This is a genomic window from Corynebacterium amycolatum SK46 (assembly GCF_000173655.1).
In the GTDB taxonomy this organism is placed as follows: domain Bacteria; phylum Actinomycetota; class Actinomycetes; order Mycobacteriales; family Mycobacteriaceae; genus Corynebacterium; species Corynebacterium amycolatum_A.
The window spans coordinates 1-46,423 of record NZ_ABZU01000016.1 but is presented as its reverse complement, the minus strand read 5'-3'; the positions used below and the strand labels follow the sequence as shown (position 1 = coordinate 46,423).

Genomic DNA, 46,423 nt, shown 5'->3' with positions numbered 1-46,423 from the left:
AAATGCCTATCGGGGCTGGGGGTGGGGAATCTTCTGTCACTTATGGCCACGCTGTCGGAAGTCCCGGTCAACATATGGATGAGCTATTCACTTATGGCCACGCTGCTGCGTATCGATAGGTGAATATTGCATCGATAAGACAACGCAACACCGACAGCGCGACAACGCAACACCGACAGCGGGACAACGCAACACCGACAGCAGGATAATCACAGGTCGCAGAGTATTCACATCTGTAACTCTAGCCCCATGCTTCACAGGGGTTACGTGCGTATGTAAAGTGGGCTTTGTTGTTAAGTCATAAGCGTCGATAGGGCTGGTCTCGGGGAAGGGCCTGCGCTATGGGCGCTTTTGGCATTTTTCTGTAAAACCTTCCAGAAAACCCCACAAGCTGGGGTGATTTCTCTGAGAAAAATAATCTACGATGGAGCCATGTCAGAGGTGCTCTTTGTCAGTAGTTCAAACATGGGACTCTCACGCGTACTAGAAGGGCTGCTGCGGCAAGCTGCCCCGGACCTGACAGTTTTGTCAGCAGGTATCAGCATCGATGATGATGACCGCGGTCTGGATGAAGACGCGCGGCGTGCACTCTGTGAGGTGGGGGCACGGTGTGATGGGGATCCTCATCAACTCACGCCGTCGCTCGCAGACGGTGCGGATGTGGTCATTGTCGTGGGGAGAATCGACGTTTCGGACTACATTGCGCCAGATGTAGAGACTGAGCGCTGGGAATATGATGACCCAGCTGACCGCGGCATTTATGGTTATCCTCGCTACGCGCAATTGCGGGATTTCTTTACTCGACGCGTCAATACGCTGGCGGAACGGTTTGCTGCCTAAATAGTCGCTGACTTAATAGAAGGTGGGGCGCGGGAACCGTCGTAAAGCATGTGCTGAAGCCGACACACTTTTTTTCTGACGATAATGCCCGCGTCCGTCCGGTCAGCACCTAATGTAAGTAGTTATGTCTATTGGTCCCTCGCTGCGACGCACCCTGTACAAGCTTGCTGAGAAAGAGATGTCCCCGGCTAAGGCAAAGTTCTTGCTGAACATTTGGCCGCCGCTGTTTGGCACCGGCATCCGTATCACCGAGATTGCGGATGACTGGTCGGCAGGTCGGCTGGAGCTGCGCCTGAACGCTCTGACTGCGAATATGCATGGCGCGGCATTCGGTGGTGCGCTGTTTTCGATGACGGATGTGCTGTTTGGCACGCTGGTTATGCAGCGCTTGGACGTCAAGAAGTACGAGGCGTGGACGCGAACTGGGTCGTTTGAGTTCATTCGCCCAGGTAAGAATGGTGCGTACCTCGAGGTAGAGGTGCCGGATGAGATGGTCGAAAAGCTTAAGGCTGAAACTGAAGGCGGCTATTCGACGGTCGTTCCATACACCTCTGTAATCCGAAACCGCGATGGTTCCCTGGTTGGTATTGGCCAGCAGGAGCTCTACGTGCGCCGTCGTGGTCGCAAGAAGCCGCCGGCTAACCCGAATCAGCAGGATCGTGTTGCCGGTGAGAACCTCATCTCTGCTGCTCGCACGCTGGCGCGGCTGGGGATGCGCGGGGTGGAGAACCGCGATGTGCTCGTCCAGCAGGAACGCACCGCACGACGCTGCATTTCGCCAGAGTCGCGTGCAGTCGCATGGCTCCACGGCGTCCTTGAGTACGGCGATGTCACTGTCGACGACTACCGCGCCGCAGGGCTTCCCGACGTCGTCATCGAGGCCCTCACCTCCGATAACCCTTCGCCAGCTGCGCAGCAGCTGCTTGCGGATGTCGTCACCGCGCGCGAGTCGCTGACCAAGTTCTAGGTCAAAGCTCTATGCCAATAGGTGAGTGATCAGACCGATCACTTCGGGATCTGTTTGCTGCTTCCAATGCGCAACAGACCTGCCCTCCAGCTCGGATTCGAGCAAAACAGTTCGACTGTCCGGCAGGAAGCTCTGCGCGGTATCGGACCACGGAATGACCAGACTGTCATGGTGGCTGATGACATTAATCCAGTCAGGTGCGGATGCCTTGCGCCCGCGGAGGTGCGGGGCAGTGTTGGCTGCAGGAAGTCTGTATTTTCCTGCCGCAACCGCAATTTGATCGGCTAAAGCCTGCCCCACTAGCCAGCGGGCAGGAGCCCCATTCCACCAGCCCAGAATGCGGGAGATTCCAGTCAGGTTTACGCCGCCGACAGAGCCCGAGACGCTGATGACACGTCGAAACGAAATGCGTTCGCCGTCATGACCCGCTAGGCGTGTAAACAAGAGGAAAGCCAGTAGCCCGCCCTGAGAGTGAGCCACAATATCGACCGTGTCTGAGTTCGTTTCAGTACAGACTCCGTTGATGTAGGCCTCGACTTCGGCGACAGAATCCGCAAGGGCAGCAGTGCCACGGTTTCCGTAGGCCGGTACATGGACTCGGCGGCCGAGGGAACGGAGACCGTCGGCAAGCGGTGCCCACGCACCGGGACTATCGAGCGTGCCATGTAATGCGATAACCGGAACGGGGTCGCTGAGGTTCCCCGCTGCCGGACTCGGATTTGGCAGGGGCGGACGAGCGGCTGTCGGCGGGAAAATCCGCGTTAGGAGCGGTCTATTCCGCATGCTCGGTTGGGTCAAAGTCCTCGCCTACCAGCCTGAATAGTGCCTTGCGAGTAAGTGTGCGGGGACGCCAATCGTGTGCCATCTGCTCATGCAAAACGATGGCTTGAGGGAACGTGTCCTGCACATAGAGATTGGTGACCATGCCTGTGTCACCGTCGTCCAAGAAACAGGACTGTGGCGGGGAAATGAGCTGGTCATACTTAGTGGCAATGCAGGTGTAAGTAACGCCGGGGCCGAGAATGTCGTGGGAATTGGAGTTCAAAACCATCTTTGAACCCGTGAGCTGTTCCAAACCGGAAACGCCCCAGTAGCTCTGAACAAAGTTGCTCATCAGCGACCTCGTGCCGGGAATCTTAGTGATGCCGGAAGCGATACCGCCCAGGTTGGTGCCGTGATTGGGGGCGGCAAGACAGACAACATGCTTGATGTACTTGGAAATGCGTAGAGAAAGCAGGGTGGCAATTAAGCCGCCTTGCGAGTGCCCCACGATAACGGCGTGCTTGGCGCCAGTCGCGTGCAGGACAGCCCTGATGTAGGGCACGAGCATGTCGATGGACTGATTGATGGGGTCTGTTGCACGGTGCCCAAAGTCTGGCGCGAAGACAGCCCAGCCATCTTCCCGCAACTGACCGCCAAGGGTCTCCCAAATGCCCTTGACCTGGCCTGTTCCATGCAGGAGGATGACAGGCCACGGCCGGGATTTGGACACTTTGGCTCCCCAGTTATCTTCGAAAACACCGCGCAGCGGCCGGAAGATGGCATAGGGGAGCGATGCTGATTCTTCAGCTGCAGCCGGTTTTTGTGCCTCCGGTTCCTGCGCTTCAAGGGCAGGGACTACCGGAAGTTGTTCTTCCCGAAAATCCTCGTTTGAAGCGGCGATTAGCGCACCAACTTTCCGTCTTCATCAGTCCCGAGGGCCTCCCGCAGCTTAGCGGCGGCCTCATCCATGGACTCTGCGGAAGGATTGCGATCCACCGACTGAAGGTTGTAACCGGACATATCGTGGGCAGGGAAGATATGGATGTGGGTGTGCGGAACCTCGAAGCCGGCGATGAGGTAGCCAGCACGCGGAGCGTCAAAAGCGGAGACAACAGCCTGACCAACCTTCTGAGCAACCTCATTGAGGTGAGCCCACAGCTCAGGCGAGGCATCCGTCCACTTGTCCACCTCTTCAACAGGGACGACCAGAGTGTGGCCAGGCGCAATTGGCTCGATGGTCAAAAATGCGACGACCTTGTCATCGCGGTAGACAAAACGACCGGGGAGTTCACCGTTGATGATTTTGGTAAATACTGTGCTCATGTGCCAAGGGTAACCCGAATAGCGGATTGAGGGGTTGGGGGCGATGAGAGTTATCCGGGCTGATTAGTAAGATGATTGCTATGCGCATCCTCGTAATTGGCTCCGGTGCCCGTGAGCACGCCCTGTTGTACGCAATGAGTAAGGACCCGCAGGCTACTGATCTTCACGTAGCCCCTGGTAATGCGGGTATGAGTGAAATTGCAACCATGCATCCACTGGTCGTGGATGACCCCGCTGGCGCTGTTGCGCTGGCCAAGGAAATTGGGGCCGATTTGGTTGTTATTGGCCCGGAGGTTCCGCTGGTCGCAGGTGTGGCAGACGCACTGCGCGACGCTGGCTTTGCGGTCTTTGGCCCGAACGCTGATGCAGCTCGGATTGAGGGGTCCAAGGCTTTCGCTAAGGACGTCATGGAGGCGGCTGGGGTAAAGACCGCCTCGGCAGAGGCCATTCAGCCAGAGGCTTCCGATGAAGACATCGAAGCCGCCATTGACCGCTTTGGCCCGAACTGGGTCGTGAAGGATGACGGTCTGGCTGCTGGCAAGGGCGTTGTGGTCACTAAGGACCGCGCCGAGGCTCTCGAACACGCAAAGGCGGTGCTGGCAGCCGGTAACCCGGTGCTGCTGGAGTCCTTCCTGGATGGCCCGGAAGTGTCGCTGTTCTGCCTGGTCGACGGCGAAACCGTCGTCCCGCTGTTGCCAGCTCAGGATCACAAGCGCGTCGGTAATAACGACGAGGGGCCGAACACCGGTGGCATGGGAGCTTACAGCCCGCTGTCTTGGCTGCCGGAAGGCGCAACTGAGCGCATTGTCACCGAGGTCTGCGAGCCGGTCGCTCGCGAGATGGCCGCTCGTGGCTGCCCGTTCCAGGGTCTGCTGTACGCAGGTCTGGCCTGGGGTGAGGACGGCCCGGCTGTCATTGAGTTCAACTGCCGTTTCGGTGACCCGGAGACCCAGGCCGTGTTGGCGCTGCTGGAGTCCCCGGTGGCTCAGCTGCTCAACGCCGCTGCTACCGGAGCATTGGCGGACTTCGGTCCGCTGTCTTGGCGTGATGGTTACGCTCTGACTGTTGTGCTGGCCGCTGAGGGCTACCCGGTGTCGACGCGCACGGGCGATGTCATTGAAGGTGCAGAGCCTGGCCGCGAGGCAGATGGCATTCTCCACGCTGGTACTGCCCGCAATGCCGCGGGTGAGCTGGTCTCCGCTGGTGGCCGTGTGCTCAACGTCATCGGCGTTGGTGACACGCTGGAAGAGGCCCGCGACAAGGCGTACGAGACCATCAAGACCATTAAGCTCGAGGGCTCGCACTACCGCACCGACATTGCACTACCTGCAGTTGAGGGCCGCATTTCCATCTAGATAATGCTTGAGTGGTCCGGCTGCACTCGGATACCTCACTGGTGCACCCACCCGGGTTGAACTGGATTTCCCGGGTGTCCTCGGTGGCTGCAAAGATGAAGGTATGCACGCCGAACCTCCGCAGTCACCAAAGTCGTCGCAGTCACCAAAGTCGTCGCAGGCGCTAACGCCATCGCAGTCATCGCAGACGTCCCAGCCCCAGCGCGATCTGGCATCCCGCCGCAGCGAGGTCGCCCCCTTTCATGTGATGGACGTTCTCGCGCTCGCGCAAGAGCGTCAGCGTACTCACGGTGACGCTCTATTCCTCTGCGTGGGACAGCCCGCGACTGCGGCCCCAGCTGCTGCAATTGCCCGTGCTCGTGCTGATTTAGAAAACCAGGTTCTGGGCTACACAGCGGCCGTCGGCACGCCTGAACTGCGCGAAACCATCGCCGCCTGGCATCGTGAAAACTACGGTACCGCCACGGAGGCCGCTGATGTTGTCATCACTACCGGTTCTTCCGGCGGTTTCGTGGCGCTCTTCCTCGCAGTGCTCGACGTCGGCGACGACATCGTGCTCGCGCGCCCGGGCTATCCCGCATACCGCAATACTCTGCAGGCGCTCGGCGCCAACATTGTCGAGATTGACTGTGGTCCCGAGACTCGTTTCCAACTCACCGCCCAGCACCTGCAGGCACTTCCGCGCGTGCCCAAGGCTGTGATTGTCACCAGTCCGGATAATCCCACTGGCACCATTATCGATGCCGACGAGCTGCGTGCCATTGCGAAGTGGTGTGAGCAGCACGATTGCCTGCTCATTTCCGACGAGATTTATCACGGCATTACCTATGGCCGAAAGTGTGCGTCTGCACGCGAGTTCTCCGACGCGGCGGTCGTGGTCGGCAGTGTCAGTAAGTACTTCTCGATGACCGGTTGGCGCGTCGGCTGGCTCATCGTTCCAAAGTGGCTGCGTGCACCCCTGGATCGTCTCGAAGCCAACCTCACTGTCTGTCCACCGGCAATTTCGCAGGCAGCGGCCGTGGAGGCGTTCAGCGCTGAGTCTATTGCCGAGCTCAATTCGCACGTGACGCGTTACGCACGCAACCGCGACGTTTTGCTCGAGGGACTGCCCCGCGTCGGTCTCGGTAATATCGCCCCACCCGACGGCGGTTTCTATATCTACGCCAATATTGCAGGGCTTTACGACGACCCGAACTCCGTCGACTCCATGACATGGGCTCGGGAACTGTTGGCCGCAACGGGCGTGGCCGTTGCCCCTGGAATCGACTTTGACACAGAGAACGGCCATGAGTGGGTTCGCTTCTGCTTCGCCGGTGAGACGTCCGAGATGGAAGAGGCTGTTCGGCGTATTGGGGTGTTCATTGGTCGTGGTTAAAGCGGTTTTAGCGGTGCTCGCAGTGTGATTTACCTCACTCTTTCAGGGGTATTATCCCGTCGGTCGAGATAGGGGCTCGACGGGTGAAGCGCTGCTTTAAATCCCTTGTCGGCGGCTGCTCGTTGGGCTGATATTGGGGCATTCGTGAGGAGGGGTCGATGGGGTCCTGTTTTCTTGAACGTCCATTCGTCATAAGGGAGGGAAACTGTCTCAGATTGAGGGGCGGTGGCTGCGGTAGCATCAAGTGGGGCTGGGTCGAGCCGATATCGGGGCGGGGAGACTTTCACGGCAGAATTTTTGACGGTCGGCAGCCTTGCTGGTGGGCTATTTGTGCTGATAGGTGCGCTTTTTCTTTAATTGACGCTGGGCTTGTCCCCTGGGAAGCTGGCGACTATCCCCGCGTGGGGTGACGATTGGGTGCGGTGTGTAAACCGCGTTTAGTAATGGCCGCAAGCGCTTTCAGTGGGGATAGTTTATGTTCGACCAAAAGAGACTTTCGCGCCCTGTTTTTGGCTGTGTAAAAGTGTGATTTTTGAAGCCGTTATCAAGGGCGGTAAAGCGAAGCATGGCGTGGCGTTGAGGGGCGCTGTTTGCGGTGCCGTATCCGAGCCAAAAAGCGCCCAAAAGTTAACAAAAGGTTAACTGGAAATAAAGTTTAGTGCTTGCCAGGTCTTGTGTTGTGGTCTACGGTTGCAAGTCATAAGTTCCAAACGGTTCGATGAAACATTGTTTTAACTGCGGAATCGCAAAGAATCGGTTGGATAAGTCCAACAATAAAGATCAAAGAGATCTTAAGAGAGGTGACCTCTGATGAACGCATTCAACGAGATTATGGATACTGTGTCCCCGATTTTCCGGGACGGCAAGGAATCTAAGCAGGATGCGCTGGCATCGCTGCTTACCGAAGCCATCGTGGAGGCGAACCCGAACCAGGGCATCGCCGCCGACGACCGCCGCGCTGCCTAACAAGAATTAGCTTTGGTCCGATTCCTGCTAGGCAGCTAGTGGGGAAGCAATCCCTACGGCTGTTCCTACTGGTTAAGGAATTCCCGGACCTGCTCCATATCCTTATCGCCGCGACCTGACAGGTTCACGAGCAACAGCAAAGGCTCATCGCCCTCGTGAACTGGCAGCCCGAGCTCGCTACCAGCGGCAGGGTCGGTTTCCCGGAGTCGCGCAATCTTAATGGCCTGCGCCAGCGCATGCGAGGATTCCATCGCCGGAATAATGCCCTCCATGCGGCTGAGCAGCTGGAACGCTTCCAGCGCCTCCTCGTCGGTAATTCCGACATAGCTGGCGCGGCCATTCTCCTTCAGCATGCCGTGCTCCGGGCCAACGGACGGGTAATCCAAGCCCGCCGAGATGGAGTGCGATGGCAACACCTCGCCGTCGTCGGAAAGCATGACAAATGAGCGCATGCCGTGAAGGACGCCAGTCTTGCCCGCATTGATGGGCGCGCCGTGACGATCGGTGTCGAGTCCCTCACCTGCGGGCTCGACGCCAATGAGAGCGACATCGGAGTCGTCGATGTAGTTAGCAAATGCGCCGATGGCGTTGGAGCCGCCACCGACGGCTGCGATGACAGCGTCGGGAAGCTTGCCGTAGCGCTCGACCATCTGACTGCGTGACTCCTCCGAGATGACCTGCTGGAATTCACGCACGATAGTGGGGAATGGGTGAGGTCCGGCGGCGGTGCCCAGCAGGTAGAAAGTGGAGTCGAGAGTCTTGCTCCACTCGACCAGTGCCTCGTCAATAGCATCCTTCAAACCGGCCTCGCCGGTAGTGACGGGAACGACCTTCGCTCCCATCAGCTCCATACGCTCAACATTGGGGTGCTGGCGGGCGACATCGTGTGCGCCCATGTAGATCTCGCACTCAAGTCCCAGAAGCGCTGCGGCCATTGCGGTGGCCGTGCCGTGCTGGCCTGCACCCGTCTCAGCAATGAGACGGGTTTTCCCCATGCGCTTTGCCAGCAGCGCCTGGCCAACCACGTTGTTGCCCTTGTGCGCGCCGCCGTGGTTCAAGTCCTCGCGCTTGAGCACAATCGTCGTGTTCGGCGTGGATAGACGACGGCATTCGAACAGCGGGGTTGCGCGGCCGAGGAAGTCGCGACGCAGTTCTTCCAGCTCACGCTGGAACTCCGGATCGCTCATCGCCTCGATATAAGCCGCTTCCAACTCATCGAGCGCTGGCAGCAGGAACTCCGGCACTTCCTGTCCGCCGAAGCGACCGAAAAATGCAGGCAAGAGGGTTTCGCGCACCTCGCCCGCGCCGTTAACGCTTGCCGACGGCACCCTGGTTGCAGTCGGTGCTGAAGCCTTGGCGATGGCATCCGCGCTGGGGTTGTAATCAGTCATTGAGGGGGCCTTTCGTTGCTGTTGTTTATTTCAGCGGGCCCTGGTTCTCTTCGTCGAACCGATAAAAGTCTCGAACCGATAAAAGAAAAGAGCCCGCCAGATTTATCTTCTTGCGAGCTCGTACTTGACGGGTTTGCCGTCGACATTAATGAGATGACGTGACGTTGCTCGCGGACTTAAGCGAGCCACCACCACTGTGCGCCGCACGGCGCGGGTGTGTTCATCAGGGGTGTCATCATGAATCTGACCATAACTCAAGGTTTCCGCAGTAGCCAAAGCGGGGTGGGGTGTGGGGGGCGGGGATTGGGCGCGAATTGTGTACGGGATATCGCAACTGTGCCTGGGGTGTAAGGCAGTTCCCCTATTAGTCGGGTACGCGTAAGGGGCAGAATTCTCGGATCCCCTCGACACCGCTGGCCACGAGGACTAACGTTCCGATGGTGATTACGCTGTCGCGGCAGACCACTAAATCACGTCGGGGAGTTCGTCCCACAACGTTGGTGGTGTGGTGTTATGTCGCCCTGATAACCGCTGGCACGGTTTTGTTAATGCTGCCGATTTCGGCGGCCAATAGCCATCCCACGGGGCAGTGTGCCCCGAGCCCTGGGGATATGTGTTTGCCCACGGCGCTGTCTGATGCGCTGTTCACAGCCACCTCAGCAACAAGCCTGACCGGCCTGATCACCGTAGATACGGCCACCCATTGGTCGACTTTCGGCAAGGTCGTCATCATGTTGTTGATTCAGCTGGGTGGTCTCGGGTTCATGACCTTGGCTTCACTCTTTGGCCTTTTCGTTGCGGGAAGGCTCGGTCTTAACCGACGTGCCGGTGCCCGCGTTGAAGGCCGCGGCATGGACATGGGCGAGATTTCGTGGGTTGTCCGTGCTGCCGTTAGCTTCACTCTGTTGGTGGAGTTTGTAGTCGCAGTGGCACTTACGCTGCGGTTCCACTCCGGATACGGGTATGGCTGGGGAAAGGCTGCGTGGGAGGGGTTGTTCCATGCCATCTCAAGCTTCAACAATGCCGGTTTTGCTCTGTATACGGACAACGTCATTGGGTTCCACAGCGATGCCTGGATACTTTTGCCGCTGGCCTTTTCTCTTATCGTTGGTGGTCTGGGTTTTTCTGTTCTGCTCGAGGCCTGGCGACACCTGAAAGCGTGGCTTAGTGTCCGCACGCGAGGGCAGTTGCCTAAACGTTGGTCTCTGACTACTCGCTTCACTATCAAAGGCACCATCCTGCTGATTGCTTTGGGTACGCTCATGGTGGCTTTTGGGGAGTGGTCCAATGCCATGTCTGGGCTCACCACGGGGGAGAAGATACTCAACTCATTCTTCGCTGGTGTGAGCCCGCGTACCGCGGGGTTCAACGCGCTCGATTACGCGGATTTCCACCCGTCCACACTGCTGGGTACTGACTTCCTCATGTTCATTGGTGGTGGCACCGGTGGTACTGCAGGTGGCGTGAAAATCACGACGTCGGCAGTCATTCTCGCCGCTGTTCTCGCGGAGATTCGCGGTGATGCCTCCGTGTCCGTGGCTCGGCGGCGCCTCAACCCAAAGGTGCTGCGCCAGGCCCTTGTCATTCTTGCGTTCGGTATCGGCCAGGTTTTTCTGGCAGTAATCGCCGTCAGTTTCCTAGCGCCACAATTTTCTACTGACCAAATCCTGTTTGAAGTAGTCAGTGCCTTCGCCACGGTAGGTCTTTCCACAGGTATCACCGCTGACCTGCCGGTGGCAGCACAGGCAATCTTCATCGTGCTGATGTTTTCTGGTCGTGTGGGTCCTATCGCCTTGGCGACGGCCCTGGCGGCTCGGCCACGACAGCGCATCTATGGTTTTCCGGAAGAAAGGCCCTTCATTGGCTAACTCGAAATTTAACCCGTTTGCTGGTTTTGTGGAGCATTTTTCCAACCAAGCCAGCTCTTCGCCTGTGGTCATCCTCGGTATGGGGCGTTTCGGACAGGCGCTCGGCGAGGAGCTGGTTGCTGGTGGTATCGAGGTTCTCTGTGTAGATCACCGCGAAAAGGTGGTTCAGGAGCTGTCCTCGACCTTCGACCACGTGGTCACCGCCGACACCACCATGCCGGAAGTACTGAAGCAGCTCGGTGTCGATGAAGCCGAACGCGTGGTCATTGCCATCGGCAGTGACATTGAGGCGTCGCTGCTGACCGCGTCCGCGCTGGTGGACATGGGCGTACCGCTAATCTGGGCAAAGGCCGATAACCAGGCCCACGCCAAGATTCTGGGCCAAATCGGTGTTCACCATGTCATTCGCCCGGAGGCCGACACCGGCCGTCGTATTGCGCACCTAATCGGCGGCAAGGTTCAGGACTTCTTGGAGTTCGATCGCGATTACGCGGTGGGCAAGGTCGCGCCGCCAATCCACTGCCTGGATAAGACGGTGGCGGAGATTAACCAGAGCGCACCGATTACGGTTGTCGCCGTTCAAAAGCGCGGTCAGCGCTTCCGCCCTGCGCTTGCCGACGACCGTATTACCGCAGGGGACCTCCTGATTGTCTCGGGTGCCATTCGGCAGTTGGAGACATTCGCCGGAGAGTAAGGCGCTGATTGCTACTTGTCGCCGTGGCTGTCGATTCCGTCGACGCCTGTAACCGCAGCGCGCAGAGCACGCGCTGCCTCTTCCGGATTCGCTGCCTCGGTCAGTGCGCGAACCACCACAATGCGCTCCGCGCCAGCGCCGATAACTTCGCCGGCGGTCTCGGCATTGATACCGCCGATTGCCCACCATGGCTTGACCGGGTCACTTGCGCTGCGGTCGTGTGGGCGCACAATATCGGCCACGGAATCCTGGTGGGACTCCGCTGAACCCTGAGCGCGCACCCTCCGTACCAGTGCCGCAGCTTCACGGACCATGTCGACTCCGACGGGCTGACGGTCGGGCTTCGTCGGGGTGGCATACACCGGGCCGATTACCGCGTAATCGATGCCATCGTCGGCAAGCGAGGCGGCGAACATGTCCAGATTTCGGTTGGATCGGCCGATGAGAACCTCGGGACCAACGATCTGGCGGGCCTGCTCGGTTGTGAGGTCTTCCTGACCCACATGCAGAATGTCTGCGCCGGTCAGTGCGGCAATGTCGGCGCGGTCATTGACGGCGAAGAGCTTGCCGTGTTCAGCGGCGACCTCGGCGAGGGTCTCCACGGCGGCAATCTCGTCGCGGGTGTCGACTCTCTTGTCGCGCAGCTGGATGATGTCGGTGCCGCCTTCGTAACAGGCGTGCAGGAACTCGCGCAGATCGCCGCGGGATGCGCGCGAGTCGGTGCAGAGGTACAGGCGGGCGTCGGCAAGCAGGGCGCGACGTGTTGTGCGAGTGGCGGCTGATGAGGCGTTCATGTCCCCATGTTAGGCGAGGTTGGGGATGCAGTGTCGTGGCGGAGAGTCCGAAGTCATATGATGGGGGAGTACCACGTTCCGCGGGAGCCGTACTCGGCATCGATGAGATGCCGCTGGCTGAGAGGGCGAGTAACGCCGACCGCTTTTACCTGATGCGGGTTATGCCGCCGGAGGGAGGAATGGCAGTGAATGCTGCCGCTATGGGTGCTACCTCGATAAGTGAGGGTGGCGCAGGGGATACGTCGTCAAGCGTTGTTATCGCAGGTGCGGGCATTATTGGCTTGGCGACGGCATGGAGACTACTCCGCCAGGGATTCGATGTGACCGTCCTCGACGCTGAGCCCGTTTCCGGCGCAACTTTCGCCGCAGCTGGCATGCTGGCGCCGGTAGCCGAAGTCGTGTGGGATCAGCCGACGCTGTATCCGCTGATGGTGGAGTCGGGCAAGCTCTACCGCGACTTTGCCCTGGCCATCGCCGAGGAATCGGGCCACGATGTTGGCTATATCGAGAATTCCACGTTTGTTTGTGCGGGTGATGCCGCAGACCGGCAGACACTCAGCGAGCTCGTTGAGCTGCAGCATGACATGGGCATGGAGATCAACCGCATCACCGCCACCGAGGCGCGCCGGGCAGAACCAGCGTTAGGGCCGGGCTGTGTTGGTGCGGTGGATATTCCGGGAGACCACCAGGTCAATCCGCGTCTGCTCGCCGAGGCGTTGCTGACCATTCTGGGAGACCGCGTCATCCGCACTCGCGTGGAAGAGGTTATCTACGCTTCCGATGCCGACCCCCGCCGCGCCATCGGTCTGCGCGGGACGGACGGAAATGACTACCTCGTCGATGAGGTCGTTTTGGCTGCGGGGCTGAACACCGCCGACATCACTGGCCTGCCGGAGAAACTGAATCTGCCACTGCGCCCGGTCTATGGGGATGTGCTGCGTCTGAGTGTGCCGGAGCGCCTGCAGCCGCTGGTCACTCGCACTATTCGCGGTGTGGTTCAGGGGCGTCCGGTCTATATTGTTCCGCGCGCTGACGGCACCGTCGTCCTCGGCGCAACCTCGCGTGAAGATGACCTGACCGGTGTCTCCGCCGAAGGAGTCCACCAGCTACTCCGCGACGCTTACCGCCTGGTGCCCGGCATTCTCGACTGCGAAATCTACGAGATGACCGCCCGCGCCCGGCCCGGCTCCCCAGACGATGTCCCCATGATTGGCCGCGTGGCTCCAGGACTGACCGTGTCCACCGGCTACTTCCGTCACGGCATTCTGCTTACGGCCATCGGCTCCAAGCTCACGGCCGACGTCGTCGCAGGTCGGGAAATTGACAACGACCCGGCGCTTCTTTCCGCCGTCAATCCATTCCGCTTCAGCGATTAGAGGAGGCTCGCTTATGTCCACCACAACACTCAATGGCGAAGGCTACACACCGGCTGAGGGGGAGATGGTCGCAGATCTCGTCGCAAAGCACACGGGGCACGCGCTTAACGACGACGGCACCGCCGCGGATGGCACCCGCCTGGGGATTGCAGTAGCCGTGGATGGCGCGGTGATTCCGCGTGCCAAGTGGGCGACCACACCCGTGGCAGGTGCCATCGACATTGTGACAGCAGTTCAGGGAGGCTAGAGATGACCGAGAATTCCGCACAAGCAAATATGTCCGCACAGGAAAATGAAACCGGGGCGGCGAGCGGACTTACACGCGAACCGCTGCACATTGGCGGGCTGGAGTTGAACTCCCGTCTGATTATGGGAACTGGTGGTGCGACCAGCATGGATACGCTGGAGCGCGCGCTGGTGGCCTCGGGCACCGAGCTGACTACGGTGGCGATGCGCCGCTTTACGCCTGGCACGAAGCAGAACGTTTTTGAGATTCTGCAGCGCAACAATATTGCGGCGCTGCCGAATACTGCGGGGTGCTATACCGCTCGTGACGCGGTGCTGACTGCGCAGTTGGCCCGCGAGGCGCTGGAAACCAACCTGCTGAAGCTCGAGGTCATCGCTGACGAGGACACGCTACTGCCGGACCCAGTCGAACTGGTCGCGGCAGCGGAGCAGTTAGTAGCTGACGACTTCGTCGTTTTCGCCTACACCAATGACGATCCCGCGCTGGCCAAGCGACTGGAGGATTTAGGTTGTGCGGCGGTCATGCCGGCGGGCTCGCCTATCGGCACTGGCCTGGGCATTCTTAACCCACACAACATCGAGCTGATTGTGGACCGCGCGAATGTGCCCATCATCCTGGATGCGGGCATCGGTACCGCATCCGAGGCGGCGCAGGCGATGGAGCTTGGCTGCGATGCAGTGCTGTTGGCATCCGCAGTGACCCGTGCACATGATCCGGTGGGCATGGCCACGGCGATGCGCTTCGGCGTTGAGGCAGGACTGACTGCTCGCGAGTCCGGCCGCATTCCGCGGCGTCGACTGGCCCAGGCTAGTTCGTCGTTTGAGGGAATCATCACCGAGCGCATCAGCGGCGCACGCGAGCAGGATTCTCTGTAATGGCTGAGCAGGGTGTCAACCTATCGGACCGCGACCTGCGCCGGTATGCCCGGCACCTAACACTTCCGGGCTTTGGTGCCGAGGGGCAGCGAACTTTGCGAGCCGCCCGCGTCCTTGTCATCGGAGCTGGTGGCTTGGGATCGCCTGCGCTGTTGTACCTGGCCGGTGCAGGGGTCGGACACATCACCATCATTGACGATGACGTGGTCGACGAATCCAATCTTCAGCGCCAGGTCATTCACCGTGAGTCCGATATTGGTCGCCCGGCCGAATCCGCCGCGGATGCCGTACGGCGCCTCGACTCCGAGGCATCGGTGACTGCAATCGTCGGCAGGTTAAGCGTCGACAATGCCGAGGAGCTCTTCGCCACTCACGATGTAGTGCTCGACGGTGCGGACAACTTCGCCACGCGCTACCTTTCCTCCGATGCCGCGGAGCTGACCGGAACGCCGCTGGTCTGGGCCACAATCCTGCAGTTCGCAGGCCAGCTGTCCGTTTTCTGGCCTGGCCACGGCCCCATGCTTCGCGATCTCTACCCCGACATCCCGGACCCCGGCTCCGTGCCGTCGTGCGCCGCAGGCGGTGTCCTCGGCGCAATGGTCGGGCAGATCGGCTCCATGATGGTCGTCGAAGCAATCAAGGTGCTCACCGGTGTCGGCAAGGTCGCGGTGGGCAAGCTCGTGCTTATCGACGCCCTGGAGGCGACCACCCGCACACTGTCCTTTGCAGCCGACCCGGAGCGCGAACCCGTTTCCGACTTGACCGAAATTGCGCAGGTGTGCGCAGCTTCGTGGTCCGAGGATGAGGAGGAACCGGAGCAGAGTGTGCGCAGCATTGGTCCCAACACGGCGCACGAGCTTCTTGCCGAGGGAATGCCTCTCATCGATGTACGCGAGCCCGAAGAGCACGCGGAGGTTGCCATTGCCGGATCTGTGCTTGTGCCACTCGGCGACATTCGCAGCCGTGGGTGGGCTGCGGTGAATGAGGCACTTGCACAGGCTGACGGCGACGCTACTGAGACAGAGGGAGTCATCATTCACTGCCACTCGGGAGCCCGCTCGCAACAGGCGATTGAGCTGTTGGCCAGCGAGACTGAGGCTGATGGCCCCACGCCGGAGCTCATCAACCTGGACGGAGGCATTGTGGCCTGGCAGGCTGCGGGGCAGGGGACCGTCGTAAAGCGTGGCGGAACGCACTAATTAGTGGCTACCGCCACGCGCTGTTGAACAGTGCGCCTACGCTTTTGGCTTTAGCGTTGTCGACCACAACTCGGTGCCGCGGGTGGTGAGCAGGCGGACGGTCATCTCGCGTGAGTCGCCGTCGATGTCGACTTCGCCGAAGTGCTGGAAATCCTGTGTGGGGTCGGCGTTGGCATTGTCTTTACCCGGTGCGTGGACGTATTCCACCTTCGGCCCGAAGGTCGAATCCATTTCGTTGGGGCCGAAAGCGCCTGCATGAAGCGGACCGGAGACGAATTCCCAGAAGGGTGCGAAGTCGGTGAACTGTGCGCGCTCTGGGCTGTAGTGGTGAGCCGCGGTGTAATGCACATCGGCGGTGAGCCAGACGACATTTGAAACATCTTTAATGGCACTGAGCAGGCGGGCGATTTCACGTTCACGTCCTGCAGGCGCATCGGCGGCACCATTGGATACGCTTTCTTGGTCACCATCGTCGCCGTCGGGGACGATGATTCCAAGCGGTAGGTCATTAGCAACAATCTTCCACGTCGCGCGGGAGTCCTTGAGGGAGTCGATTAACCAGGTGGTCTGTTTCTCGCCGAGGATTGGTTCTTCGGTTGTCGAGCGCGGATTATTGGAAGTGTTTTCTCCCTTGTAGCTGCGCATATCCAGAATGAAGATGTCTAGCAATGGGCCATAGGAAACCTTTCGGTAGACGCGCCCATCTACAGCCATTTGCTGATCAATTGGCTGCCACTCATGGAATGCCTGGTAGGCGCGCTTGGCCAGAGTGTTGACGTCGCGCTCGGTATAGCGATCATCGTCAAGGATTTCGTTGGGGTACCAGTTGTTGACCGTTTCGTGGTCATCCCACTGAACCAGCTGCGGAACCTGCGCATTGAAGGCCAAGTAGTTCTTGTCCATGAGGTTGTAGGAGTACTGGCCACGGTACTCTTCGAGAGTTTCAGCAACCTTGGATTTGGCCGGAGTGACATGGTTGCGCCACACAGTGCCGTCGGAAAGCGTGACGGATTCATCCAGCGGACCGTCGGCGTAGCAGGTGTCGCCTGAGTGAATGAATAGGTCGGGCTTGCGCTCCAGCATGGTGGAAAAGCCGGTGTAGCCACCGATTTCGTCGTTAATTCCCCAACCCTGACCTGCGACGTCACCGGACCAGTGCAATCGGATGTTGGATGCGCGGTTGGGGGCAGTACGGAAGGTGCCAATAACGGGATCAGAGCAAATTCCAGTATCTGCCTCTTCGAGCGTGACGCGGTAAAAGACTTCCTGTCCCGGCTCGAGACCGACGACACGTAGACGTCCGGTGCCGTCGGTGTCTGGAGTTAACAGAGAGTTGCTGCGAAATACCTTGGCATTCTGGAAGCTCTCAGTTGCAGCAGTTTCAACCACCATGTGGGCGGGGCGGTCTGAGCGAGCCCAAATTAATGCGCCGTCGCCGCGGATATCGCCACTTGCAACGCCGTGGGTGAGCTGTGGCCGAGAACGCAGTAGCCCTGGGGAGACCAGTGACGGCGAACCCGGTGTAACTGAAGCGGCAGCTCCAGAGGCATGAGCGAGCGTGACTGAAGTAGCAAGTGCGGTGGATGCGCCTAAACGTAGAGCGCTGCGACGGGAAAGCTGCATGGAGTCGAACGATAGGTTTTCCACTTTGACGTTCAGTTAAACCAGCGTGAACTCGAAGGAAAAAGTCGTATGTGCAGTGCAATGATTCAGCTACTGAGAATCGCTGGGGTTCTTTTTGTAACGTAGATAATTGACTTGGGAGGAAAAGACTCTCGAGCTGTCTTTGCAAAGGACAGTCGATCTAGAAGCGAAAGGCGCTGACCCCACCAATGGGTTCGACAGAAACGCCACAAGTAAACAAGCAAGAAAAGAAGTCGGGCGGTTTTCTCAAGAACCTGCCGACCGACCCGTTGATCTTCACGACAGCGATGGGTTTCATTGTCCTCTTTGTGGCAGTGACCGTAGCGTTGGGCGATACGGCTCGGGATGCCTACTCGGCCGCTTCCGACTGGGTTACGTCTAACCTGGGCTGGCTGTTCATCGGCGGTGTCTCGGCAAGCTTTATCTTCCTCATCGGCTTGTTTGTGTCCCGCTATGGACGCATTCAGCTTGGCGATGACGACGAAGAGCCCGAATACACCATCGCCGAGTGGTTCGGCATGCTCTTCGCCGGCGGTACTGGCTCCATGCTGATGTTCTGGGGTGTGGCTGAACCGCTCAACCACGCCTTTAACCCGCCGTTTGGTGATGAACCAATGTCCCGTGAAGCTCAGAACACTGCGATGGCATTTACCATCTACCACCTGGGTATTCACATGTGGGTCATCATGGCGCTGCCGGGGCTCGCGCTGGGGTACTTCATTTACAAGCGTCACCTGCCGCCGCGCGTCTCCTCCATCTTCGCGCCGCTGCTCGGTGCCCGCATCTACTCATGGCCGGGCAAGCTTATCGACGCCGTCGCCATCATCGGTACCGTCGTCGGTATCGCGGTATCGGTGGGCATGGGTGCGCTGCAGATTAACTCCGGTGCTGCTCGTGTAATCGGTACCCCGGAAAACTCGATGGTGCAGCTCATTCTGATTGCCATCATCATCGTGATTGCCTCAATCTCCGTGGCACGTGGTCTGGACAAGGGCATTAAGGTGCTGTCCAACGCCAATATTTGGGCCGCCATGGCATTGATGGTCTTCGTACTGCTAATGGGCCCGACATTGACGCTGCTGCGCCAGACCGTCGATACGACAGGTGTCTACTTGGATGCGCTGCCGCGCATCATGTTCTGGACTGACTCCTACGACGTCAACCCGAATTGGAAGCAGGGCGCATGGACGGTCTTCTACTGGGCCTGGACAATCTGCTGGTCGCCATTTGTGGGCATGTTCGTCGCCCGTATTTCCCGTGGCCGTACAGTCCGTCAGTTCATTGCCGGTGTGATTGCGCTGCCGACAATCGTGTCGATTATGTGGTTCTCCATCTTCGGCCGTGCAGGTTTCGAGCTAGAGAACGAGCAGCCGGGCATTTTGACCAAACCAGTCGTCGAAGGCGGAGACCCCTCGCCGGCGCTCTTTATCCTCCTGGAGCAGTTCCCGCTGACGACGCTTGTCAGTGTGTTTGCGCTCTTAGTGATCATGATTTTCTTCGTCACATCCATCGACTCCGCGTCAATGGTCATGGACATGATGTCCACCGGTGAGGAGAACAAGGCTCCAACCTTCTACCGAGTTCTATGGGGAGTCATGATTGGTGCCGTGGCAGCTTCCCTGTTGCTGATTTCCGGTGAAACTGCACTGGAAGCGCTGCAATCTGCGGTGATCGTCATCGGTGTACCGTTCTTCTTCCTCCACTTTGTGATGATGTACTCCCTGGTCAAGGGCATGAGCGATGACCATATGGCCGTGCGCAAGCCGGTCACGCGACAGTGGAGCAAGACCGATACTCCAGAGAAGTTGGAGAAACACGAAGCCGCACCCGCGCCGGGCTACGACGAAGAGGGCAATGAGCTGCCACGTCTTGAATACACCCACGATGAAGAGGGACGCCTGGTTATTCAGTCCGATGTGGTCGTTGAAGGTGAGTTTGAGTCTGGCGAAAAGTCGGAATCAGAGGAGTCGGGGACCAAGTCTGAGTCGTAGGAGAGCATGGTCGCAGTAGTGCCCGGCACTTGTGGCCACGCTATTCACCTATCGATGCACCGGAGCCTGTCCATCAGTGAGTAGTTCATCGATAGGAGCGAAGGCAAGACCATAGACAAACAAAAACGCCGCCCAGCGGAAACCAAAAACAGTTTCCGTGGGCGGCGTCGCTGTACACGTCGTAAAGCGAATGTGAATACGCGGGTCGTGGGTAATGCGCGAGTTTTACTCGTGCGTGCCGCGCAGATCTCGGTGGCCTTCGGCGTGCCAGTCGACGTTGGTTTCATCCTTAGTAGTGACACCCACGTCGCGTTGATGCGGGACCTTCGCAATGATGTTGCGGCGGGCGCGGCCGGCGCGGAGCTGGCTTTCGATGCGCTCGGCAAGGTTGGCCAGGCCGAAGTTGATGGCAATGAGAATGATCGCCACGACGACCAGCGATGGGATCATGGCGCCGTAGTACTCGCCAAGCTGGCGGCCGGAGCGGACAACCTCGACGTAACCAATCATGTAGCCCAGCGCGGAGTCCTTCAGCGCAATGACCATCTGAGAAATAATCGCCGGCAACATGGCGGCGACTGCCTGCGGCAGCAAAATGGTGACCATCGTCTGGCGGTGGGAAAGACCCAGCGCAATCGCGGCCTCTCGCTGGCCCTTCGGTAGCGATTCGATGCCGGAGCGCAGCGTCTCGCCAATGACGGAGCCGTTGTACATGGTCAGACCGAACACAACAGCGGCAAAGCCGAGGTAGTTCGACGGGAACAGCTGCCAGATGGCGAACACCGAGTAGGCGAACAGCATGAGCACCAGCACCGGAATGGCGCGGAAGAACTCGACAATCACCGAGCACAGCCAGCGCACCGGCGCAATCGGGCTCAGCCTGCCGACGCCCAGGAGAGCGCCAATAACCAGCGCCAACACAATGGAGACTACAGCCGCGATAATGGTGCTGACCAGGCCGGGCAGAATGTACGTGGTCCAGGTTGTGGATTCGAGGAAGAACGACCACTTATTGGACTCGAACTGGCCCTTGTCGGCCAGTTTCATTCCCACCCAGGCGAGGATCGCAACGGTGATTGCGGCCACGATCCAGGTGAGGGTTCGGTTGAAGCGCTGAGCCTTGGGGCCCGGCGCGTCGTAAAGAACTGTTGCGCGAGTAGCCATTAGCGCTTCACCGCCCATCGCTTGCCAGCCCAGCCGAAGAACAGGCCGGTCGGCAGAGTCAGAATAATAAAGCCGATAGCGATGATGCCGAAGATAATCAGGATATCGCTGGCGTAGTTTTCGGTCATGGTCTTCATCAGCAGCGACGCTTCAGCCACACCGATTACCGAGGCAATCGTGGTGTTCTTTGTCAGCGCAATCAGGGTGTTGCCGAGCGGCACAATAGCGCCGCGGAATGCCTGCGGGAAGATGATGTAGCGGAAGCTCTGACCAAAGCTCAGACCCAGGGAGCGGGCGGCTTCAGCCTGACCGAACGGCACGGTATTAATACCGGCGCGCAGGGACTCCGCGACGAAACACGAGGTGTAGGCAACAAACGCCAGCACCGCGAGGCGGAAGTTCTGCTTGACAATGAAGGAGTCATTCTCCGCAGCCAGCAGCAGGCCCAAGTTGTAGTAGAGACCCATCGAGGCCAACAGCACAATCAACGTCAGCGGGGTATTGCGGACGATGTTGATGTACCAGGTCGACAGGGTACGCAGGATTCCCACGGGGCTCACGCGCATAGCGGTGAGAAGCGTGCCAAAAATCAGGGAACCAATTGCCGAGGCAATCGTCAGTTTGATGGTCACCCAGAAAGCCGGAAGCAGCTCCGGCCCCATCTCACTCCAAAGTTCTGGATTCATTGTTTGCTCGCACCCCTTCCTACTTCTTCTCTACGAACGACAAATCGCCGATTGCCGGTTTGTCGCCCAGCTCGAACTTGTCGCCCAAGTGCTTCTTGACGATCTTCTGAAGCTCACCGGTGTCGTACAGCGACTCCAGCGCCTCATTGATGGCCTCACGGCTGGCATCATCGCCCTTGGGTAGGCCGATGCCGTAGTACTCGTTGGTCCAGTAGGAACCATCCGGGTTGCGCAGCTCGACTACGCGGAAGTCATCGCCGAAGCGCTCCTTGTAGCGCTGGGCGAAGCCCGCGAGAATAGTCGCATCGGTGGTCAGGGCATCGACGACACCCTGCTTCACACCTTCGGCGCATGCAGCGTAGGTATCGAACTCCTGCAGCTGCACCTCCGGCAGAGCGTCCTTGACCTTCTGCGCTGGGGTGGAGCCGGAAACAGAGCACAGGCGAGTGCCCGGGGCGACGTCGTCAAGCCCCTGGATACCCTCGGAACCTCGCACCAACAGTGCCTGGTGCGTGACCAGGTACGGGCCGGCGAAGTCGACGGCAGCCAGGCGGCCAGCGTTGATGGAGTAGGTGGCGGCAATCATGTTGACCTCGCCGTTGTTAATCAGCGTCTCGCGCTGAGCGGACGGGGTCTCGCGCCACTCCATCTCGGGCACATCCCAACCGTTCTTGTTGGCGATGTACTCGATGACGTAGCGGGAGACATCGTTGTCGACGCCCTCGAATTCACGGTCCGGGGTGCGCTCACCGAGGCCCGGCTGGTCAAACTTCGTACCCAGCGTCACGTGCCCGGCTTCGATATCGGCCAGCAGGTTTCGGGGTCCGCCGCTACCGCAGGCCGCGAGGCTCATCGTCGTGGCAACAGCTACGACTGCCGCCGCAACTCGCTTGCCGACGACACCTCGGCGGCCCTGGTTGCGACTGCGTCCCCGGCCCCCTTGTAATAGTGAAAGCTTCATGGTGACCAGCTCCGCCTAGTGTCCGACGATCTTGGCCAAGAAGTCCTTGGCGCGATCGCTCTGCGGGTTGGTGAAGAAGGTCTCCGGGTCGGTGTCTTCGACAATCGCACCGTCGGCCATGAACAGGATGCGGTCGGCCACGCGGCGGGCGAAGCTCATCTCGTGGGTGACGCAGACCATGGTCATGCCGCCCTTGGCCAGGTCGGTCATGACATCGAGGACCTCGTTAATCATTTCCGGGTCGAGCGCGGAGGTGGGCTCGTCGAAAAGCATGACCTTCGGGTCCATGGCCAGGGCGCGAGCGATGGCGACGCGCTGCTGCTGACCGCCGGAGAGCTGTGCCGGGTACTTGTCAGCCTGTTCCGCAATGCCGACACGGGCGAGCAGCTTATCAGCGCGCTCGCGCGCCTCGGCCTTGGACAATTTGCGGACCTTCAGCGGAGCCAGCGTGACGTTGTCTCGGATGGTCATGTGGCTGAAGAGGTTGAACTGCTGGAAGACCATGCCGACCTCAGCACGCAGACGGGTGAGTTCCTTACCCTCTTCTGGGAGAAGTTTGCCGTTGATGCGGATCTCGCCGCTGTCGATGGTCTCGAGGCGGTTGATGGTTCGGCACAGTGTGGACTTACCAGAGCCGGAGGGGCCGAGGACAACTACGACCTGACCAGCTGGGATTTCCAGATTGATGTCGCGCAAAGCGTGGTAATCGCCGTAGTGCTTATTCACCCCGGCAATCGAAATCATGCTCTGTGGTGTGGATGATTCAGTCATGTGAAAAAGTATAGGTGACTCACGACACATAACTGCTATCGGTGTTCCTTGTCCGATATTCACCTGTGAAAAGTGACCGCACACCAATTAGTTCTAAAGATCCACGCGATGGCGCCTCGCAACAGGCTTGCGGCCATGCACGAACCAGTAGAAAACGGCCGCGAGAACCACCACAACCGCCAGGCCTGCGTACATCTTGTCGAATCCCATAGTGGCGGCTACCGAACCAAGCACGATTGGGCCGAGGCCGATGCCCGCGTCGACAAGCAAGAGCAGCGTCGAGATGCCCGTGCCCAACTTGTGTGCCGGGGCCAGGTGCACAGAGATGGTCTGGCAGGCCGGCATCAGCGTGCCGTAGCCCAGGCCGCAGAACGCACCGGCGGCGATAACGTGCCAGTCAGCGGTTGCGAAAGCCAGAACAAGCAGCGAGATGGTGAAGCACACCAGGCCGATGGCGATGACGGGGTTGTCGCCGCGGCGATCCTGTAGGCGTCCCAGCGAGAAACGCGCCGCCATCATCGCCACCGCATAGGCGATGAAGAAGAAGCTGGCGCCCCTAGTCAGGCCGCCCAGCTGCGAGTATCGGTTCAGGAATGTGATCACGCCCGCATACGCCAGGCCGATGAGCAGCATGAACAGGCCAATCGGCACCACTCTCGGCGTCATGATGTCATCGAAGGAAAACGTGCGTTTCGTCTCGCTTGCCGACGAATCCTCGGTGGCCTCGTCCTTGGTTGCCGCAGTGGTGGGATCGTTGTGTTGTGGCAGAAAGAGCGCCAGCACCAGTCCGACAATGGACAGGCCGAGGGCTGTGGCAAAGAGGACGCTATAGCCGACCGAGCCAATAAGGGCCAGGCCGAGAGCTGGGCCAATCGCGGTGGCCAGGGTGGTGCCGAGCGAGATATAACCAGTTCCCTCTGCGCGGCGCGAAGCCGGAATAGCGGTCTGGGCGGCGGCCATCACGGCGGTGGAAGCTAATGCGTAGGTCAGGCCGTGGATGATGCGGATTGCAATCAGGATCGGCAGGGATGCGGCCCACATGTAGGCGGCACAGGCTGCCACGATGACGGCGAGTGAGCCAAGCATGATTCTGCGACCACCGAAGGTGTCCACCAAGTAGCCGGAAAAGAGACGCGCGATGGTGGCGCCGACCACGAAAGAACTGGCGGCGAAGCCACCGGCGGCATCGGAGGCGGAGAAGCGCTGGACGGCGTAGAGTGCCATGACCGTGATTGAAAGGTAGAACACCAGGTACATGCTGAAGTTAATCAGCCAGCTGATGATGAACGCGGGGGAGAAGAGCTTGTCTTGTCCGTGCTGCTCGTTCTGTTTGTGCCTGTTCTGTGTGGTCGTATGCGTTGTCATGCTGAAGATACGGACTCTTTTCTCGTTTGAAAACGATCGTGGAATTAGTGCTTTGGCAAAACTGCTTTCCGGTATTTGTATCGTGCAAAAATGCAGTTAGGGCTCGAATTATAACAATTGGTTTGTATGATGCAAATGTGATTTTTCGGCCTTAACCCCATCCGCGACGCGCTAGAATAGGGAAGTTGAGCAAAACAGATACATCTCGCAGGCCCATTAAAGGGTCGACATAAAGGCGACAAGAGGATTGACTGCCACCGTGCGAAACGACGACCTGGCCGCGCTCGTTTACGAGAACATGCTGCTATCCCGGGTGAGCTCCAGCGGCTACCGACCACATCGCAAGGACATCTTGTTGGATCGCTCCGCTGCAGCACTGCTGGCTAGGCTGGAAGCGCAGCCGGACATGACAGTCGCAGAGCTCTCCGATGCGCTGGGGCTGGACATTTCTACAGTGCATCGCCAGCTGGCCGCCGCCATGCGGCAGGGGTATATCGCGAAGAGGTCCGCGCCGTCGTCAAGCGCGAAGGTGCATAGCGCGACCGGCAAAGGGCTAGAGCTGCTGCATCGGGAGATTGAGGCGCGTAAGAGTACCGTCGATGACATTACGCATGATTGGGAGGACACGGAGCTCGCGGAGTTCGTGCGATTGATGCGCAAATTCAACGAAGGTGTGGAAGAAATGCGTGGTCATCCATGGCCTAGATAACCGCGGATGTTGTGGTCATGGAATACTTGAGGGCGTGGCTGAGAAAAAGAAGATCGCAAACGTCCTTGCAAACCGATACGCCTCTGCGACTCTGGCTGAGTTGTGGAGCCCTGAGTACAAGATCATCCTCGAGCGCAAGCTCTGGATTGCAGTTCTGAAGGCTCAGGTCGCCCGCGGAATTGAGGTGCCGGAGGGCACCATCGAGGCATATGAGAAGGTTATCGACCAGGTTGACCTCGACTCCATTGCCGCCCGTGAGCGTATTACTCGCCACGATGTGAAGGCTCGCATTGAAGAGTTCTGCGACCTGGCTGGCACTGAGCACATCCACAAGGGTATGACCTCGCGTGACCTGACAGAAAATGTTGAGCAGCTGCAGGTTCTGCAGTCGCTGAAGGTCGTGCGTGACAAGGCCGTTGCCGTTGCCGCCCGCACTGCGGAAAAGGCCTCCGAGTACCAGTCGCTGGTCATGGCGGGTCGCTCGCACAACGTCGCCGCACAGGCAACGACCCTGGGTAAGCGCTTCGCCTCCGCTGCGGACGAGATGCTGCTGGGCATCGAGCGCGTGGAAGACCTGGTTTCCCGCTATCCGCTGCGCGGCATCAAGGGCCCGATGGGTACCGCCCAGGACATGCTGGATCTGCTTGACGGTGACGAGTCCGCGCTGGCCTCCCTGGAAAACGAAATCGCTGAAGGCCTCGGCTTCGACCGTGTCTTTGACTCCGTTGGTCAGGTCTACCCGCGCACCCTCGACTTTGACGCTCTGTCCGCACTGGTCGAGCTGGGTGCAGGCCCGGCATCGCTGGCCACCACCATTCGCCTGATGGCCGGTAATGAGACCGTCACCGAGGGCTTCAAGGAAGGCCAGGTCGGCTCATCCGCCATGCCGCACAAAATGAACGCCCGCTCCTGTGAGCGCGTCCACGGTTTCCAGGTCATCCTGCGCGGGTACATGACTATGATCTCCGAGTACGCCGGTACTCAGTGGAACGAGGGCGACGTTTCCTGCTCCGTGGTCCGGCGTGTCGCACTGCCGGATGCCTTCTTCGCCATGGACGGCATGTTCGAAACCTTCCTCACCGTCCTGTCCGAGTTCGGTGCATTCCCGGCCATGATCGACCGCGAGCTGGAACGCTACCTGCCGTTCCTCGCCTCCACCAAGATCCTCATGGCAGCCGTCCGCGCTGGTATGGGCCGCGAGGAAGCCCACGAGATCATCAAGGAGCACGCCGTCGCCACCGCACTGGATATGCGCGAAAAGGGCGCCGAGCAGAATCTCACTGAACGTCTCGCTGCAGATGAGCGTTTCCCGCTGGATGCCGCAGGGCTTGCCGACGCGCTGGCAAACCGCCACGCGTTCATCGGTGCCGCAGAATCTCAGGTCGACCGCGTAGTTGCACGTGTGCAGGCTGTCGTGGACAAGTACCCAGAGGCCGCGGCCTACAAGCCGGGCGAGATTCTGTAGCTTCGCGAGCGTCACGCGTAAACGTGGAAGCGCGTAAAACGTAAGGACGTAAGATCCCTTGAAAACTCTGTCACGTTGGTGGCAGAGTTTTTCTTCGTTTGTTGGCGAAAGCACCAGTGAGCAGCCAAGTTCCTCGGTACGATGAGCGATAAGTATCGAAACTTCTACGCGAAAGGTGCCCGACGTGACATCGGCTGTTAGGACTTCGCTTTCTCGCCCAGGTGCCACATTGAATGTGTTGCGCTGGGTTCCAGAAAATGACAAGGGCGCGCCCATTACTCCGAAGGGAGTGGTGCAGATTGTCCACGGCATGGTCGAGTACGCCAACCGCTACGCCAAGTTCGCCGAGTACCTCGTATCCCAGGGCTATGCCGTCGTCGCGCACGACCATCGCGGCCACGGTATGACCAAGACGGATGCTGGCATCCCGGGCTACTTCGCTGACTACGGTGGCTGGAACCTGATTCTCGAAGATCTCCACGCAGTGCGCCAGTACGTTGATGCAGAATTCCCAGGCAGCAAGCACTATATTCTCGGCCACTCCATGGGGTCGCTTCTGACTCGTAACTACATCGCCAAGTACGGCGAGGGGCTTACCGGCGTCATTATCATGGGCACTGTGTCGTGGCCAGGAGCTAAGGGCGATGCGGGAATGAAGGTTGCAAACCTGCTGGCTAAGATTCGTCCTACCGCGCCGGGCAAGCTGCTCAACACCCTCACCTTTGCTGATTACAACAAGGGCTTTGAGCGCCGCACTAAGTTTGATTGGCTCACCCGCGATCACAAGATTGTCGATGCTTATATTGCGGACGACAAGTGTGGTTTCGTTCCCACCAATGCCTTTTTCCGCGACCTTCTCGTCGGCACGCACTACGCGAATTCGTCTGAAGCCTATGAGAAAGCGCCTGCTGAGCTGCCGCTTTTCGTGGTTTCCGGTGCTGTTGATCCGGCGGGTGGCGCTGCCTGTGTGACTGAGGTCGTGGGCAAATACCTGAACGCGGGCAAGAAGGACGTGCGCTTTAAGGTCTACCCGGATGGTCGCCATGAGATTCTCAACGAGTTGAATAAGGAAGAGGTCTACGCCGATATTTTGGCGTGGTTGGAGTCCCGCTAAGGGGAGCTGGTTAATAGGTCATAAACTCACACAGTTTCACATTTGCAGCCCGCAACCACATTTGCAGCCCGTAATTTTTTGGTGTCTGCCCAGTCATTATCTTGAGAATCAGACATACTTTTGTCATGTAACGTTCTTTTTACGCTTGCAGATTTACGCTTGAAGAAAAGGAACCGACCACATGATCAGAAGAAGACAGCTCTCGGCGGTCGTGTTCACCATCTCCATGTTGCTGGTGCTCGTGGGCTCATTTGTGGGAATCGCAACAGGTCGCGCACAAGTCGCCAAGTAGCGAAACCCCGACTAGTAGCCAGCAGAATCCGAAGGCCACCGAAGAAAACGAGGATGACGGCTCCTCGAAGATGATGTGGTTCTCTATGGGGGCGGTGCTTCTGGTCTTGGTCGTCGGCGCGACAATCGCGCTTACTCGTAAGTAACGCTAGAGCGTCCAGTACACGCCGAATCGATCGGGCTGAGGCTGGACTCCGGGCTTGACGACGGCATCCGTGCCCTCGGCAACCCCAGCGTCTGTCAGGCCGAGTGCTTGGTAGGCGCTTTCGATTTCTTTGGCAGAATCGCTGGAGATGCGCATCGCCACACCGTCGCCAAAGGTGAACTTGTGCATGCCCGGCGAGTCGAGCGTCATGAAATTCCCTGACCCGAAAAGCTGGTTGTAGACCTCGGTGGCGGCGGCAGCCTGTGGTTCGTCGCCAGTCCACATGAAGTAGGGGATAACGGTTGGATTCGCTGTCTTTGCGGCAGCGTCCGTGCTTTCAGCCTCGCCGGGTGATGGATCAACCATCAGTTGCCAGTTGACCCCATTTCCGTCGGCCAACCAGCCAAAGAGTGGCGAGAAATCGTAGCTGGTCAGAGGCATGAGTGCGGCACCACCGCTGATGGTTTCATCACCCGCCATCAGATGCTCCCACAGTCTGCGCAGCTGGTTTTCCTGACCAGGGGCAAAGCGCACCATAAAAGACACAGCGGGGGTTAGCTGGCGGTTCTCATCTTCAATGAGCTCGAGATTCATCCCGCCGATAGCGAGCGTGGTGGAGTTGGACTTGATGTTGGAGTTAAAACCTTCGGCGTAAAACCGCGCAGCGGCGCGGGGGTCGTCGTTAAGCGCGATCACGGCCGAGATAGAAACAGTCATGAAAACGAGCCTAACGGCGAGCACCTAACCGCGCGAATGCTCCTCTCTTAGGATGAGCGACGAAGGACGCGGATTTAGAAATCCCAGTCTTCATCTGCGGTGTCTTCGGCTTTTCCGATGACATATGCGGAGCCGGAACCGGAGAAAAAGTCGTGGTTTTCATCTGACCCCGGGGTGAGGGCGGCGAGAATCTCGGGTTTGAAGGCGGTCTCATCATGGTTAAACCGCTGCGGGTACCCCAAGTTCATGAGCGCTTTGTTGGCGTTGTATCGAATGAAGTTGGCAACGTCGTCGTATAGCCCGAGTGGTTGGTATAGGGCTTCGGAGTACCTTAGTTCGAGCTGGTATAGCTCGTCGAGAAGCTCGAAGACGAAAGCCTTCATCTGTCTTTGCGTGGCGGTGTCATAGGTTTCTACGCCTCGCTGGAATTTGTAGCCGGAGTAATAGCCGTGAACAGCTTTGTCGCGCAGGATTAGGCGCACCATGTCGGCGGTGTTGGTCAGGATGCCTCGTGATGCGAAGTGCAGCGGAAGGTAGAAACCGGCGTAGAGCGAGAAGGATGAAAGAAGCGTTGCTGCCGCCTTTCGCTTGAGTGGAACGTCGCCGTAATAGTGCTTGAGCACAGCTTTTGAACGAGCCTGCAGGATGTCATTAGTGACTGCCCATTGGTAGGCAGCGTCGATGTCAGGGGTATTGGACAACGTGGAAAAAACTGAAGAATAGGACTTTGCATGTACTGCCTGCATGAAAGCGATATTCGTGTAAACGGCCTCTTCATGTTCTGTGCGGGCATCTTGAATTTGGGAAATCTCCCCAACAGACGCCTGGACTGTGTCGAGCATGGTCAGTCCGGTGAAGACCTTCATGGTTAGCTCGCGTTCTAGATCGGTAAGACGTCGCCAGTCTGCAAGGTCATTGGACAGCGGGACTTTTTCGGGCAGCCAAAAATTTGCTGTCAGGCGATTCCACACTTCGAGGTCTTTGTCATCTTGCACTCGGTTCCAGTTGATCGGCCGAAGGCGGGCAGCTGGGTCCTTTCGAAAAGACGGTGGCGTAGTTGAATAGCTGTAGATGTTCAAGAAGTAGCGCTCCTCCAGAATTTTTCCAGGCCCTCTCTGACGTTTTCCACATCGTGGTCTGTCCCCAGTAACTCGTAGTGGTATAGCTCCGGGACCTGGCATTTTGCAGAAATGATGGCTCCGGCTATGCAAAAGTCGGTGCCGAAATTTGTGTTGCCCGAGGTGATGACACCGCGGATGAAACTCCTGTTGGTTTCGTCGTTGAGAAAAGCGATGACTTGCTTAGGCACCGCGCGGCGCCGACATCCGCCACCGTAAGTCGGTGTGATCAGGACAAATGGGCTGCAAACGCGGATCATTCCGTCTTTTCGCGGATGTAACGGGATGCGTGCTGCTGGTTGAGCCAGCTTTTGGACGAACCGGTGAGTGTTTTCAGAAGCACTGGAGAAGTACACGATTCGGGGTGACTCCTCCGGTGGGAGTTCCGTGAAAGTCAGCGGCGTCTTCGACGATGAAGACACTCAATTACCTCCTATGTTCAAGGGATTGAACATAAAATAGAAGAGTGAATGGGATATCAACAAGGCGTTGCCTACGTGCGGCTGAAAGTGCTTAGTCATGCAACTGCGAAGTAAAGCCGCGGCTCTGCATTAACGGCGGAAAAACCCAGTAGCTGATTTTCAAGGCGGGAAAGTGCAGGGGTTGCCGGCGGGGGTGGGGGGGGGAGGATGCCGTGTTTCTCGGAGGGGGCATGCCAGTGGTGCCCTCGGAAAAGCGAAAACAGGGAATACAAAAACGCCGCGCTTTGGAAAGGCCCAGTCAATGAGGAGACTGGTTTTCCAAAGCGCGGCGTTTTCTACAGCGCTTTCGCATCAACTACTTCAGCGGGCGAACACTTCCGGTGAAGTGCGGACGCTTCTTCTTGCGATCCCACGCGACGATGTTGACTGCACGGCCGATGTTGGAGCTGCTATCAGTCAGGTTGTGAGCAGCACCTGCACCGTCACCGGTGTGGGTGAGTGCGACGTTGATGGTGGTCGGCAGAACGACCGGCGCACCGAAGGAGATCTGGAACTTGTACGACTGACCCGGCAGAACCTGTGCTTCAGCCAGTGCGCGGGAGGCGGTGTACATGCCGTGTGCAATCGCTGCCGGCATGCCCAGAGCCTTCGCGGAGACAGAGGTGATGTGAATCGGGTTCCAGTCACCGGAAACCTTGGCCCACTTGCGGCCGGTGTTGCCAGCCAGCTTCCACTGAGCAGTGGGGAAGGGGACCTTGAACTGCTCGCGCTTGATGGTCTCGGCGCCGGACTTGATGGCCTCACGCTGTGCCTGGACCTCTTCGAAGCCCTCGGCATCCTTCAGGCGAACGCCCTTGGCCAGGTACACCGACTGCTCCTCGACCAAGGTGGCGCCGGATGTGGACGATGTAACAGTCGACTCCAGAACAACCTCAGTGCCCGAGCGGTGAGCGCGGAACGCTGCCACCTTCACCGAGATATCAACCTTGCCGCCGAGCGTGACAGGCGAGATTTCGCGGTAGGTGTTCTCGGTGTGGACCAGGCCCATCATCGGCAGCGGGAAGTCATCCGCAGCCATCAGTTCCATCTGAATGGGCATAATCAGAGCGTGGATGTGGCCGAAGAAAGCCTGCTCGGACTTCGGAGCGCCGACGACATCGCGGAAGTCCTGGTCACGGTCGGCGTCTACAGTCACACCGTTGACGGCCAACTCATCGACTTTAATCTCGATGGAGTTCGGGCGCTTCTTCGCCGAACCAGCAGCTGCCTTGGCGTAGAGCGGAACCAGATTGGGAACGGCATCCAGGGTCTTAGCCATAAGTTTTCCTCTTTCCTCCTTATCGGGAGCCTATGCGGAAGCCGCGACTTCGCTTAGGCGCCGACGATGTTCTGACCGCAGACGCGCAGGACGTGGCCATTGACGCCCAGAGCGCGGTCGGAGACCAGGAAGGCGATTGCCTGGGCGACATCGCCTGGCTGGCCACCCTGCTGCAGCGAGTTCACGCGTCGAGCAACCTGGCGGTTGACGAACGGAATAGCAGCGGTCATGTCGGTCTCGATGAAGCCCGGAGCAACAGCGTTGATGTTGCCGCCGCGCTTAGCGAACTCCTCAGCGTAAGCCTCGACCATTGCGATAACGCCGGCCTTGGAGGTGGCGTAGTTGGTCTGACCGCGGTTACCTGCGATACCGGAGGTGGAAGCCATGGTGGCAATACGCGGAGCCTTCTCGAAGGCCTTGTGGTTCAGTAGCTGCTCGTTCATCTTCAGCTGGGACTCGATGTTGACGGCGATGACCGAGCCCCACTTGGCGTCGTCCATGTTGGCGAACATCTTGTCGCGGGTGATACCTGCGTTGTGGATGACGATGTCCAGGCGACCGTAGCGGGCCACAGCGGCATCGGCAATGGCGTTGCCGGCTTCGTCGGCAGTGATGTCCTGCTGCAGAGCCAGGCCACCGAGCTCGTTGGCGACCTTGGACAGAGCTTCGCCAGCCTGCGGGACGTCGATGACGATGACCTCTGCGCCGTCAGCCTTGAGCTGGCGAGCGATAGCGGCACCGATACCACGGGCGGAACCGGTGACAGCGGCAACCTTGCCGGCCAGCGGCTTATCCCAGTCAGCCGGAATCTCACCAGCGTCAGAGGAGACACGGAGGAACTGGCCGTCGATGAAGGCGGAACGGCCGGAGAGGAAGAAGTGCAGGGAGGAGATGACGGACGGTGCGGTGACCGAGACACCCGGAGCAACGAGGATGCCGTTGGCGGTGGAGCCGCCACGAACCTCGTGGCCGAGGGAGCGAATCAGGCCCTCGATACCACCGGCGACAGCGTTTTCGGCGATCTCGGCCGGGGTTGCGTTGTGGTGAGCATCCTTGGCGCGGGAGACGGTGACGATGCGGCCGCCCTTGTCCAGCTTGCGCATGTGCTTTGCGGCAGCGAGCACTGGGCCCTGCAGTTCTGCCGGACGCTTGGCCTCAGTGGCGACGAGGACAATGGCGCCAATCTTGTCGTCAGCGGCTGTGCCACGACGAACCTGCAGGCCCCACTCAGTCAGCTGAGCTGCAACTGCGTCTGCATCTGCACCCTCGCCGGTGACGAGCACCTTGTCGTTGTTCAGCAGCGGACCGCCCGGCTTGTGGCGGCGCAGGAACGGTGGCTGTGGCAGGCCGGCGGCCTTGGCCAGTCCAGTGAGTGGACCACCGTTGACGAGTTCCTGGTACTTATCGGTCATGGAAAATTCTCCTTGAAAGTAAAAGTGTCTTTATCGGTGGTGCACTATTAGACGCGAGCCTCGAGAACTGCGACAACACCCTGGCCGCCCGCAGCACAAACGGAGATCAGGCCGCGAGTGGTCTTGCCGGTCTCGTTTGCCTTCTGACGCAGCATCTTGGCGAGGGCTGCCACAATGCGGCCGCCGGTAGCGGCGAATGGGTGGCCGGCTGCCAGGGAAGAGCCCTTGACGTTGAGCTTCTCGCGCGGGATGGAGCCCAGCGGGCCTTCCAGCCCGAGCTTGGTGCGGCAGAACTCCTCGTCCTCCCATGCCTTCATGGTGGAAAGGACGGTGCCGGCGAAGGCCTCGTGGATCTCGAAGAAGTCGAAGTCGTCGAAGGTCCAGCCGTTGCGGGCCAGCAGTCGCGGGGTGGCGTAAGCCGGAGCCATCAGCAGGCCCTCGTCACCGTGGACGAAGTCAACTGCGGCTGCCTCGGAATCGACGACGTCGGCAAGCACCGGCAGACCGCGCTCAGCGGCCCACTCCGGGGTGGAGACGAGGACGGCGGAGGCACCGTCGGTAAGCGGAGTGGAGTTACCGGCGGTCATGGTCGGCTCTGCTTCCAGGCCACGGCCGAAGACTGGCTTGAGCTTGGCCAGCTTCTCCGGGGTGGAGTCCGGGCGCATGTTGGTGTCGCGGGAAACACCCTTGTACGGGGTGACGAGGTCAGTGAAGAAGCCCTCGTCGTAAGCGTTTGCCATGTTCTGGTGGGAAGCGGCGGCCAGCTCGTCCTGCTCAGCGCGGGTAACGCCCCACTTGGCGGTGGTGATTGCCTGGTGCTCACCCATGGACAGGCCAGTGCGCGGCTCGCCGGTCGACGGAGTATCCGGAGCCAGGTCGGACGGACGGGCCTTCAGGAAGACCTTTGCCATGTCCAGAGTGGACTTCTGGCGGCTGGCCTCCAGCAGGATCTTGCGCAGACGGTCGTTGACAGCAATCGGAGCGTCGGAGGTGGTGTCCACACCGCCGGCGATAGCGGAGTCAATCTGGCCCAGCTTAATCATGTTGGAGACAGAGTTGAGAGCCTCCATGCCGGTGGCACATGCCATCTGAATGTCGAAAGCCGGGGTGTCCGGCGCCAGTGCGGAGCCGAGGACACACTCGCGGGTGAGGTTAAAGTCACGGGAGTGCTTCAGCACAGCGCCGGCGGAGACTGCACCGAGGCGCTCGCCGCCGATACCGAAGCGGGCGACGAGACCGTCGATTGCAGCGGTCAGCATGTCCTGGTTCGACTCGTTAGCGTATTCCTTATTAGAACGAGCGAACGGAATGCGGTTACCGCCGACGACGACTGCGCGGCGCAGAGAGTTATTGTTGGCCTGAGCTGCCATGTGATTGTTCCCTTCAAAATCCTTGAAGTGTGACGTGAATTACTAAATTTAGACAATACTGGTATCGGTGTTTTCTGTCACGTTTTTAGAAATATTTTTGCCCAGTCATCTACCGAGCGGGGGCGGTGAGGGATAAACACCGTCGTTTACCTGTGAAAAATTCGATGGGCAGTAGTCCGGAATCTCAAAATTTTTCCCGCTTGACGACGGTAATTGCGTCAATCCCCACTAGTTGGGGTGGTGGCCGGAGGTATCAATAGAGTGCAAAGGCGTATAGGGGTTTAGACTTTATCGCCATGCGACCTGAACTTTCCTCGTATAACCATCTTTCCGCGGGCAAGGTCCGGGAAATCTACGAGATTGACCCTGAGACTCTACTGCTTGTGGTCAGTGACCGTATTTCTGCCTTCGACCACATTCTGGAGACCCCGATTCCTGACAAGGGTCGAGTGCTCACCGCGATGAGCGTGTTCTTCTTCGACGAGATCGACTTTCCGAACCATATGGCTGGCCCGGCTGACGATGAGCGCATTCCGGAAGAGTGCCTCGGCCGTGCGCTGGTGTGCAAGAAGCTGGACATGCTGCCATTCGAGTGTGTCGCACGTGGCTACCTAACCGGCTCGGGTCTCGTCGAGTACAAGGAAAACGGCACTGTCTGCGGCATTGAGCTGCCAGAGGGCCTCGTCGAGGGCTCCAAGTTGCCAGAACCGGTTTTCACCCCGGCCACCAAGGCCGAACTGGGCGAGCACGACGAGAATGTCTCCTTCGACGCCGTTGTGGAGTCCCTGGGGCAGAAGCGTGCCGAAGAACTGCGCGATGCCACCCTGCGTATCTACACCCAGGCTGCTGAACTGGCTGCTAAGCGCGGCATCATCCTGGCTGACACCAAGTTCGAGTTCGGTCTCGACTCCGACGGCAACCTGGTGCTGGCCGACGAGGTTCTCACCCCGGACTCCTCCCGCTACTGGCCAGCCGACTCCTACCAGGAGGGTTCGGTTAACCCGAGCTTCGACAAGCAGTACGTCCGAAACTGGCTGACCTGCTCCAAGTCCGGCTGGAAGAAGGACGAGGGCACTCCGCCGCCGGCGCTGCCGGGTAGTGTTGTGGAAGCAACTCGCGAGCGGTACGTCGAGGCCTACGAACGACTGTCGGGCCGCCGCTTCTCGGACTGGATAGGAGAACCTGCGTGAGCGAAGTGACCTTGGACTCGGCATCCGTCGGCAAGCCTGCAAAAAAGGATTTGCCCGCACCCCGTGCACAACGGAAGCCGGTGACTCGGTCCTTCCACGGAAGGGACTTCACCGATAACTTCGAGTGGCTCCGCGATAAGGAAAACCCCGAGGTTATCGAATACCTAGAGGCTGAAAATGCCTATACGGAGGCTTTTACCTCCGATCTTGATGGCACCGCGGACGCGATTTTTAAGGAAATCAAGTCGCGTGTGCAGGAGACCGACATGTCGGTCCCAACTCGCCTTAATGGCTGGTGGTACTACTCACGCACGCAGGAGGGCAAGTCTTACGGGATGAGCTGTCGCGTGCGCGCGGAGGCCGGTGACGGTCTTGCCGCGTGGACGCCACCGACCATTGCGGACGACTCCCCGGCACCAGGAGAACAGGTCATCCTGGATGCCAACGAGCTGGCCGAAGGCCACGACTTCTTCGCCCTCGGCGCAGCGAGCGTCTCCGCGGACGGCAATCTGCTGGCCTACTCCACCGACGTCACAGGCGACGAGCGCTACACGCTGCGTGTAAAGGATTTGCGCACGGGCGAACTGCTTGACGACGAAATTGCGGGCATCGCCGCAGGTGCTACCTGGGTTGGCTCGGAATGGATCTTCTATCAGAAGGTCGACGAAGCCTGGCGGCCGGATTCCGTGTGGCGTCACCGCGTGGGCACCTCCACCGAGGATGACGTCTGTGTCTTCCATGAGCCCGATGAGGCCTACTGGGTCGGAGTCGGTACGGTACGCAGCGAAAAGTACCTGATTATTGAGAGCTCCTCGAAGATTACCTCCGAGGTTTGGTACCTGGACGCCAGTGACCCGACCAGTGAGTTCACCTGCGTGCGCCCGCGCGAGTCCGGTGTTGAATACGACATCGACCACGCCGTCATCAGGGGCCAGGATATGTGGCTGATTACACACAATATGACTGGCTCGAACTTCGCACTGGCCATGATGCCGGTGGGGTCTTTCGACAGTATTTCGGATCTCACTGAGCTGGTTGCTCACCGCGATGACGTCCGTGTCGAGGGCGTTGACTGCTTCGCTGGGCACATCGCGTTTGGATACCGTCGCGGCGGTATTGGTCGTGTGGCGCTGGCGGTATTGGCGCAGGACGAGGATGGTGCTGGCCCCGCTGAGACGGGCGATGCTGCCGACCCAGTGCCAGCCTCCGCTGTGAACTTCGTCGAGCTCGAATTCGACGAAGAGCTCTACTCCGCAGGCACTACCGGCAACGCTGAATGGGACACCCCGGTGTTGCGCTACGCCTACGGCTCCTTCACCACGCCGTCGCAGCTCTGGCAGATTGATATTGCCTCGGGCAAGCGGGTGCTGCTCAAGGAGCAGAAGATTCGCGGGGAGTTTAATCGCGGTGACTACGTCGCCAAGCGTGAATGGGTGAGTGCAAGCGATGGCGCCCAGATTCCGGTGTCGATTATTCACCGCGCGGATTTGGATTTGGATGCGCCGAATCCGACGCTGCTCTACGGCTACGGTTCCTATGAAGCCTCGATGGATCCGGGCTTTTCCATCGCCCGGCTGTCGCTGCTGGATCGTGGGATGATTTTTGTCATTGCACACGTCCGCGGTGGCGGCGAGATGGGCCGTGGCTGGTGGGAGAACGGTCGCGCAACCACGAAGAAGAACACATTCACTGACTTCGTCGCCGTCGCTGACTACCTGCTGGATTCTGGTTGGACCACGCGCGAGCAGTTGGTAGCGCTCGGCGGTTCAGCGGGCGGCATGCTGATGGGTGTGGTCGCAAACATTGCTGGCGATAGGTTCGCGGGCATTCAGGCCGTGGTCCCGTTTGTCGACTGCCTGACGTCCATGCTGATGCCAGAGCTGCCGCTGACCGTGGTGGAGTGGGATGAGTGGGGCGATCCGTACCACGACCCGGAGGTCTACGACTACATGGCCTCCTACGCGCCGTACGAGAACATCTCGGCCGATGTGAAGTACCCGAAGATTCTCGCGATTACTAGTTTGAACGACACTCGCGTGCTCTACGTGGAGCCGGCAAAGTGGATCGCCAAGCTGCGCGAGGTTGTCGGCGGCGAGCCGGGCCAGTTCCTGCTCAAGACCGAGATGTCCGCTGGTCACGGTGGTGTTTCCGGCCGTTACGAACGCTGGCGTCAGACTGCCTTCGAGTACGCCTGGATCGTCCACACTGCTGGTGCGGTGGAGTAACGCCATGGATATGCGCACGCTGCTGTCCGCGCAGGGTTTTGACACCGATTCGCTTTCCGACGATCAGTTGGCCGTCTACCACACGCTTTTTCGGCGGCGGGATGTCCGCCGCGAATTCGCCGGAGAAGTGTTGGACAGGGAGCGATTGATGCGCGTGTTGGCGGCCGCTCACGCCGCTCCTTCGGTGGGTCTGTCCCAACCATGGGACTTTCACATCATTCAGGATTCGGCTCGCCTGCAGCAGTTTGCCGACCACGTAGCCGGACGCCGCGCTGAATTCGCAGCCAAACTCGAAGGCGAGCGGCGCGAGACTTTCAATCCGATTCAGATTGAAGGAATTGTGGACTCGGGAACGGGCATCGTCGTCACCTATGATCCGACCCGTGGCGGCAAGAATATTCTCGGCCGCGACACTGTCGATGACACCGGGCTCATGTCAGTCGCGCTGGCTATTCAGAATTTGTGGCTGGCCGCTACGGCAGAGGGGCTCGGCGTCGGCTGGGTCAGTTTCTACCATGAGGATTTCCTGGCCGACTTTGTCGGTGTCGAGACACCCGTGCGCCCGGTGGCCTGGCTGTGCATTGGTCCGGTAACGCACCTGGCAGCGGAGCGTGACTTGGAGAAGTTCGGTTGGCGCAAGGGCTTGGCGCTCGATGAGGTTGTGCACTGGGGATAAGCCGTGCAGCAGACGCACAATTACGCTCACGCTGTTCCCTATATGCCCCTTACCTGAAAGGCTTTTGAGTATTCTCCAAGCTTTGTCCTCTCTGTTACCAAAAATTTACATACGCCTGTTTTTGTTGAATCCATGGCAGGCAGTGGGGTGCAAGAACAGATTCGGACGACCGACCAGGTCGTTCGTCCAGCGGGCAAAGAGCTCGTAACTGTTGACGGTGGTGTGGTCGGTTCGCCGCTTTTGGTGTCGGTGTCGGGTTTGCGCGATGGCACATTGCTCGATGTCGCTCGTTTCGTGGCAGCGATGGAACAGCGCGATATTACGCCGTCTCTGCTGGTAGCGCCGCATGCGGGTAAGAACTGGTCGTTGCGGGAAGCTCCGGCGGTGCTGGATTGGCTCCGCCGTCGTAGCGATGACGGCATCGAGATTGTTCTCGCGGGGTTCGATCAGTCGGTTCGAGGTCGAGGCGCGGAATTTGCGTCGTTAAGCGAACATGAAGCGCGCTTGCGTCTGACTGCCGCAACGCGCCAGATGCGTGCGATGGGTTTTGAGACGGATGTGTTTGCGCCGCCGAAGTGGACCATGTCGCCAGAGACCATGAACGTGCTGCCGGAGCTGGGCTTCCGTGTTGCAGCGGACCGAAATGGGGTCCGCGACCTGACCACTGGTGCTGTTGATCCAACTCGCGTGCTGGCTATCGGCGAGGGCTTCGGCGGCGCTGGTTGGTGGCGCCGTGCGGTGCGCTCCTCGGTGCAGCGCTCGCTGGGGAAGGGCCGCGCAGTGCGCATCTCCGTTAACGCTTCGAAACTGCGGGAGCACAAGCTGCGCCAGGATGTTGTCGACATCATTGACCAGGCGGTCGATGGTGGTGCGCAGCCGGTCAACCACTCTTCGGTGCCGCTGGGCCGCGAGCTCTTTGAAGGCATGGAGCAGGTCGGCTAGTCGTCACCTCTGACGGCTATCGTGGGACTGCCCTAGTGTGGGGTTTATGAGCAATCTCTTCGACATCCCAGTAACCACCATCGACGGCAACGAAGCAACGATGAGCGACTGGGCAGGCCACGTTCTGCTTATCGTCAACACCGCCTCGGAGTGCGGTTTCACGGATCAGTACGACGATCTGCAAGGACTTTTCGACGAACTCGCACCCCGCGGCTTCTTCGTCCTCGGCTTCCCCTGCAACCAGTTCGGTGGGCAAGAGCCCGGCAGTGCCGAGGAAATCAAGCAGTTCTGCCAGCGCGAATTCGGTGTTACCTTCCCGCTCTTCCAAAAGACGGAGGTCAACGGCGACAGCGCTCACCCACTGTACAAGCTGCTGAAGGAAACCCCGGACGCCGACGGCGAGGCTGGGGACGTGAAGTGGAACTTCGAAAAGTTCGTTATCTCGCCCGAAGGGGAGGTCATCGGCCGTTTCCGCTCCAAGGTCTCGCCTGACGACGACGCTCTGCGCGGCCTCATCGAGGAAAATCTGCCTATTTAAACTTGGCTATTTGGTGGCGTCCAGCGGTGCTTGCTCGAAGTAGCCCGTGGCGCCGTAGCCCACGATGCCACCTCGGTTGCGCAGGGTCATGCTAGCTAGACCGACCTTGCCAAGCTCATCGCCACCGATGGTGACCCAGTCACCCTGAACCGCGACAACCATGTTGGCGTGCACCCCAAGGCCTGCGGGGTAGCGGTAGAAAACTATGTCACCCACCTGAGGAGAGAAGTCCTTGTCGGTGACGAAAGCATCATGTGCCTTGTAGGCATCCATGAGCTGTTCGACATCCGTAACCAGCCATGGGTTCTCGGTTGTGGCAGCCGAATTCTCGGGCGTATCAAAGACCGGAACACCCGCGGACGCGAGCAGGAATGACAAGAATGGTGCAGTCCAGGAACCGGAGCAGTCGACCGTGTCTCCGAATGCGTCAAGGTTTGGATTCAGCTTCGATGTCTGGTTCGCAGCCGCGTGTGCAGAACCCGGCCTGGTAGCAGCAGCGGCAGCGACGGCATCTTCATCAGCGGTTGGGTCTGCGTCTGAATTCGGGTGCTCGCCGACCTTGGGGATAACGCTGCGGATGTCGGCATCGGTAGCGCCACACGCCAGGCCGAAGTAAACCTCAGGGGAGGGCTGCTCCTCGTACTGATAGCGCGCAACATCCTTCAGAGCCTGCTGATAGTAGGGGCGGTCTGCCTCGGTGCGGGGGAACGTGCCACCACGCCAAGCCAGAACATTGATAGGACCGAAGAGCGTGAACCACCCGGCGAAGAGGAATACCGCCGTCAGTACCAGGATGGACACAGGCGGGATAGTGGCGCGAACACGTTGCAGCATGCTCGGTGAGGATGCGTTCTCCTGGCCGTCGTCAAGCGATGGTGAGGAAGACTCAGACCGTGCTGCGTGAGGCTGCTGTGCGGGCACAGGCGCGGGTGAATCGGTGGTCATATCTTCCCAGGATAGTAGGAGGTGTTGCGCTCGTCCTTGGCGAGTGTGCCTGAAACCGTACGTAATGGCATCGCCCGTGGCTCCTGCTGTGGAAGGAGCGTGCAGTTAAACTGTGGTTCATGACTTCATCCGACATGCGTAACGAGGCCGAGCGAGACCCTCGTGAGGATCTGCCGAGCTTCCTGCGTGAGCCGGACAAAATAGACAAGATTCTCTATGCATCGCTGATGCTTGTTGCCGTGTACGGCTTTGCAATCATTCCGTTTCGCGCGGTTTTGTTGCTCAAGTACACGTTTTTGCATACGTGGCTGACAGGCTCGAATCTGTCGGTGCTGATTCTCGCGTCGGAAAACGAGGACCGGCCGCTCTTCCTCTTCGCTGTTGTAGTGATTGCGGCGCTGTCGACCATCAAGTTCATGCCGTTCTTCTATTGGATGGGCAAGAAGTGGGGGCCGGAATTCATCACGATGAGTTTCGGCGGACACCCACCGCGATGGTTTAAGAAGATGGAGAACTTCATCTATGAACGCATCGGGCTGAGTGTACTGGCATCGTTTGTGCCGTTCTCGCCGATTCCGGCCACGATTGTGGTGGCAATTGGCGGTATTGCGAAGGCACGCGGCTGGGTAGTGGGCGTGTACCTCTTCCTCTGCGCCGCGATGCTCAAGTGCTTCTACCTGTACTTGGGGCTGACCTTCGGCCCGAGTATCCAGGGCTCCCTGCAGACGATTGACAGGTACGTCACCTACATCACCTTCGCGCTGATTGGCTGGATGTTCCTATCCATTTGGTGGAAGAACAAGAAGTCGAGCGGCCAGGTGGCTTAATCCTCTTCGTGCTCAATCAGAGGCAGCGGGCTGTACTTGTCGCGCAACGCTTTCAGTGACAGATCGTGGGCGTGCAGACGCTTGTCCTCATCCGTGGTCGGCTGGAAGTGCGGCACCGGCTGCGGGTTGAAATCGTCGTCAATTGCGACATAAGTCATGGTCGAGTGCAGAGCCTTGCGCAGCCCGCCGACACCCTTGCGAGGCTCGCAGCAGTAGACCTGCACCGACAGGTGCATCGAGGTCGTGCCGGTGCGCAGGATGCGCGCACGCACCTCAACCAGGTCGCCAATGTGAATCGGATTGTAGAAGCGAATGCCACCGGCGTACACGGAAATAGTCTGGCGTCCCGCCCAGTTCGTGGTAACTGCCGTCGCAGCCTCATCAATCCACTCCATGGCGGTACCACCGTGGACGTTACCGCCCCAGTTGACATCCGTCGGCTTAGCCAGGAAGCGGGTGGTCAATTCGGGTGCAGAGGAATCCGCAGAGTACGTTTGCGCGCGCATGCTTGCCTCGATGTCGCGGCGGAGCTCAAAACGGGAAAGAGCGGCCTTTTCAACACGCTCTTCTTCCTCCGTTTGCGGGACCCACTTCGGAACCGGAGTCGACTTACCGTTTTCATCCATGGCCACGAAAATCACCAGGCAGTCAGCTGCGCGGGTGAACTTGCCCTCGCGCGGGTCAGCTGAGAGCACCTCGTTGACGATGTGCATAGAACTGCGACCGGTATGCGCAATCTTGGAGCGCACCTCAACAATGTGGCCGCTGGGAATCGGGCGAGTGAAGTGAATGTGACCGAAGTACGCAGTCACGCAGTAGCGTCCCGACCAGCCGGTCGCACAGGCGTAAGCGGCCTTGTCAATCCACTGCAACACACGGCCGCCGTGGACGGAATTGGTTCCGGCCATAATGACATCGGTCGGCGACGCCATAAAACGGAGTACAAGAGATGGTGACGCTGGAGCATGCACCTGTTCAGCTTTTTCAGTTGACTGCGTATCCATATATGAAAGCATAACTCTAGGATGAGGTTATGGTATCCAAAATCTCGCCTTTCGACGTTCGCAGTGCTCTTTCCACCGCCGCACCCTGGGCGGCGCAACGTCTTCTCGGTCGCGAATTGCTATCTGACCAAGAGGCTGCCTCCTTCACCGGGCCGGATGGGGACCAGGGGCCGTCGTTAAGCCGTGCGAGCCTCGCCAAAGCAGTGCGTCTGTCCGTTCGGATGCTCGCCCAAGAGGCGCCGGGGCATAGCGTCGAGGTGCGCGTGCCGCCCTTCGTCGCGGTCCAGTGCATTGAGGGGCCCAGGCACACACGCGGTACGCCGCCCAATGTCGTGGAGATGTCGCCGGAGATTTGGCTGGGACTCGCGTGCGGAATGATCACGTTAGAGCAGGTGCAGGCGCACATCGATATGTCGGGCACGCGCGCGGCGGAAATCGGGAATCATCTGCCGGTGGCGCGCATTTCTTAAAACCCGTGGGGGGATGCTGAATTGGTGCCCGGGCGGGTGGGGCTATTAGTGTGAATGTTGTGGCCGATACCAACATTTCAGGTGCACCAAAGACCAAACTTTTGCCAATTTCGCCTTACGACGATCTGGGGGAGACATCCCCGCGCGAAGAATGTGGCGTTTTTGGCGTTTGGGCACCTGGCGAAGACGTGTCCAAACTCACCTACTATGGCCTGTTTGCCCTGCAGCATCGCGGCCAGGAAGCCGCCGGTATCGCAGTCGGCGACGGCGACCAAATTCTCGTATTCAAGGACCTGGGCCTTGTTTCCCAGGTCTTTGATGAGCAGACGCTCGACGCTCTGAAGGGGCACGTAGCGGTGGGGCACACGCGCTACACCACCGCTGGAGCTCCTGCGTGGGAGAATGCACAGCCGATGTTCCAGATGGCCTCCGACGGCACGGACATCGCGCTGGGGCACAACGGCAACCTGACCAACCACCTCACGCTGTTCCATGAGGCGGTGGAAAAAGGCCTGATGCGCGACGAGGGCGAGCTGCCCAGTGACTCCGCAATCATGACCACTTTGCTTGCCGACGAAACCGGCAAGATTGACCACCCCGAAGATTACGGCTGCAGCACCAATGTAGAAGCGGCCGCGATGGCACTGCTGCCACGCCTGAAGGGCGCTTTCTGTCTTACTTTCACCGATGGCGAGACGCTGTACGCCGCGCGTGACCCATACGGTGTGCGCCCGCTGTGCCTGGGCCGCCTGTCCGGTGGCTGGGTAGTCGCATCCGAGACTTGCGCGCTGGATATCGTCGGTGCATCGTTCGTCCGCGAAATCGAGCCAGGCGAGATGGTGGCCATTGATGCTTCCGGTGTGCGTTCGCAGCGTTTTGCCGAGACCACCCACGCTGGATGCATTTTTGAGTACGTCTACCTGGCGCGCCCGGACTCCAACATCCGTGGTCGCTCCGTCAACGCTGTACGTCTTGAGCTGGGCCGCCAGTTGGCCCGTGAGTTCCCGGCTGACGGTGACCTGGTGATGCCGGTTCCGGAATCCGGTACCCCGGCCGCTGTTGGCTACGCCCAGGAATCGGGCATTCCGTTTGGTCAGGGGCTGACCAAAAACGGTTACGTGGGCCGTACCTTCATTCAGCCTTCGCAGACGATTCGTCAGTTGGGCATTCGACTGAAGCTGAACCCGCTGAAGGAAGTTATCGCCGGTAAGCGCTTGGTCGTGGTCGATGACTCCATCGTCCGCGGCAACACTCAGCGTGCCCTGATTCGCATGCTGCGTGAGGCTGGTGCGAAGGAAGTGCACGTGCGCATCGCCGCACCGCCGGTGAAATGGCCGTGCTTCTACGGTATTGACTTCGCCTCTCCGGGCGAGCTGTTGGCCAACGGTGTGGATGAAAATGACATCGTCGCCGGTATCGCAACCGCGATTGGCGCCGACAGCCTGGGATTTGTCTCCATCGATGGCATGGTTGCCGCTTCCGAGCAGGCAAAGACCGAAGTCTGTTGTGCCTGCTTCGATGGCAAGTACCCGCTGGGGCTGCCGGAGGGCAATCCGAATGCGGCAGCTGTGGAGAGGATGCAGGCAGCCCAGGCTGCCAAAGCCGCAACGAGCAATTAGCCTCGAAACCTCCTTAGAATGAACTACGAGAACTGAACCGAGAACGAAGCGCAAGCGGTGCTGTGGATTGCAGCCGTTGCTTTGTTCCCGGTCCGCCAATACTCCCGGATACGGCAGTAACGCCGCCCGGGGGAGAAAGTTTAAAGCGAGAGCCTCTAATGACCGAGAACGTTTCTGGTGCTTCCTACGCTGCAGCCGGCGTCGACATCGAAGCCGGCGACCGCGCCGTTGAACTATTCGCCCCGATTGCCAAGAAGGCCACTCGCCCAGAGGTCCGTGGCGGGCTCGGCGGTTTTGCCGGCCTGTTTGCACTGGGCAACTACGAAAAGCCGCTGCTGGCCGCATCCTCCGATGGTGTGGGGACCAAGTTGGCCGTGGCGCAGGCCGTCGGCAAGCACGACACCATCGGCCTGGACCTGGTCGCCATGGTCGTCGATGACCTGGTTGTGTGCGGCGCCGAGCCGCTGTTCCTGCAGGACTACATCGCAATTGGCAAGGTCGTGCCGGAGCACGTCGCCGAGATCGTTTCCGGCATCGCCGAGGGATGCGTCCAGGCGGGTTGCGCCCTCCTGGGCGGCGAGACTGCAGAGCACCCGGGTGTGATGGAACCAGACGAGTACGATGTCTCCGCTACCGGCGTCGGTGTCGTGGAAGAGGACAAGCTTCTCGGCCCGGACCGCGTGCGTGAGGGCGATGTCATTATCGCCATGGAGTCCTCTGGACTTCACTCCAACGGCTACTCGCTGGCTCGCTACGTTCTCCTGGAGAAGGCCGGTCTGGAGCTCGACGGTTACGTCGAGGACTTCGGGCGTACCCTCGGTGAGGAGCTGCTGGAGCCAACCAAGATTTATGCGAAGGACTGCCTGGCTCTCATGAACGAGGCAGAGGTTCGCACTTTCTGCCACGTCACCGGTGGCGGATTGGCTGGCAACATGGTTCGCATCATGCCGGAAGGCCTGACCGCTGACATGAGCCGCGCAACATGGACCCCGGGCCCGATCTTCAAGACCATTGCTGAGCTCGGCAACGTCTCCCGCGAGGAGATGGAGAAGACCTTCAACATGGGTGTTGGCATGGTTGCGATTGTTTCCGCAGAGGACCGCGATCGTGCACTGGCTCTGCTGACTGCCCGCCACATCAACGCTTGGGAGCTGGGTACTGTCCGCAAGAGCGAGGCCGGCGAGGATGGGGCTGTTTTGCGCGGCAGCCACCCGCGCTTCTAAGCGTCGGCCCGCAGCCTACAGTTGGGCTGCAAATGTGAAACTGTGCGAGTTTATGACACTTTCGAGCCG

General features: G+C 59.4%; 44 protein-coding genes and 1 riboswitch. Of the genes, 25 read left to right on the top strand and 19 right to left on the bottom strand.

Annotated elements, in window-relative coordinates; genetic code table 11:
- Positions 1 to 465: 465 nt before the first annotated feature.
- A complete protein-coding gene (locus CORAM0001_RS09295) occupies positions 466 to 840 on the top strand; it encodes a low molecular weight phosphatase family protein (RefSeq protein ID WP_157752552.1) in 375 nt (124 codons plus the stop codon).
- 124 nt (positions 841 to 964) lie between these two features.
- Positions 965 to 1,807 carry a PaaI family thioesterase gene (locus CORAM0001_RS09290; protein WP_005511580.1) on the top strand — a complete coding sequence of 281 codons (843 nt, stop codon included), beginning with the start codon at positions 965 to 967 and terminating at the stop codon, positions 1,805 to 1,807.
- A 9-nt stretch (positions 1,808 to 1,816) separates the two neighbouring features.
- Here the strand turns inward: CORAM0001_RS09290 and CORAM0001_RS09285 are convergent, their stop codons facing one another.
- From CORAM0001_RS09285 to CORAM0001_RS09275, 3 genes are all read right to left on the bottom strand, one after another.
- Positions 1,817 to 2,590, bottom strand: coding sequence for an esterase/lipase family protein (locus tag CORAM0001_RS09285; RefSeq protein ID WP_005511587.1), 774 nt, complete (start codon positions 2,588 to 2,590; stop codon positions 1,817 to 1,819).
- Positions 2,580 to 3,299, bottom strand: a complete 720-nt coding sequence (locus tag CORAM0001_RS09280) for an esterase/lipase family protein (protein ID WP_005511558.1) — start codon at positions 3,297 to 3,299, stop codon at positions 2,580 to 2,582. The genes CORAM0001_RS09285 and CORAM0001_RS09280 overlap by 11 nt, the downstream gene beginning before the upstream one ends.
- Before the next feature lie 170 nt (positions 3,300 to 3,469).
- Positions 3,470 to 3,892: an HIT family protein gene (locus CORAM0001_RS09275; RefSeq protein ID WP_005511554.1), complete on the bottom strand. Its 423-nt coding sequence runs from the start codon at positions 3,890 to 3,892 to the stop codon at positions 3,470 to 3,472.
- A gap of 80 nt (positions 3,893 to 3,972) precedes the next feature.
- Here CORAM0001_RS09275 and purD point away from each other — a divergent pair, with 80 nt between their 5' ends.
- The 3 genes from purD (at position 3,973) to CORAM0001_RS11360 (ending at position 7,588) form a co-directional block, all read left to right on the top strand.
- Positions 3,973 to 5,247 (top strand): phosphoribosylamine--glycine ligase, encoded by a 1,275-nt coding sequence (gene purD / locus CORAM0001_RS09270; RefSeq protein WP_005511595.1) that lies wholly within the window; start codon positions 3,973 to 3,975, stop codon positions 5,245 to 5,247.
- Positions 5,248 to 5,494: 247 nt separating this feature from the next.
- Entirely contained in the window at positions 5,495 to 6,622 is a 1,128-nt protein-coding gene (locus tag CORAM0001_RS09265) for a pyridoxal phosphate-dependent aminotransferase (RefSeq protein WP_050773644.1), read from the top strand.
- A gap of 810 nt (positions 6,623 to 7,432) precedes the next feature.
- Positions 7,433 to 7,588 (top strand): hypothetical protein, encoded by a 156-nt coding sequence (locus tag CORAM0001_RS11360; RefSeq protein ID WP_005511549.1) that lies wholly within the window; start codon positions 7,433 to 7,435, stop codon positions 7,586 to 7,588.
- 65 nt (positions 7,589 to 7,653) lie between these two features.
- Here the strand turns inward: CORAM0001_RS11360 and trpB are convergent, their stop codons facing one another.
- Positions 7,654 to 8,979: a tryptophan synthase subunit beta gene (gene trpB, locus CORAM0001_RS09260; protein ID WP_005511576.1), complete on the bottom strand. Its 1,326-nt coding sequence runs from the start codon at positions 8,977 to 8,979 to the stop codon at positions 7,654 to 7,656.
- Between the two features lie 437 nt (positions 8,980 to 9,416).
- Between trpB and CORAM0001_RS09255 the strand changes: the two genes are divergently transcribed.
- Together CORAM0001_RS09255 and CORAM0001_RS09250 are read left to right on the top strand one after the other, a co-directional pair.
- The gene (locus CORAM0001_RS09255) at positions 9,417 to 10,847 is read left to right on the top strand and encodes a TrkH family potassium uptake protein (protein WP_005511553.1); all 1,431 of its coding nucleotides are present in this window, start codon (positions 9,417 to 9,419) and stop codon (positions 10,845 to 10,847) included.
- Positions 10,840 to 11,541: a potassium channel family protein gene (locus CORAM0001_RS09250; RefSeq protein WP_005511585.1), complete on the top strand. Its 702-nt coding sequence runs from the start codon at positions 10,840 to 10,842 to the stop codon at positions 11,539 to 11,541. The genes CORAM0001_RS09255 and CORAM0001_RS09250 overlap by 8 nt, the downstream gene beginning before the upstream one ends.
- 11 nt (positions 11,542 to 11,552) lie before the next feature.
- On the opposite strand, the gene CORAM0001_RS09245 is transcribed toward CORAM0001_RS09250, so the two are convergent.
- Positions 11,553 to 12,335, bottom strand: coding sequence for a thiamine phosphate synthase (locus CORAM0001_RS09245; RefSeq protein WP_005511556.1), 783 nt, complete (start codon positions 12,333 to 12,335; stop codon positions 11,553 to 11,555).
- 70 nt (positions 12,336 to 12,405) lie between these two features.
- Positions 12,406 to 12,528, top strand: a riboswitch (TPP riboswitch).
- Here CORAM0001_RS09245 and thiO point away from each other — a divergent pair.
- The 4 genes from thiO to CORAM0001_RS09225 all read left to right on the top strand — a co-directional run bounded on the left by thiO (position 12,515) and on the right by CORAM0001_RS09225 (position 16,032).
- Positions 12,515 to 13,711, top strand: a complete 1,197-nt coding sequence (gene thiO, locus CORAM0001_RS09240; RefSeq protein WP_081451125.1) for a glycine oxidase ThiO — start codon at positions 12,515 to 12,517, stop codon at positions 13,709 to 13,711. Its footprint overlaps the riboswitch before it by 14 nt.
- A 13-nt stretch (positions 13,712 to 13,724) precedes the next feature.
- The gene (gene thiS / locus CORAM0001_RS09235; RefSeq protein ID WP_005511564.1) at positions 13,725 to 13,958 is read left to right on the top strand and encodes a sulfur carrier protein ThiS; all 234 of its coding nucleotides are present in this window, start codon (positions 13,725 to 13,727) and stop codon (positions 13,956 to 13,958) included.
- 29 nt (positions 13,959 to 13,987) lie between these two features.
- Positions 13,988 to 14,833, top strand: coding sequence for a thiazole synthase (locus tag CORAM0001_RS09230; protein ID WP_040361822.1), 846 nt, complete (start codon positions 13,988 to 13,990; stop codon positions 14,831 to 14,833).
- On the top strand, positions 14,833 to 16,032 hold the full coding sequence (locus tag CORAM0001_RS09225; RefSeq protein ID WP_005511557.1) for a ThiF family adenylyltransferase: 1,200 nt from the start codon (positions 14,833 to 14,835) through the stop codon (positions 16,030 to 16,032). The genes CORAM0001_RS09230 and CORAM0001_RS09225 overlap by 1 nt, the downstream gene beginning before the upstream one ends.
- 36 nt (positions 16,033 to 16,068) lie before the next feature.
- Here the strand turns inward: CORAM0001_RS09225 and CORAM0001_RS09220 are convergent, their stop codons facing one another.
- Positions 16,069 to 17,655, bottom strand: coding sequence for an alkaline phosphatase D family protein (locus CORAM0001_RS09220; protein WP_040361802.1), 1,587 nt, complete (start codon positions 17,653 to 17,655; stop codon positions 16,069 to 16,071).
- Between the two features lie 209 nt (positions 17,656 to 17,864).
- Here CORAM0001_RS09220 and CORAM0001_RS09215 point away from each other — a divergent pair, with 209 nt between their 5' ends.
- Positions 17,865 to 19,667: a BCCT family transporter gene (locus tag CORAM0001_RS09215; protein ID WP_005511572.1), complete on the top strand. Its 1,803-nt coding sequence runs from the start codon at positions 17,865 to 17,867 to the stop codon at positions 19,665 to 19,667.
- Positions 19,668 to 19,892: 225 nt separating this feature from the next.
- Here CORAM0001_RS09215 and CORAM0001_RS09210 read toward each other — a convergent pair whose 3' ends face one another.
- The 5 genes from CORAM0001_RS09210 to CORAM0001_RS09190 all read right to left on the bottom strand — a co-directional run bounded on the left by CORAM0001_RS09210 (position 19,893) and on the right by CORAM0001_RS09190 (position 24,614).
- The gene (locus CORAM0001_RS09210) at positions 19,893 to 20,831 is read right to left on the bottom strand and encodes an amino acid ABC transporter permease (protein ID WP_040361820.1); all 939 of its coding nucleotides are present in this window, start codon (positions 20,829 to 20,831) and stop codon (positions 19,893 to 19,895) included.
- The gene (locus CORAM0001_RS09205; RefSeq protein ID WP_040361799.1) at positions 20,831 to 21,517 is read right to left on the bottom strand and encodes an amino acid ABC transporter permease; all 687 of its coding nucleotides are present in this window, start codon (positions 21,515 to 21,517) and stop codon (positions 20,831 to 20,833) included. The genes CORAM0001_RS09210 and CORAM0001_RS09205 overlap by 1 nt, the downstream gene beginning before the upstream one ends.
- Before the next feature lie 19 nt (positions 21,518 to 21,536).
- Positions 21,537 to 22,478, bottom strand: coding sequence for a glutamate ABC transporter substrate-binding protein (locus CORAM0001_RS09200; RefSeq protein WP_005511571.1), 942 nt, complete (start codon positions 22,476 to 22,478; stop codon positions 21,537 to 21,539).
- 15 nt (positions 22,479 to 22,493) lie between these two features.
- Positions 22,494 to 23,222 carry an amino acid ABC transporter ATP-binding protein gene (locus CORAM0001_RS09195; protein ID WP_040361817.1) on the bottom strand — a complete coding sequence of 243 codons (729 nt, stop codon included), beginning with the start codon at positions 23,220 to 23,222 and terminating at the stop codon, positions 22,494 to 22,496.
- Between the two features lie 120 nt (positions 23,223 to 23,342).
- Positions 23,343 to 24,614, bottom strand: a complete 1,272-nt coding sequence (locus CORAM0001_RS09190) for an MFS transporter (protein WP_005511600.1) — start codon at positions 24,612 to 24,614, stop codon at positions 23,343 to 23,345.
- Positions 24,615 to 24,873: 259 nt separating this feature from the next.
- Between CORAM0001_RS09190 and CORAM0001_RS09185 the strand changes: the two genes are divergently transcribed.
- From CORAM0001_RS09185 to CORAM0001_RS11105, 4 genes are all read left to right on the top strand, one after another.
- Positions 24,874 to 25,323, top strand: coding sequence for a MarR family winged helix-turn-helix transcriptional regulator (locus CORAM0001_RS09185; protein ID WP_005511577.1), 450 nt, complete (start codon positions 24,874 to 24,876; stop codon positions 25,321 to 25,323).
- A gap of 34 nt (positions 25,324 to 25,357) precedes the next feature.
- Positions 25,358 to 26,788 carry an adenylosuccinate lyase gene (gene purB, locus CORAM0001_RS09180; RefSeq protein ID WP_005511565.1) on the top strand — a complete coding sequence of 477 codons (1,431 nt, stop codon included), beginning with the start codon at positions 25,358 to 25,360 and terminating at the stop codon, positions 26,786 to 26,788.
- Positions 26,789 to 26,972: 184 nt separating this feature from the next.
- Entirely contained in the window at positions 26,973 to 27,902 is a 930-nt protein-coding gene (locus CORAM0001_RS09175; RefSeq protein WP_005511598.1) for an alpha/beta hydrolase, read from the top strand.
- A gap of 251 nt (positions 27,903 to 28,153) precedes the next feature.
- A complete protein-coding gene (locus CORAM0001_RS11105; RefSeq protein WP_005511602.1) occupies positions 28,154 to 28,339 on the top strand; it encodes a hypothetical protein in 186 nt (61 codons plus the stop codon).
- Positions 28,340 to 28,341: 2 nt separating this feature from the next.
- Here the strand turns inward: CORAM0001_RS11105 and CORAM0001_RS09170 are convergent, their stop codons facing one another.
- The 6 genes from CORAM0001_RS09170 to CORAM0001_RS09145 form a co-directional block, all read right to left on the bottom strand.
- Entirely contained in the window at positions 28,342 to 29,055 is a 714-nt protein-coding gene (locus tag CORAM0001_RS09170) for a VOC family protein (RefSeq protein ID WP_005511597.1), read from the bottom strand.
- 74 nt (positions 29,056 to 29,129) lie between these two features.
- Positions 29,130 to 30,134, bottom strand: a complete 1,005-nt coding sequence (nrdF, locus tag CORAM0001_RS09165) for a class 1b ribonucleoside-diphosphate reductase subunit beta (RefSeq protein ID WP_005511555.1) — start codon at positions 30,132 to 30,134, stop codon at positions 29,130 to 29,132.
- Complete coding sequence (nrdI, locus tag CORAM0001_RS09160) at positions 30,131 to 30,595, bottom strand: class Ib ribonucleoside-diphosphate reductase assembly flavoprotein NrdI (RefSeq protein WP_081451123.1); 465 nt, start codon at positions 30,593 to 30,595, stop codon at positions 30,131 to 30,133. Before nrdI ends, nrdF begins: the two co-directional genes overlap by 4 nt.
- 355 nt (positions 30,596 to 30,950) lie before the next feature.
- Complete coding sequence (locus CORAM0001_RS09155) at positions 30,951 to 31,913, bottom strand: MaoC/PaaZ C-terminal domain-containing protein (RefSeq protein WP_005511560.1); 963 nt, start codon at positions 31,911 to 31,913, stop codon at positions 30,951 to 30,953.
- A 53-nt stretch (positions 31,914 to 31,966) separates the two neighbouring features.
- Positions 31,967 to 33,325 carry a 3-oxoacyl-ACP reductase gene (locus CORAM0001_RS09150; protein ID WP_005511582.1) on the bottom strand — a complete coding sequence of 453 codons (1,359 nt, stop codon included), beginning with the start codon at positions 33,323 to 33,325 and terminating at the stop codon, positions 31,967 to 31,969.
- Positions 33,326 to 33,372: 47 nt separating this feature from the next.
- Positions 33,373 to 34,695 carry an acetyl-CoA C-acetyltransferase gene (locus tag CORAM0001_RS09145; RefSeq protein WP_005511552.1) on the bottom strand — a complete coding sequence of 441 codons (1,323 nt, stop codon included), beginning with the start codon at positions 34,693 to 34,695 and terminating at the stop codon, positions 33,373 to 33,375.
- 296 nt (positions 34,696 to 34,991) lie between these two features.
- Here CORAM0001_RS09145 and CORAM0001_RS09140 point away from each other — a divergent pair, with 296 nt between their 5' ends.
- From CORAM0001_RS09140 to CORAM0001_RS09120, 5 genes are all read left to right on the top strand, one after another.
- Positions 34,992 to 35,885 carry a phosphoribosylaminoimidazolesuccinocarboxamide synthase gene (locus CORAM0001_RS09140; protein ID WP_005511593.1) on the top strand — a complete coding sequence of 298 codons (894 nt, stop codon included), beginning with the start codon at positions 34,992 to 34,994 and terminating at the stop codon, positions 35,883 to 35,885.
- Positions 35,886 to 35,890: 5 nt separating this feature from the next.
- Entirely contained in the window at positions 35,891 to 38,110 is a 2,220-nt protein-coding gene (locus tag CORAM0001_RS09135) for a S9 family peptidase (RefSeq protein ID WP_371326296.1), read from the top strand.
- A gap of 4 nt (positions 38,111 to 38,114) precedes the next feature.
- Positions 38,115 to 38,786, top strand: a complete 672-nt coding sequence (gene bluB, locus CORAM0001_RS09130; RefSeq protein WP_005511581.1) for a 5,6-dimethylbenzimidazole synthase — start codon at positions 38,115 to 38,117, stop codon at positions 38,784 to 38,786.
- Positions 38,787 to 38,918: 132 nt separating this feature from the next.
- Positions 38,919 to 39,728, top strand: a complete 810-nt coding sequence (locus tag CORAM0001_RS09125) for a polysaccharide deacetylase family protein (RefSeq protein ID WP_244262049.1) — start codon at positions 38,919 to 38,921, stop codon at positions 39,726 to 39,728.
- A 46-nt stretch (positions 39,729 to 39,774) separates the two neighbouring features.
- Positions 39,775 to 40,266 carry a glutathione peroxidase gene (locus CORAM0001_RS09120; protein ID WP_040361796.1) on the top strand — a complete coding sequence of 164 codons (492 nt, stop codon included), beginning with the start codon at positions 39,775 to 39,777 and terminating at the stop codon, positions 40,264 to 40,266.
- Positions 40,267 to 40,272: 6 nt separating this feature from the next.
- Here CORAM0001_RS09120 and CORAM0001_RS09115 read toward each other — a convergent pair whose 3' ends face one another.
- Positions 40,273 to 41,211 carry a hypothetical protein gene (locus CORAM0001_RS09115; protein WP_005511559.1) on the bottom strand — a complete coding sequence of 313 codons (939 nt, stop codon included), beginning with the start codon at positions 41,209 to 41,211 and terminating at the stop codon, positions 40,273 to 40,275.
- 119 nt (positions 41,212 to 41,330) lie between these two features.
- On the opposite strand from CORAM0001_RS09115, the gene CORAM0001_RS09110 reads away from it, so the two are divergent.
- A complete protein-coding gene (locus tag CORAM0001_RS09110) occupies positions 41,331 to 42,038 on the top strand; it encodes a hypothetical protein (protein ID WP_005511551.1) in 708 nt (235 codons plus the stop codon).
- Here the strand turns inward: CORAM0001_RS09110 and CORAM0001_RS09105 are convergent.
- A complete protein-coding gene (locus CORAM0001_RS09105; protein ID WP_005511604.1) occupies positions 42,035 to 43,042 on the bottom strand; it encodes an acyl-CoA thioesterase in 1,008 nt (335 codons plus the stop codon). The genes CORAM0001_RS09110 and CORAM0001_RS09105 overlap by 4 nt on opposite strands.
- Before the next feature lie 29 nt (positions 43,043 to 43,071).
- On the opposite strand from CORAM0001_RS09105, the gene CORAM0001_RS09100 reads away from it, so the two are divergent.
- The 3 genes from CORAM0001_RS09100 to purM all read left to right on the top strand — a co-directional run bounded on the left by CORAM0001_RS09100 (position 43,072) and on the right by purM (position 46,354).
- Positions 43,072 to 43,512 carry a sterol carrier family protein gene (locus tag CORAM0001_RS09100; RefSeq protein ID WP_005511583.1) on the top strand — a complete coding sequence of 147 codons (441 nt, stop codon included), beginning with the start codon at positions 43,072 to 43,074 and terminating at the stop codon, positions 43,510 to 43,512.
- A gap of 50 nt (positions 43,513 to 43,562) precedes the next feature.
- Complete coding sequence (gene purF, locus CORAM0001_RS09095; RefSeq protein WP_005511603.1) at positions 43,563 to 45,131, top strand: amidophosphoribosyltransferase; 1,569 nt, start codon at positions 43,563 to 43,565, stop codon at positions 45,129 to 45,131.
- Positions 45,132 to 45,289: 158 nt separating this feature from the next.
- Complete coding sequence (gene purM / locus CORAM0001_RS09090; protein WP_040361793.1) at positions 45,290 to 46,354, top strand: phosphoribosylformylglycinamidine cyclo-ligase; 1,065 nt, start codon at positions 45,290 to 45,292, stop codon at positions 46,352 to 46,354.
- The last annotated feature ends 69 nt before the right edge of the window (positions 46,355 to 46,423 follow it).

What these genes read in the sequence shown, in the direction of transcription:
- CORAM0001_RS09295 (WP_157752552.1), top strand. Translation starts at nt 466, where the DNA reads ATGGGACTCTCACGCGTACTAGAAGGGCTGCTGCGGCAAGCTGCCCCG.
- CORAM0001_RS09290 (WP_005511580.1), top strand. Translation starts at nt 965, where the DNA reads ATGTCTATTGGTCCCTCGCTGCGACGCACCCTGTACAAGCTTGCTGAG.
- CORAM0001_RS09285 (WP_005511587.1), bottom strand. Translation starts at nt 2,590, where the DNA reads ATGCGGAATAGACCGCTCCTAACGCGGATTTTCCCGCCGACAGCCGCT.
- CORAM0001_RS09275 (WP_005511554.1), bottom strand. Translation starts at nt 3,892, where the DNA reads ATGAGCACAGTATTTACCAAAATCATCAACGGTGAACTCCCCGGTCGT.
- purD (WP_005511595.1), top strand. Translation starts at nt 3,973, where the DNA reads ATGCGCATCCTCGTAATTGGCTCCGGTGCCCGTGAGCACGCCCTGTTG.
- CORAM0001_RS09265 (WP_050773644.1), top strand. Translation starts at nt 5,495, where the DNA reads ATGGACGTTCTCGCGCTCGCGCAAGAGCGTCAGCGTACTCACGGTGAC.
- CORAM0001_RS11360 (WP_005511549.1), top strand. Translation starts at nt 7,433, where the DNA reads ATGAACGCATTCAACGAGATTATGGATACTGTGTCCCCGATTTTCCGG.
- trpB (WP_005511576.1), bottom strand. Translation starts at nt 8,979, where the DNA reads ATGACTGATTACAACCCCAGCGCGGATGCCATCGCCAAGGCTTCAGCA.
- CORAM0001_RS09255 (WP_005511553.1), top strand. Translation starts at nt 9,417, where the DNA reads ATGGTGATTACGCTGTCGCGGCAGACCACTAAATCACGTCGGGGAGTT.
- CORAM0001_RS09245 (WP_005511556.1), bottom strand. Translation starts at nt 12,335, where the DNA reads ATGAACGCCTCATCAGCCGCCACTCGCACAACACGTCGCGCCCTGCTT.
- thiO (WP_081451125.1), top strand. Translation starts at nt 12,515, where the DNA reads ATGGCAGTGAATGCTGCCGCTATGGGTGCTACCTCGATAAGTGAGGGT.
- thiS (WP_005511564.1), top strand. Translation starts at nt 13,725, where the DNA reads ATGTCCACCACAACACTCAATGGCGAAGGCTACACACCGGCTGAGGGG.
- CORAM0001_RS09230 (WP_040361822.1), top strand. Translation starts at nt 13,988, where the DNA reads ATGTCCGCACAGGAAAATGAAACCGGGGCGGCGAGCGGACTTACACGC.
- CORAM0001_RS09225 (WP_005511557.1), top strand. Translation starts at nt 14,833, where the DNA reads ATGGCTGAGCAGGGTGTCAACCTATCGGACCGCGACCTGCGCCGGTAT.
- CORAM0001_RS09220 (WP_040361802.1), bottom strand. Translation starts at nt 17,655, where the DNA reads ATGCAGCTTTCCCGTCGCAGCGCTCTACGTTTAGGCGCATCCACCGCA.
- CORAM0001_RS09215 (WP_005511572.1), top strand. Translation starts at nt 17,865, where the DNA reads ATGGGTTCGACAGAAACGCCACAAGTAAACAAGCAAGAAAAGAAGTCG.
- CORAM0001_RS09210 (WP_040361820.1), bottom strand. Translation starts at nt 20,831, where the DNA reads ATGGCTACTCGCGCAACAGTTCTTTACGACGCGCCGGGCCCCAAGGCT.
- CORAM0001_RS09205 (WP_040361799.1), bottom strand. Translation starts at nt 21,517, where the DNA reads ATGAATCCAGAACTTTGGAGTGAGATGGGGCCGGAGCTGCTTCCGGCT.
- CORAM0001_RS09200 (WP_005511571.1), bottom strand. Translation starts at nt 22,478, where the DNA reads ATGAAGCTTTCACTATTACAAGGGGGCCGGGGACGCAGTCGCAACCAG.
- CORAM0001_RS09195 (WP_040361817.1), bottom strand. Translation starts at nt 23,222, where the DNA reads ATGATTTCGATTGCCGGGGTGAATAAGCACTACGGCGATTACCACGCT.
- CORAM0001_RS09190 (WP_005511600.1), bottom strand. Translation starts at nt 24,614, where the DNA reads ATGACAACGCATACGACCACACAGAACAGGCACAAACAGAACGAGCAG.
- CORAM0001_RS09170 (WP_005511597.1), bottom strand. Translation starts at nt 29,055, where the DNA reads ATGACTGTTTCTATCTCGGCCGTGATCGCGCTTAACGACGACCCCCGC.
- CORAM0001_RS09155 (WP_005511560.1), bottom strand. Translation starts at nt 31,913, where the DNA reads ATGGCTAAGACCCTGGATGCCGTTCCCAATCTGGTTCCGCTCTACGCC.
- CORAM0001_RS09150 (WP_005511582.1), bottom strand. Translation starts at nt 33,325, where the DNA reads ATGACCGATAAGTACCAGGAACTCGTCAACGGTGGTCCACTCACTGGA.
- CORAM0001_RS09145 (WP_005511552.1), bottom strand. Translation starts at nt 34,695, where the DNA reads ATGGCAGCTCAGGCCAACAATAACTCTCTGCGCCGCGCAGTCGTCGTC.
- CORAM0001_RS09140 (WP_005511593.1), top strand. Translation starts at nt 34,992, where the DNA reads ATGCGACCTGAACTTTCCTCGTATAACCATCTTTCCGCGGGCAAGGTC.
- bluB (WP_005511581.1), top strand. Translation starts at nt 38,115, where the DNA reads ATGGATATGCGCACGCTGCTGTCCGCGCAGGGTTTTGACACCGATTCG.
- CORAM0001_RS09125 (WP_244262049.1), top strand. Translation starts at nt 38,919, where the DNA reads ATGGCAGGCAGTGGGGTGCAAGAACAGATTCGGACGACCGACCAGGTC.
- CORAM0001_RS09120 (WP_040361796.1), top strand. Translation starts at nt 39,775, where the DNA reads ATGAGCAATCTCTTCGACATCCCAGTAACCACCATCGACGGCAACGAA.
- CORAM0001_RS09115 (WP_005511559.1), bottom strand. Translation starts at nt 41,211, where the DNA reads ATGACCACCGATTCACCCGCGCCTGTGCCCGCACAGCAGCCTCACGCA.
- CORAM0001_RS09110 (WP_005511551.1), top strand. Translation starts at nt 41,331, where the DNA reads ATGACTTCATCCGACATGCGTAACGAGGCCGAGCGAGACCCTCGTGAG.
- CORAM0001_RS09105 (WP_005511604.1), bottom strand. Translation starts at nt 43,042, where the DNA reads ATGGATACGCAGTCAACTGAAAAAGCTGAACAGGTGCATGCTCCAGCG.
- CORAM0001_RS09100 (WP_005511583.1), top strand. Translation starts at nt 43,072, where the DNA reads ATGGTATCCAAAATCTCGCCTTTCGACGTTCGCAGTGCTCTTTCCACC.
- purM (WP_040361793.1), top strand. Translation starts at nt 45,290, where the DNA reads ATGACCGAGAACGTTTCTGGTGCTTCCTACGCTGCAGCCGGCGTCGAC.